53 protein-coding genes and 1 pseudogene (2 of these 54 only partly in view) are annotated in these 57671 nt (G+C 41.0%); 34 read left to right on the top strand and 20 right to left on the bottom strand.

Annotated features, from left to right (window positions below; genetic code table 11):
* From QF042_RS17490 to QF042_RS17475, 4 genes are all read right to left on the bottom strand, one after another.
* On the bottom strand, positions 1–436 hold the start of the coding sequence (locus QF042_RS17490; RefSeq protein WP_307530715.1) for a sigma 54-interacting response regulator. The gene continues 1517 nt to the left of window position 1, outside the view; only the first 436 of its 1953 coding nucleotides appear in the window; it begins with the start codon at positions 434–436; its stop codon lies off the left edge, out of view.
* A 169-nt stretch (positions 437–605) separates the two neighbouring features.
* Positions 606–2522, bottom strand: coding sequence for a sigma 54-interacting transcriptional regulator (locus QF042_RS17485; protein WP_307530713.1), 1917 nt, complete (start codon positions 2520–2522; stop codon positions 606–608).
* A 6-nt stretch (positions 2523–2528) separates the two neighbouring features.
* Complete coding sequence (locus tag QF042_RS17480) at positions 2529–4883, bottom strand: histidine kinase dimerization/phosphoacceptor domain -containing protein (protein WP_307530710.1); 2355 nt, start codon at positions 4881–4883, stop codon at positions 2529–2531.
* A gap of 6 nt (positions 4884–4889) precedes the next feature.
* Positions 4890–6581: a sigma-54-dependent Fis family transcriptional regulator gene (locus QF042_RS17475; protein WP_307530708.1), complete on the bottom strand. Its 1692-nt coding sequence runs from the start codon at positions 6579–6581 to the stop codon at positions 4890–4892.
* 676 nt (positions 6582–7257) lie between these two features.
* On the opposite strand from QF042_RS17475, the gene QF042_RS17470 reads away from it, so the two are divergent.
* The 16 genes from QF042_RS17470 (at position 7258) to QF042_RS17395 (ending at position 23270) form a co-directional block, all read left to right on the top strand.
* Positions 7258–7890, top strand: coding sequence for a hydrolase (locus tag QF042_RS17470; protein WP_307530706.1), 633 nt, complete (start codon positions 7258–7260; stop codon positions 7888–7890).
* 16 nt (positions 7891–7906) lie between these two features.
* Positions 7907–9286: an alginate export family protein gene (locus QF042_RS17465; protein WP_307530703.1), complete on the top strand. Its 1380-nt coding sequence runs from the start codon at positions 7907–7909 to the stop codon at positions 9284–9286.
* A 10-nt stretch (positions 9287–9296) separates the two neighbouring features.
* Positions 9297–10037: a M17 family peptidase N-terminal domain-containing protein gene (locus QF042_RS17460; protein ID WP_307530701.1), complete on the top strand. Its 741-nt coding sequence runs from the start codon at positions 9297–9299 to the stop codon at positions 10035–10037.
* A 37-nt stretch (positions 10038–10074) separates the two neighbouring features.
* Positions 10075–11967, top strand: coding sequence for an amidohydrolase (locus QF042_RS17455; protein WP_307530699.1), 1893 nt, complete (start codon positions 10075–10077; stop codon positions 11965–11967).
* A 2-nt stretch (positions 11968–11969) separates the two neighbouring features.
* Entirely contained in the window at positions 11970–12404 is a 435-nt protein-coding gene (locus QF042_RS17450) for a DoxX family protein (protein WP_307530697.1), read from the top strand.
* Between the two features lie 24 nt (positions 12405–12428).
* Positions 12429–12902, top strand: coding sequence for a Dps family protein (locus QF042_RS17445; protein WP_307530695.1), 474 nt, complete (start codon positions 12429–12431; stop codon positions 12900–12902).
* A gap of 12 nt (positions 12903–12914) precedes the next feature.
* The gene (locus QF042_RS17440; protein WP_307530694.1) at positions 12915–13595 is read left to right on the top strand and encodes a YoaK family protein; all 681 of its coding nucleotides are present in this window, start codon (positions 12915–12917) and stop codon (positions 13593–13595) included.
* A gap of 9 nt (positions 13596–13604) precedes the next feature.
* Complete coding sequence (locus tag QF042_RS17435) at positions 13605–15908, top strand: histidine kinase dimerization/phosphoacceptor domain -containing protein (RefSeq protein WP_307530692.1); 2304 nt, start codon at positions 13605–13607, stop codon at positions 15906–15908.
* Positions 15909–15913: 5 nt separating this feature from the next.
* Entirely contained in the window at positions 15914–16849 is a 936-nt protein-coding gene (locus QF042_RS17430) for a ring-cleaving dioxygenase (protein WP_307530690.1), read from the top strand.
* A 5-nt stretch (positions 16850–16854) separates the two neighbouring features.
* Positions 16855–17160, top strand: a complete 306-nt coding sequence (locus tag QF042_RS17425; protein ID WP_307530688.1) for a GNAT family N-acetyltransferase — start codon at positions 16855–16857, stop codon at positions 17158–17160.
* A gap of 2 nt (positions 17161–17162) precedes the next feature.
* Positions 17163–17777: an alpha/beta hydrolase gene (locus tag QF042_RS17420; RefSeq protein ID WP_307530686.1), complete on the top strand. Its 615-nt coding sequence runs from the start codon at positions 17163–17165 to the stop codon at positions 17775–17777.
* Positions 17778–17784: 7 nt separating this feature from the next.
* A complete protein-coding gene (locus tag QF042_RS17415; RefSeq protein ID WP_307530684.1) occupies positions 17785–18411 on the top strand; it encodes a TMEM175 family protein in 627 nt (208 codons plus the stop codon).
* A gap of 25 nt (positions 18412–18436) precedes the next feature.
* Complete coding sequence (locus tag QF042_RS17410) at positions 18437–19384, top strand: D-2-hydroxyacid dehydrogenase family protein (RefSeq protein ID WP_307530683.1); 948 nt, start codon at positions 18437–18439, stop codon at positions 19382–19384.
* 385 nt (positions 19385–19769) lie between these two features.
* Positions 19770–20923 (top strand): IS3 family transposase gene (locus QF042_RS17405; RefSeq protein ID WP_307528534.1). Its coding sequence is split into 2 segments (ribosomal slippage): positions 19770–20004 and positions 20004–20923, totalling 1155 coding nucleotides; the frame shifts between segments, so codons are not numbered across the junction.
* A 657-nt stretch (positions 20924–21580) separates the two neighbouring features.
* Positions 21581–21739 carry a hypothetical protein gene (locus QF042_RS17400; RefSeq protein WP_307530681.1) on the top strand — a complete coding sequence of 53 codons (159 nt, stop codon included), beginning with the start codon at positions 21581–21583 and terminating at the stop codon, positions 21737–21739.
* Positions 21740–21794: 55 nt separating this feature from the next.
* A complete protein-coding gene (locus QF042_RS17395) occupies positions 21795–23270 on the top strand; it encodes a sigma-54-dependent Fis family transcriptional regulator (RefSeq protein ID WP_307530679.1) in 1476 nt (491 codons plus the stop codon).
* A gap of 113 nt (positions 23271–23383) precedes the next feature.
* Here the strand turns inward: QF042_RS17395 and QF042_RS17390 are convergent, their stop codons facing one another.
* Positions 23384–23563 (bottom strand): hypothetical protein, encoded by a 180-nt coding sequence (locus QF042_RS17390; protein WP_307530677.1) that lies wholly within the window; start codon positions 23561–23563, stop codon positions 23384–23386.
* A gap of 249 nt (positions 23564–23812) precedes the next feature.
* Between QF042_RS17390 and QF042_RS17385 the strand changes: the two genes are divergently transcribed.
* Genes QF042_RS17385 through QF042_RS17375 form a run of 3 tightly spaced genes read left to right on the top strand, consistent with a single transcriptional unit; the run spans position 23813 to position 25674 of the window.
* Complete coding sequence (locus QF042_RS17385) at positions 23813–24145, top strand: phosphoribosylpyrophosphate synthetase (RefSeq protein WP_307530675.1); 333 nt, start codon at positions 23813–23815, stop codon at positions 24143–24145.
* Positions 24146–24154: 9 nt separating this feature from the next.
* The gene (locus tag QF042_RS17380; RefSeq protein WP_307530673.1) at positions 24155–25399 is read left to right on the top strand and encodes an NAD(P)/FAD-dependent oxidoreductase; all 1245 of its coding nucleotides are present in this window, start codon (positions 24155–24157) and stop codon (positions 25397–25399) included.
* A gap of 2 nt (positions 25400–25401) precedes the next feature.
* Positions 25402–25674 (top strand): UBP-type zinc finger domain-containing protein, encoded by a 273-nt coding sequence (locus QF042_RS17375; RefSeq protein WP_307530671.1) that lies wholly within the window; start codon positions 25402–25404, stop codon positions 25672–25674.
* 86 nt (positions 25675–25760) lie between these two features.
* On the opposite strand, the gene QF042_RS17370 is transcribed toward QF042_RS17375, so the two are convergent.
* The 11 genes from QF042_RS17370 to QF042_RS17320 form a co-directional block, all read right to left on the bottom strand.
* Positions 25761–26738, bottom strand: coding sequence for a c-type cytochrome (locus QF042_RS17370; protein ID WP_307530669.1), 978 nt, complete (start codon positions 26736–26738; stop codon positions 25761–25763).
* Entirely contained in the window at positions 26728–27060 is a 333-nt protein-coding gene (locus tag QF042_RS17365) for a DUF3817 domain-containing protein (RefSeq protein ID WP_307530668.1), read from the bottom strand. The genes QF042_RS17370 and QF042_RS17365 overlap by 11 nt, the downstream gene beginning before the upstream one ends.
* A gap of 11 nt (positions 27061–27071) precedes the next feature.
* On the bottom strand, positions 27072–27524 hold the full coding sequence (locus tag QF042_RS17360; protein WP_307530665.1) for a hypothetical protein: 453 nt from the start codon (positions 27522–27524) through the stop codon (positions 27072–27074).
* A 40-nt stretch (positions 27525–27564) separates the two neighbouring features.
* Positions 27565–28155, bottom strand: coding sequence for a TetR/AcrR family transcriptional regulator (locus QF042_RS17355; RefSeq protein WP_307530663.1), 591 nt, complete (start codon positions 28153–28155; stop codon positions 27565–27567).
* A gap of 90 nt (positions 28156–28245) precedes the next feature.
* Positions 28246–28860, bottom strand: coding sequence for an alpha-ketoglutarate-dependent dioxygenase AlkB (locus QF042_RS17350; protein WP_307530661.1), 615 nt, complete (start codon positions 28858–28860; stop codon positions 28246–28248).
* Positions 28861–29203: 343 nt separating this feature from the next.
* Positions 29204–29575, bottom strand: a complete 372-nt coding sequence (locus QF042_RS17345; protein WP_307530659.1) for a response regulator transcription factor — start codon at positions 29573–29575, stop codon at positions 29204–29206.
* Between the two features lie 66 nt (positions 29576–29641).
* Entirely contained in the window at positions 29642–29911 is a 270-nt protein-coding gene (locus QF042_RS17340; protein WP_307530657.1) for a hypothetical protein, read from the bottom strand.
* A gap of 185 nt (positions 29912–30096) precedes the next feature.
* Positions 30097–30912 carry an AraC family transcriptional regulator gene (locus QF042_RS17335; protein WP_307530655.1) on the bottom strand — a complete coding sequence of 272 codons (816 nt, stop codon included), beginning with the start codon at positions 30910–30912 and terminating at the stop codon, positions 30097–30099.
* A gap of 63 nt (positions 30913–30975) precedes the next feature.
* Positions 30976–31995: an SDR family NAD(P)-dependent oxidoreductase gene (locus QF042_RS17330; RefSeq protein ID WP_307530653.1), complete on the bottom strand. Its 1020-nt coding sequence runs from the start codon at positions 31993–31995 to the stop codon at positions 30976–30978.
* A gap of 125 nt (positions 31996–32120) precedes the next feature.
* A complete protein-coding gene (locus tag QF042_RS17325) occupies positions 32121–32420 on the bottom strand; it encodes a hypothetical protein (protein WP_307530651.1) in 300 nt (99 codons plus the stop codon).
* A gap of 10 nt (positions 32421–32430) precedes the next feature.
* Complete coding sequence (locus QF042_RS17320) at positions 32431–33069, bottom strand: TetR/AcrR family transcriptional regulator (RefSeq protein WP_307530649.1); 639 nt, start codon at positions 33067–33069, stop codon at positions 32431–32433.
* A gap of 117 nt (positions 33070–33186) precedes the next feature.
* On the opposite strand from QF042_RS17320, the gene QF042_RS17315 reads away from it, so the two are divergent.
* The 4 genes from QF042_RS17315 (at position 33187) to QF042_RS17300 (ending at position 35957) form a co-directional block, all read left to right on the top strand.
* A complete protein-coding gene (locus QF042_RS17315) occupies positions 33187–33453 on the top strand; it encodes a hypothetical protein (protein ID WP_307530647.1) in 267 nt (88 codons plus the stop codon).
* 68 nt (positions 33454–33521) lie between these two features.
* Positions 33522–34277: a hypothetical protein gene (locus QF042_RS17310; protein WP_307530645.1), complete on the top strand. Its 756-nt coding sequence runs from the start codon at positions 33522–33524 to the stop codon at positions 34275–34277.
* Positions 34255–34941 carry a hypothetical protein gene (locus tag QF042_RS17305; protein ID WP_307530643.1) on the top strand — a complete coding sequence of 229 codons (687 nt, stop codon included), beginning with the start codon at positions 34255–34257 and terminating at the stop codon, positions 34939–34941. The genes QF042_RS17310 and QF042_RS17305 overlap by 23 nt, the downstream gene beginning before the upstream one ends.
* A gap of 224 nt (positions 34942–35165) precedes the next feature.
* Positions 35166–35957: a heparin lyase I family protein gene (locus QF042_RS17300; RefSeq protein WP_307530641.1), complete on the top strand. Its 792-nt coding sequence runs from the start codon at positions 35166–35168 to the stop codon at positions 35955–35957.
* Positions 35958–36102: 145 nt separating this feature from the next.
* Here QF042_RS17300 and QF042_RS17295 read toward each other — a convergent pair whose 3' ends face one another.
* Entirely contained in the window at positions 36103–36441 is a 339-nt protein-coding gene (locus QF042_RS17295; RefSeq protein ID WP_307530639.1) for a hypothetical protein, read from the bottom strand.
* 311 nt (positions 36442–36752) lie between these two features.
* Between QF042_RS17295 and QF042_RS17290 the strand changes: the two genes are divergently transcribed.
* The 10 genes from QF042_RS17290 (at position 36753) to QF042_RS17245 (ending at position 53016) form a co-directional block, all read left to right on the top strand.
* Positions 36753–39332: a glycoside hydrolase family 95 protein gene (locus QF042_RS17290; RefSeq protein WP_307530637.1), complete on the top strand. Its 2580-nt coding sequence runs from the start codon at positions 36753–36755 to the stop codon at positions 39330–39332.
* Between the two features lie 560 nt (positions 39333–39892).
* Complete coding sequence (locus QF042_RS17285) at positions 39893–40783, top strand: TonB-dependent receptor plug domain-containing protein (RefSeq protein WP_307530635.1); 891 nt, start codon at positions 39893–39895, stop codon at positions 40781–40783.
* On the top strand, positions 40737–43013 hold the full coding sequence (locus tag QF042_RS17280; RefSeq protein WP_307530633.1) for a SusC/RagA family TonB-linked outer membrane protein: 2277 nt from the start codon (positions 40737–40739) through the stop codon (positions 43011–43013). Before QF042_RS17285 ends, QF042_RS17280 begins: the two co-directional genes overlap by 47 nt.
* Before the next feature lie 8 nt (positions 43014–43021).
* A complete protein-coding gene (locus QF042_RS17275; protein WP_307530631.1) occupies positions 43022–44581 on the top strand; it encodes a RagB/SusD family nutrient uptake outer membrane protein in 1560 nt (519 codons plus the stop codon).
* 55 nt (positions 44582–44636) lie between these two features.
* On the top strand, positions 44637–45422 hold the full coding sequence (locus QF042_RS17270; RefSeq protein ID WP_307530629.1) for a hypothetical protein: 786 nt from the start codon (positions 44637–44639) through the stop codon (positions 45420–45422).
* 113 nt (positions 45423–45535) lie between these two features.
* Positions 45536–47686, top strand: a complete 2151-nt coding sequence (locus QF042_RS17265) for a TIM-barrel domain-containing protein (protein WP_307530627.1) — start codon at positions 45536–45538, stop codon at positions 47684–47686.
* A gap of 87 nt (positions 47687–47773) precedes the next feature.
* A complete protein-coding gene (locus QF042_RS17260) occupies positions 47774–48967 on the top strand; it encodes a glycoside hydrolase family 88 protein (protein WP_373459076.1) in 1194 nt (397 codons plus the stop codon).
* A gap of 35 nt (positions 48968–49002) precedes the next feature.
* The gene (locus QF042_RS17255) at positions 49003–50343 is read left to right on the top strand and encodes a polysaccharide lyase 6 family protein (RefSeq protein ID WP_307530625.1); all 1341 of its coding nucleotides are present in this window, start codon (positions 49003–49005) and stop codon (positions 50341–50343) included.
* A 78-nt stretch (positions 50344–50421) separates the two neighbouring features.
* Positions 50422–51861, top strand: a complete 1440-nt coding sequence (locus tag QF042_RS17250) for an alpha-L-fucosidase (RefSeq protein WP_307530623.1) — start codon at positions 50422–50424, stop codon at positions 51859–51861.
* Positions 51862–51891: 30 nt separating this feature from the next.
* Complete coding sequence (locus QF042_RS17245; protein WP_307530622.1) at positions 51892–53016, top strand: glycoside hydrolase family 105 protein; 1125 nt, start codon at positions 51892–51894, stop codon at positions 53014–53016.
* A gap of 60 nt (positions 53017–53076) precedes the next feature.
* Here the strand turns inward: QF042_RS17245 and QF042_RS17240 are convergent, their stop codons facing one another.
* The 3 genes from QF042_RS17240 to QF042_RS17230 form a co-directional block, all read right to left on the bottom strand.
* Entirely contained in the window at positions 53077–53955 is an 879-nt protein-coding gene (locus tag QF042_RS17240; protein WP_307530620.1) for a helix-turn-helix transcriptional regulator, read from the bottom strand.
* A gap of 168 nt (positions 53956–54123) precedes the next feature.
* Positions 54124–54543 (bottom strand): discoidin domain-containing protein, encoded by a 420-nt coding sequence (locus tag QF042_RS17235; RefSeq protein ID WP_307530618.1) that lies wholly within the window; start codon positions 54541–54543, stop codon positions 54124–54126.
* Positions 54544–54557: 14 nt separating this feature from the next.
* Entirely contained in the window at positions 54558–56465 is a 1908-nt protein-coding gene (locus tag QF042_RS17230; RefSeq protein WP_307530616.1) for a beta-galactosidase family protein, read from the bottom strand.
* Between the two features lie 287 nt (positions 56466–56752).
* On the opposite strand from QF042_RS17230, the pseudogene QF042_RS17225 reads away from it, so the two are divergent.
* A pseudogene (locus QF042_RS17225) lies at positions 56753–57671 on the top strand (alpha-N-acetylglucosaminidase); it runs 1150 nt beyond the window's last position.

Raw genomic sequence — 57671 nt, 5'->3', positions numbered from 1 at the left:
GCTTTTCTACGATATATTCAATTTGTTTGTGTAGAGAAGGCTCTGCATGCTGATTGTATTTTAAATTCTGTTCGTGCCTGTAGCGGGCTATATCCAACATCACCATCAGGTCTTTCTCCCGGAAAGGTTTTACCAAAAAACCGTATGGCAAGGTCGCTTTTGCAGCTTCCAAAATCCCCTGATTGGTATTTGCGGAAATGTAAATAAATGGAATTCCCATTTCGGTAAGTTGCCCGGCTAAATCAATGCCTGTTTTGTCGCCCTGCAAAAAAATATCCAACAATATCCAGTCAGGTTCTTTAGTCGCGATTAACTCAAGCGCCTTTACCACCGATGGCGCAATTCCGCATACTTTGTAGTCTGCTTTTTCGAGCATAATCCGAAGATCGTTGGCTACAATAAATTCATCTTCTACAATTAAGATTTTCTGTTTCATTTTCAGGCGGGCGTAATATAAAAACCGACAATCAACAAGCGGTTTAAGCAGAGTAATGCTATTCTATGCATCCAATTAAAATACCAATCAATAAGTGTTTGTTTATCAGTGTTTTGTTTTGATTTGCAATTTTTAAATTCATGATATATCGTCGATTTACTAAATATCACTAACGTTTTATATCCAGCTTTTTAATTTTAGAATTTAATGTTGTTGCCGGAATGCCCAAGAGCTCGGCCGCACCACCACTGCCTGCAACCTTGCCTTTGCAGCGCTCCAAAACCCTGATAATATGATCTCTTTCGTTGTCAATAATCGTTTTTATTCCATTTTGGGTAAGGGGTTCCTCAGCTTTAATTCCAAGTTCTAAATGATCTGGATTAAGTTTTCCATTCGATGAAAGCAGTACACTCCTCAAAATTACATGTTCCAGTTCTCTGATATTGCCTGGCCAATCATACAACATCAGCCGATCCATAAAATCAGTGGGAATTTCAGAAATGTTTTTACCTACTGCCTTTGCATGTTTCTGAACAAAATATTCAGTCAATAGTGGGATGTCGGTTTTTCGTCGGCAAAGCGGAGGAACGTGTATTGGAAAAACATTAAGACGATAGAAAAGATCAAGCCTAAACCTGCCTTTTGCAATCTCTTTCTCCAGATGGAGGTTTGTTGCCGCAATTATTCTTAAATCGACTTTAACAGGTTGTTTGCCCCCAATCCGCTCAATTTCTTTCTCCTGTAAAACCCGGAGGAGTTTGGCCTGCAGGTCGAAAGGCATTTCGCCAATCTCATCAAGAAAGATGGTGCTGCCATTGGCCTCTTCAAATTTCCCGATTCTCGTATCAATGGCGCCTGTAAATGAGCCTTTTTCATGGCCGAATAAAATAGATTCAATTAAATCGGCTGGTAATGCGGCGCAGTTTACAGCCACAATTGGTTTTGTGTTTCGATGTGATAAGCGGTGAATACTTCTGGCTATTTCCTCTTTTCCGGTTCCACTTTCTCCGGTAATCAATACCGATGTATCAGTAGGCGCAACAATTTTTATTTTATCTAAAACATTTAATAAAGCAGTGCTTTTGCCAATAATATTTTCGAAATCTTTTTTAGCTAAAGGATAGTCGTTTTCCTGATGTAAAACTGATTCCGTTCCGGCTTTTTCCAATTCGATAATATGTGCCAATTTTTTCTCTAAGGTGCCTGATAAAAAATTAAGGAGCTCCATATGGGCGGGCTGGTAAATATTTTCGGTTCTGCTGTAAAATGAAAAGCTGATTTGATCGCCATTTTCCAGGTAGAAAGTTTTAACCAGATTGGAACAAAGATGGTAAGTAGTGGCCATTAAGTTTTTCATTGGAGCGGCCCTTTTAACCCCTTCAAAATCATCACCAATATAAATGGCATCAGCGGTGGTTTCTGGTACAAGCTGATTGATAGTATCGTATTCTGCCCTGCTTAAACCTGCATACTTTAAAAACTCATTTGCTGTAAATAAATCGTACTGATTAAAATTTTTTCTGGTGATTCCAATTTCGCTATATCGTTTTCCATCTTTCCCGATACCCGAAAGTGCAATAAAATCGAAAGGAATATAGGGTTGAAAGGCACTTGCGATAGCTAATATTTTCTTTTGCCAGGTTAAGGATTTCATTGAAATATCTACAATAAAATCTTGCATAAAGCGCTCACTGCTCATTTTCATGTTATTGCTGTTTTCCCTGCGGTACCTGGCAATATCAATGCTCAATAAAATATCCCGGTCGCGGTAAGGCTTCACAATAAATCCGTAAGGGCAGGTAGACTTTGCAGCCTCCAGTACTTTCTCATTCGAATTTGCGGAGATATAAATAAAAGGGATTTGGCTTTTCATTAAGTCCTTCGCCAGATCAATGCCGGTTAACCTGCCTTTGAGATAAATATCCAAAAGAACCAGATCTACCTGATGTTTTTCCAGTAGAACCTGTGCATTTTTTACCGAATCGGCAATGCCAACAACCTGATAGCCGGCACGCTTCAAAATCATTTGCAGATCGTGCGCAACGATAAACTCATCTTCAACAATTAGAATTTTTTCAGTCTCCATCTCTAATTAATCTTTCAAGGGGAATAAATCTTCATTTCTGTTCATAAAAGTCAAGCTTAACGAAACACCGTTTTTGCTTTCCATCGTAAAAACACCATCAATTTGGGCACTCAGTCCCTTCATTAAAATAATGCCCAGGGTGTTGCTCTGTTCATAATCAAAGTCGGCGGGTAATCCGATGCCGTTATCCTTGATAAACAGCTGATAGTGATCTGCCTGGCATTCTTTTAGGGTAATGATCACTTTTCCGCCGTGCCCATCAGGAAAAGCATATTTGAAAATATTGGTAATCGCCTCGTTAATAATTAAGCCAAGCGGAACAGCTTTCGAAATATCGAGTTCAAGATTTAAAATATTGAGATCGAAACTAATCTTTTTATCATCATTTAAACTTTCTTTTAAATATTCAATTAATTCTATGATGTAAGGCTGAATGTTGATGGTGGCTACATTTTCTGTTTGATAGAGCTTTTGATGAATCAACGCAATACTTTTCAGCCGGTGCTGACTTTCTTTTATGGCCTCAATTGCCGATAGGTCTTCCAAATAATAACTTTGGCTGTTTAACAGGCTCATGGTAAGCTGTAGATTATTTTTCACCCTATGGTGTACTTCTTTGATTAAGCTTTCTTTTTCTTCGATCAGCTTGTTTTTTTGTTGAACATTAATTTCCAGTTCAGCGTAAGCGAGGTCTATATCGGCTTTTTTCTTTACCAGTGTATCATGAAGTTTCTTTTTTAACCGAAACCTGCCATAGATTAAAACAAGCACTATGGTTAAAAAAGCCAGTCCGGCAACAGTTACATTTTTGATCCATTGAATGCGGTTAAGTTCCTGACTTTGCAATTGTGATTTCTTCCTAAGGATTTCATTTTCATTCTCCTTTTGCGAGGCCTGAAATTCGATTTTTAATCGCTCAATGGTATTTAAATTATCCTGACTAAGCATAGAATCTCTAAGCTTATGAAAGGTTTGCAGGTGAATAATGGCCTCAGCCGGACGACTGGTAGATACATCTATTTTATAAAGGATTTCATTTAACCGGATCTGCCTTGGCAAGGTCATGCTGATCTGGTTTTCTCTTGCCTTTTCTGCGAATTGTAGCGCCAGCTCGTATTTGTTTTGGGCAAAGTAAAATTCACTTACAGAGAAGAAAACGGAAGTTTGGAAAGGGTTGGAGTATGTTTTTAATGTAGCATCGTCCAGTAATTTATCAAAATAATTTTTAGCCAGATCGTATTTTTTTAATGCAGCATAACATTCGCCAAAGGCCAGAAACATAAAGTATTGATGGCCGCTTGATGGATTGCCAACCTCATTCCATGTTTTTTCGAGTATAGAAAGCGCCTTTTTAGCTTCACCCAATTTAATCATCTGGCTGGTAATGGCATAAGCCGTAATAAAACGGTAAGGGTCTTTTTTGTCCTGGCCGTTAAGGGTTTTGCTGTACCAGATAATGCTTTCTCTGGCTTTGCCCATCGCCTCATAAGCAGAACCCACTCTGTTTAAATAGGTGCCGAGTACTTCCTCATGATGGCTTTGAGCCGTTTTTACACTGAGTAACGCATAATTTAAAGCCTTGCTCAGTTCCCCTTTGCGTTCATAAACTGCTGAAAGTAAATCATAGGCCATTGGTAGGTCAGGGAGTTTAAATTTTTTATCCAGTGCAATCACCTCATAAAGTTCCTGGATCGCCAGATCAAATTTTTCTTCCTCTAAATGGAAGTCGGCCATTGTTTTCAAGAGCGTTGCCTCTCTGTATTTTTCATCGAACGAGGTGCCGACTTCTTTATATAAGGCATGTGCAGTGGCCGCCCGATTATAAAATGTCTTGTTCTTGTAATCTGAAACAGTATCTGGGATGTTTACGTAATAGGAGTACCATGCGCTGGCCTCAAGATGTTTATTGCCAATTTTTTTTGCTAAAGCAATCGCCTTTTCATAGGTAAAGGCCTGCTGCACGCGTAAATGTTTCTTGTTTAGAAAACTGGCGTATATCATGAGGCTGCGAAATTCCCAATTTAATGACTTAAGTTCATCACTTAAACGGAGTGCTTTTTGCAGATAAGGCAGCGCCTTTGCCAAATTTGTGCGTTTGTTTTCTTTTTGACTGATGAAATGATTGGCAATTTTAATCAGGTATTTAACCCGGTTGGTATCGGGCTCAGATTTCGCAAGAAGTTTGTTTAGCCTTTGAAGGGAATCCTTAGCATTTAAGTTGTTTGCCTGATTTCTGGCTGAACTGTTATTGCTCTTCATGAGAATTAAAAAAAAAGCTCCAAGTACGACAAAGAAAACCACCATTTTATTGATGTACTTTACTGTTGCAGCTTTTTTAAGCCATCTGTTTAATTCGATCATTCAATTTTACTTATTCAGGATGTGCTCCCGTTTAATTTTAAATTTTTTAATTTTTGAGTTGAGTGTAGTAGCTGGAATGTTTAAGATTTCGGCTGCCCCACCAATACCGGATATTTTGCCCTTGCAATGTTTTAATATCGATAGGATATGGTCGCGCTCATTCTCGTGGATGCTTTTAATTTTCTGCTCTTCGGTATGGTTAACCGCCTCATTTCTGTCTATTTTAGGGAGGTAAATCTCTTTTAATATGTTGCCTGATGCTAATAATATGCTCCGTTCAATTAAATGTTCCAGTTCCCTGATGTTTCCTGGCCAGGGATAGCGCATTAGTTTGTTTAGGGCGCTTTTGGAAATGGCATCTACCTGTCGCCCGGTTTTCTTAGCAATGCGTTCAATGAAGAATGAGGCAAGAGGAGGGATATCATCCAATCGATCCCTTAAGGGTGGGATGAAAATTGGAAATACGTTTAATCTGTAATAGAGATCACTCCTGAAATTTCCTTTTTCTACCTCTTTTAATAAATTTCGGTTTGTTGCAGCTATAATTCTAACATTTGTTTTAATTACACTTTTACCGCCAATGCGCTCAATTTCCTTTTCTTGTAGCGCCCTTAATAACTTCACTTGAAGCTCGAGCGAGAGTTCGCCAATTTCATCTAAAAAAAGCGTACCGTTATGGGCCAGTTCAAACTTGCCGATTCGCCGCTCTGTTGCGCCTGTAAAACTGCCCTTTTCGTGTCCAAAAAGTTCACTTTCGGCCAGACTAGCAGGAATTGCGGCACAATTAATTTTAACCATCAGTTCATTGCTCCGGTGTGAAGAATTGTGTAATGCCCTTGCAATGAGTTCCTTTCCAGTTCCGGTTTCTCCAATGATCAATACAGTGCTATCCGTGGCTGCCACAGCATCAATCAGGTAAAAAATGCCTTTTAACGACTCGCTCTGTCCAATAATCTCTGTATGGTTGTATTTATGCTGGATCTCTTCTTGCAGGTAACTTTTCTCGTCTTCAAGTTTTTGTTTGTATTCGTTGATTTCCGCAAGCTGCTGTTCAATTTTTTCGTTTGCCAGGATGTTCGATATCGCTATTGAAATTTGCAGCGAAATGCCCTGAAGTAAATCAAAATAAATGTTCGATAATGAATTTGCGTTTTTAGTGTAGAGGTAAAAGAAACCGATACAGCCAGATCTGTCGGTCATTTTCAGACCGATCATTTCTTTGATGCCTTTGTTATGCCAAAATTCCAGCCAGGCTGGTGCATCATCCCACGTTAAAACTTCTTCAACATTGAAAACGATCGGTTTTTCAGACGAGATCATCGCCCTGCACATGCCATCATCGAGCGTGTATTTTTCTGAAGCCTTAGGCGCTATACCTGCTGTTTTTAGAAAATCTTCTTTCTGGTTGTAGATGAAAGCACTATGTGTTTCCTGATTATTGTTGATCAAACAGATGACGAAATCATCAAAATCAAATAGTTTTTTTAGTTTTTGATCGATGACGTCGAAGAGATCGAGTTTGTTGCGTATAGAGGCGATTGAATTACTTAAAGATAACAGTACCGCGGTTTCTATTTCCTTTTGTTTAAGCTTTTTAAGCAGTAAGGTATTTTCATTTTCAAGAGTGGAGGCCACATTTGTATTTAGGTGAGTATTCTTTGCATTTCGAACTTCAGACAGATTACCCTTGCTTTCCATGAAGCTAAGGTAAGATTTATAAAATTAAATATTGATTTTTAATGTGTTAAATGTGTAACGAAATTTCGTTACTTAACTTTTTAATCAATTGATTATTAAAGTTTTATTTTGTTTATTATGTGTTAATATTTTTTATATTATTTCGTTATTGGTTGTGTTTCAGATTATTTATCCCGCAGATTTAGAAAATTTTCGCAGAATCGGGATCTAATATCTTCGTTGATTCTTTTTCGATGTGTCGTCATTCCCAACTTGATTGGGAATCGTAATGCAATATGCTTTAAGATTCCCGCCTGCGAGGGAATGACGACTTCTCGTGCTCTGACCTCCAAGGGTGACAACCACCTGATCTAACTGGTGTTCAGTAAATTAACTAAGCACCCGTCTTTGTGCGCTTTCCTTAGTGTTCTCTGTGGTTAAAAGATGGAATATGTAAAATGGATGATGGAATAGTGCACCCAACTCTGTGTCCTCAGTGCTTTCCTTTGCGTTCTCTGGTTAAAACACACACGCCTTTTCCCTCTGCGTCCTTTGCGGTTAATAAAACGTAAAATTCGTAAATCAACGATATATAGTTAATCATATTTCTTAGTGTTTTGTATAAGTTATTGATATATAGTGCTTTATTTGGTGGTATGTTTCTTGGAACAGTGAGGAAAACAAAAAATATTAAATTATGAAACCATCACCAGACTTATTATCTCCGGAAAACCATGCATTGGTATTAATCGATTTTGAGGGGCAAATGGCTTTTGCAACGAAAAGCATTTCTATTACCGAACTTCGTACCAATGTGGCTATTGTTTGTGGCGCATCTAAAATCTTTAACGTACCCACTATTGTAACTACAGTTGCAGAAGAATCTTTTGCCGGCCCTGTTTTTCCTGAAATTGAAGAGTTTTATCCTCAGGCTACGTCAAATTATATCGATAGGACTTCGATGAATACCTGGGAAGATGGACCCGCTTATAAAGCAATCACCGCAACCGGAAAAAAGAAACTTGTATTGGCTGGTCTTTGGACAGGTGTATGTATTGTTGGTCCGGCTTTATCAGCCTTATCAGAAGGTTTTGATGTTTTCGTCATCACTGATGCCTGCGGGGATGTAAGCGATGAGGCACATGAACGTGCAGTTCAACGAATGGTACATGCAGGTGTAAAACCGGTAACTTCTGTACAGTATATCCTTGAATTGCAAAGAGACTGGGCCAGAACCGAAACCTACGAACCTGTAACCACTTTAATGAAAAAATACGGTGCTGGTTATGGTATTGGTATCCAGTACGCACATAAAATGATAAAACACTAATTGTCATTTAAGATAAATGAGCATTCATTATCCCCGTTTGGCAATTATAGTGGCCATTTGTATTTGCTTTTCAATAGCAACTGTACATGGCCAAAGCATCAGGCTTATGCGCTACGATGAGGATTATAGCATGCTGAAAGATTCGGTCAGGAACTTTTATCACACCTTAAAGTTCCTGCCACTTTCTGTAAATAAAAAAGTATACCTCAGTTTTGGTGGCGAGATCAGGGAGGAATATGGAGGGAAAATAAATGAGGACTGGATCAAAGATCAGGGTTTCAATTATTCTTTTTTACAACGCTACTCGCTTTATGCTGATTTAAATATTGGAGCTCGACTGAGGTTCTTTGCGCAGGTAAACAGTGCCCTGGAAAATGGCAGTAAATATGGGCCATCTCCGGTTGATGAAGACCAGCTTGCGGTTCAGAATCTTTTTGCAGAATACAGGATACTTAAAGACTCATCCAATAAATTAGCCGTTCGGGTAGGCCGGCAGGAAATTAATTATGGCTCAGGCAGGTTAATTTCTGTGAGAGAAGGTACAACAGTCCGGCAATATTTTACCGGAGCGAAAGTAATGTATGCAACACCCCGATTTTCGCTCGATGCATTCGTTTTAGAAGCCGATGAAGTTAATTTTGGGGTATTCGATAACCGTCCGAGCCATCAGGCTAACCTTTGGGGTGCTTACTCCAACCTCAATATCCAAAAAGGTGGAAACTTCGATTTTTACTACTTAGGCATTAGACGCGATCATGCTGAATTTGAGGAAGGCGTAGCAAAAGAAGTGAGGCATACGCTAGCTACACGATATTGGAAAAGTGGCGGAGGCTTTATCTATAATGTAGAAGCTGCTTACCAGTTCGGGAAATTTGGAAATGGCAATATCGATGCCTGGACAATGGCTATTGAATTCGGTTATACTTTCGAACAAACCAGGTTTAAGCCATCCATCAACCTTCGGAATGATTATATATCAGGCGACCAGAAAGCGGGGGATGGAAAGCTACAGACCTTTAACCCCTTATACCCTAAAGGAGGATATTTTGGCTTTAACCCACTCATCGGACCATCGAATTTAATTGATCTGCATCCCTACTTAACACTAAGCTTAACAGACAAATTAAGCATCCAGACTGATGTTGTTTTCAACTGGAGGTATTCTACAAACGATGGCATCTATCGCCCGAGCGGAAATTTTAACACCGCGGGTTCCTTTTCCAATCATCGCTTTATCGGTACTACTTATCTGCTCAGTGCAGATTATAAATTCAATAACAACCTTTCATTGAGTTGTGGAGGACAATATTTCAGGGTAGGTGATTTTATAAAAGATATCGTACCACTCTGGGACAATTCAAAGTTTTTTAATGCTCAGGTATCATACAAATTTTAAACAATAGGAAATGAAAAATAACTTCACTAAACAATCAATAGCTGCTATCCAAAACTTTAGGGTAGCCATCATCATATTTTCTGTATTCGTTACAGGAACGGCATTTGCACAAGCAACCACGGCAATCGGAACGGCCAAAGTCTGGGGTACGGTAGATGGAATTGCCATCGAAGGTGTTGTTCAGGGCCCGTCGGCACAAGTTAGCGATTTACAAATTGCCTGTGTTTTCGAATATACAGAGGGCGATATTTTTAATTCTCCACCCGCACTTCCACCAGCATTAAATGGTTTGGTACACTTAGATCAGGATATGAAAGGTCTGCTCACAGAAATCCGCAAAAGCGGGAAATTTTTGGGTCACGCCAACGAAACCATCTTAATTTCTCCACCAAAAGGTACCATAGGCGGTAAACACCTGCTTTTAATTGGCCTTGGAGATCGGAATAAATTTACACCTGATTTAATGACCGGTATAGGCAGCATAGCCATGAGAGAGGCACTTAAACTTGGCGTAAACAATTTTTCTTTTGCAAGTGATTTAAAAGATGCCGGGATTGATTCGCCAACGGCATTGGTTGCCGGAAATGTAGTAAAAGGCATTTTCGAAGCCTACAGAACCCAAACCTGGTTAAAAGAAAAGAATATGGCAACCTTTAAATCGGTAGCTAAAGTGATCCTTTTGGCGGGACCTGCTTTTTTTACAACTGCGGGAGAAGGAATTCAGGAAGCAATTGCTGCCATTAAAAATTAAGATCTCAAACAGTTTAACTCCTAAAAAAGAAAATACTATGGATGCAGATATCATTTTATTCAATGGCAAGGTACATACCATTGCCAAACAGAGGGAAGAAATAACAGCCATTGCCATTAAGGACGGGAAGTTCATCGCCGTTGGTAATGATAACGATATCATGAGTTTTTCGGGTTCTGCAACAAGGCTGATTGATCTAGGTAAAAAACGGGTTGTTCCAGGCATTAACGATTCGCACATTCACTTAATCCGCGGTGGGTTAAATTTCAACCTGGAATTACGCTGGGATGGCGTTCCATCATTGGCCGATGCCTTGCGGATGCTTAAAGAGCAGGTAGACATTACCCCATCGCCACAATGGGTGCGCGTAGTTGGAGGCTGGTCGGAATTTCAGTTTGCTGAAAGGAGGATGCCTACACTGGAAGAAATAAATGCCATTGCGCCAGAAACGCCTGTGTTTATTCTGCATTTATACGACCGCGCTTTTATGAACCGTGCTGCGCTTAAAGCCGTAGGATATACAAAAGATACGCCTGTGCCTCCGGGTGGAGAAATTCAGAGAGATGCAAAAGGAGAGCCTACAGGATTGATCATCGCGAGTCCAAATGCGATGATTTTATATTCTACGCTTGCAAAAGGCCCGAAACTTTCTTACGAACATCAGGTGAATTCTACCCGTCATTTTATGACAGAACTGAACCGTTTCGGCATTACCAGTGTAATTGATGCTGGTGGAGGTTTTCAGAATTTTCCCGACGATTATAAAGTAGTAAACGAATTGAATGAGCAAAAACAACTTACCGTTCGTATTGCTTACAATTTATTTACGCAACGTCCGAAACAGGAATTTGAAGATTTTGATAACTGGACCAATACGGTAAAACTTTATCAGGGCGATGATATGTACCGCCACAATGGGGCAGGTGAGATGCTGGTTTTCTCTGCAGCAGATTTCGAAGATTTCCTGCAGCCACGGCCAGACCTCTCCGATAATATGGAACCGGAATTAGAACGTGTAGTGCGTTTGCTTGTCGAAAAAAGATGGCCCTTCAGGCTTCATGCCACTTACAACGAAAGTATTGGCCGCTTTTTAAATGTTTTCGAAAAGGTAAATAAAGATATTCCTTTTGCAGGTTTGCCATGGATTTTCGACCATGCCGAAACCATTGATGAACGGAACATTGAACGTGTAAAAGCTTTAGGTGGCGGTATAGCGATTCAAAGTAGAATGGCTTATCAGGGTGAATATTTCACCGAACGGTATGGCACAAGAGCTGCCTTGCAAACACCACCGGTTAAAAAAATGCTCGAAATGGAAGTTCCTGTTGGTGGCGGTTCTGATGCCACACGTGTAAGCAGTTACAATCCATGGGTATCAATGTTTTGGTTAACGGCGGGTAAAACGGTTGGCGGTTTAAAAATCTATAATGAAAATACTGTTTTGACCAGAGAAACGGCCTTAGAACTTTACACCAGAGGTAGCGCCTGGTTTTCGAACGAGCAGCAAAAGAAAGGTGATATTGAAATAGGTATGCTTGCCGATCTGGCAGTACTAAACCACGATTATTTCGAAGTTGCTGATGAACAGATCAAAAGTATCGAATCTGATTTAACCATCGTTGATGGCAAGATTGTTTATGCAAAAGGCGATTTCTCTTCCTTTTCGCCACCAAAAATCCCAATTCTGCCCGATTGGTCACCAACGAAGAACTACAATGGATATTATTCACCAGCTACGCACAAAACCAATCAGCAGGGAAAAACAAAAGCTGCAAACGGAACCGATTCGGTTTTAGCGATGGTGCATTCTTGTGTTGGAAGCTGTAATGTGCACAACCACAATCACGATGCGGTAAGAACAAGTAATCTCCCTGTAAATAATTATACTGCATTTTGGGGCGCATTGGGCTGCTCATGTTTTGCTTTTTAAAAATGGAAAATATCATCAAATACCTGTTATATTCTGATTTAGGATCAGACCTTAACAACTGGGCTGTACTTGTTTTTAGGATGCTGCTCATGCTCGAACTCTTCAGGGTTCATGGAATGAAAAAGTTCCGTGTTCAAAATGGAGAAAAGGAGCATGTGCCTAATCCCTTAGGATTACCCGATAAACTGAATGGTTTAGTAGCTACATTTTCGGATACCGTTGTGCCATTTCTCGTTACCATAGGTTTTGGAACACGGCTTTTCCTCCTGCCATCCATTGGCGTAACGGCAATCGGGTATTTTGTAGTGCACAGGAAAGATTCAATTGAGGTTCGGGATGTGCCCTACATGTACACACTTTCCATGCTGTTTCTGCTTGTAATTGGTTCAGGAAGCTACTCAATAGATCATTATTTAATCAATACATTTTTTAATTAATATACACATCAAAATAACAAAATCATGGAAGCTAAAATTGGAATCAGCGCAGATAACCTTGCCGAGGTTGCACATTCATTAAGTAAAATTCTTGCAGATGAATACGTTTTATACACCAAAACACGCAAAGCACACTGGAACGTAGAAGGACCAGATTTTTACAACAAACACAAATTTTTCGAAGCACAATACACGGAACTGGAAGATATTGTTGATGAAGTTGCAGAACGCATCCGCAAATTAGGCCATTATGCGCCGGCATCACTTAAACAGTTCCTGGAGTTAACCCATTTGACAGAAGACGACCGTGGTAAAAACGACGCAGCAACCTACATTAAAATGCTGCTTGCTGATCACGAAAGTATCTTGATTCACTTAAGAGAAAATATCGACAACTACGCTGGTGCATTGAAAGATGCCGGAACAAGCGATTACATTACAGGCTTAATGGAAACACACGAAACCATGGCCTGGATGTTGAGAGCCCATTTATCATAAAATAAAAACGAAATGGAAGAAAAACAGAACAATATCTGGTTTGTAACTCTTGTATTGACCATTATAGCTGGTTATTGCGATACCATTACCTTCGTTGCCGCTGATAAAATTTTCTCGGCACACGTTACTGGGAACTTTATTGTATTCGCTTATCAAATGATTAAAGGCTCTGATGGTGATGCATGGATCAAGCTGCTAACTTTCCCAATATTTATGCTTTCGGTTATGGCCGGTGGCTGGATATCGGCGAGATTTTCGAACAGGCATTTTCTGCTTTTATGTGAAGGGATTATCCTTTTGCTTGGTGGGGCAATTGCCTATTCGCTAGGCTATATCGACAACGGAGAAATCACCTGGCCCATGTACCTGGTTACCATGATTGTGGTTTTCGCAATGGGTTTGCAAAATGCATTTGGGAAACTTTTTGCAAAAGAAACCTATGGGCCAACAACCATGATGACGGGTAATGTAACCCAGTTCGCACTTGATATCAGGTCTTTTTGCAATTCAGGATTTAAGAATGCTGATTTTCTTTCTGGCATAAACAAAGGATTAATTACACTCGGTGGCTTTTTAACCGGATGTCTGCTGGGTGCCTGGATTGGGCAGCTTTTTGGCTTGGTAGGTATTGTATTGCCAGGTATTGCCATGGTGATTTGCTATTACAGTACCAAACAGGCAAAAACGATTTAAGCTTTAAATATGCTGACCAATAGCGCAACCAATTTTTTAATCGCCAACATCAAATGTTTGTTAGTCACTTTCGTTCTGATAAACCCTGTCTTTGCAAAAGGGCAGGGCATTAGAACGAAAGCTGAGGTAGAGGCTGCTGAAATAAAACTCCGGAGGCTTGGTCAAACAGAAAATAAGGTCGATTTATTGGTTGATCTTGGTGCATATTACCTCAATTTGCCAGGGGAAATGAAAGGTGATTTGGCCATTGCAATGAATCTCCGGCAACAAGCTTTTATCCTGGCTGGTAAAATCGAATACCCTAAAGGAATAGCCAGAAGTATGGTGCTCAAAGGCAATATCCTCCACGAATCGGGAGATAAAGTTGGCAGTACTAAAATTTATGAGCAAGCCATCGCTTTTGCTGGTAAAATGGATCTAAAAGATCAATTGGCAGCCGCTTACGCTGCTATGGGTGCTCTTTTTAGTAACGAAGGAAAAGATCTCGAAAAGAAGATTGTTTACAATGAAAAATCGCTGACCTTATACCGTCAGGCGGGGAACAAATTAGAAGAAGGGAATTCGCTCAAAAACCTGGGTGATTATTACAACATCAAAGGACAGCCTGCCTATGCCATTAAATTGATGGATTCATCTCTTGCTGTTTACAAAGCCATTGGATTTAAAGAACTACAGGGTGTTTACAACAATATGTGTATCACCAATATTGGTTTGGGCAACTTTTCCAATGCATTGAAGTACGGTTTGCTGGCCGAAAAAACTGCAGATCAACTGGCCGATACGAGTTTGCAAAGAAGTTCTATAAACAATCACCTGGGTTTAACCTACTATTATCTGCGGAATGATCAAAAAGCTTTGTCTTATTGGTTAGAGGCCAAGAGAATTGCGGAACGCTATAAAGACCCGGGTTATATGCAAACCATTATGGCTAATGTAGCCACCATTTATGTTCGGATGAAAAGGTTTGAAGAAGGAATAGCGGTGCTGAAAGAACTGATTAAAAAATATCCACCAACAGATACACAGATGAAGCTGCGTGTCCCCTACATTTTGTTCAACACCTATTACGATATTGAACAATATGGCAAGGCCGAACCTTATTTTAAGATGCTGCAAAAGTTCCATCACGATTTACCCAAAGATGATCCAAATCAGATCTATCTATACCGGAGTATCATCAGGAAACTGATCCACGATAAACAGTTTGTAGCTGCCGATGGCTATTTAAAAGAACATGAACAACAAAGTTTGCAGCAGAAAAACTTATTGGCACTTTCTCAGTTGCACCGGCTTTGGTTTGATGTAGACTCGGCATTGAATAAACCCTGGTCGGCAGTGGCACATTATAAAACCTATAAAAGATTAACAGATTCTATTTGGAACAACGAAAAAAACAAGCAGATTTCGGGTTTGGAAATCGAATTCCAGACGGAGAAAAAAGATAAAGACATTGCATTGCTCAGTCAGAAAAACCAATTGCAAAAAGTTACGATCGAAAACGAGGGCAGGCTGAGGTATATATTTATCGCCGGACTTTTTATCGCCGTCATGTTTGTGGGTTTGATTTATAACCGTTATCGTTTAAAAAGGCGCAGCAACCTCGTTTTAGAACAAAAGCAGAACGAAATCAATGCACAGAACGAACTGCTCAGAAAAATACTCGACGAAAAAGAATGGCTCCTGCGCGAAATCCATCACCGGGTTAAAAATAACCTGCAGATTGTCATCAGCCTGCTTAATACCCAGTCGGCTTATTTAGATAATGAAGATGCTTTGGTGGCCATCAGAAATAGTCAGAACAGGATGCATGCCATGTCGCTCATTCACCAGAAACTTTACCAATCTGATAATCTGGCCGAAATCGACATGAAATGGTACATCAAAGAACTGGTCGATTACATGATCGAATGTTTCGGTACCGATAAGAAAATTCAATTCACCTTAGAAACAGAGGCGATTAAATTAGACGTTGCACAGGCTGTTCCGCTTGGTTTAATCCTGAACGAGGCCATTAGCAATGTGATTAAGTATGCCTTTCCGGGTGATCAAAAAGGTAAAGTGCACATTTCTTTCCTGTTTACCGGAGAAGAGACCTGCGAACTGAAAATTGCGGATAGCGGAATTGGCTTACCAGAAGGCTTTGATCCTGAAAATATCGAATCACTTGGCATGAGTTTGATGACAGGACTTAGCGAACAGCTTAACGGCGACATAAAAATGTGGAATGATCAAGGTTTGGTGCTGGATGTCATCTTCAAACGCCACAATGAATTAATTACAGAAACTACAGAAATATTAATCAATAAATATTAAACGATATGAATAATAACATTTTAGGCTTGCACCACATCACAGCGATTGCAGGCAATGCACAGCAGAACTTCGATTTTTATACCAAAACATTGGGTTTAAGACTAGTGAAAAAGACGGTTAACTTCGATGATCCCGGTACTTATCACCTTTATTATGGCGATGAAACCGGATCGGCGGGAACGATTCTGACCTTTTTTCCATGGGATGGAATCGGCCAGGGAACCGAAGGCGTAGGAATGGCAACAGAAATTGGTTATTCGGTACCTGAAGGCAGTCATCAATTCTGGTTAGAGCGGTTTGGTGCTACAAACGTTAAAACAAAAGAAATTACGGAACGTTTCGGCGAGCAGGTATTGGCTTTTAAAGATCCGGACGGTTTGTCATTGAGTTTAATTGTACCAAAAACGGCAGATATCAGAACAGCTTGGGAAACCGCTGACATTAAAAAGGATACAGCTACCAAAGGTTTTCACAGCACCACTTTAACCTTGCAAAGTATCGATGAAACAGCAAAGGTGCTTACCGATTTATTTGGTTACCGTTTATTGGCACAAGAAGAAAACCGCTATCGCTTCATTACCGATACAGTAGAAAATGCAGCCATTGTCGATCTGTTGGAAGTTCCAGCTGGCCACAGGGGCAGAAATGCTGCCGGTACAAACCATCATGTTGCATTCCGTGTTAAAAATGAAGATATTCAAATGGAATTAAGGGAACAGATTTTGAGTAAAAATTTACAGATCACTCCAAAAATCGACCGCGATTATTTTTACTCATTATACTTCCGGGAACCAGGAAGCGTACTTTTCGAAATTGCAACAGAAAATCCAGGCTTCACCGTTGATGAACCTCTGAATGAATTGGGCACACATTTAAAGTTGCCACATCAACATGAGCATTTACGTGATGATTTAGAAAAATTACTTCCAAAATTAACTTAGAAAACATGGCACAAGTAAAATTAAACATTCAGGAAGGCGAACCAAGTTCGTTCGATATTTATGATGAAGACGGAAAAGTTGGCGAAATGATTTTTGATATCATTGGTAACGATTTAACGGTTTATCATACTGAAGTAGACACAGCAAAAGAAGGAAAAGGTTATGCGAAAATGTTGCTTGATGCAATGGTAGCCTATGTCCGCGAAAATAAGTTGATGGTGATTCCGATGTGCCCTTATGTGCATATACAGTTTAAACGGCACGAAGATTTATACCATGATATCTGGAACAAAGTAAAAGAAGAAGAATAGCAATGAAAGAACGTATAAAAGCAGGAAAAAGCTTCGATCAGGCAGAAAAAGTGCTGATCTTGATCCATGGGCGTGGCGGCACGGCACAGGATATTTTATCAATAGCAGCCTATCTTAATGTTTCCAATTTTGCATTGGTAGCGCCACAGGCAGAAAATAATACCTGGTATCCACAGTCATTTTTAGCACCGAGGGAATATAATGAGCCATCGCTCTCAAATGCTTTAAACACCATAAAAGAAACAGTACTTGATTTGGAAAAAGAAGGCTTTTCGAAAGAACAGATCTACTTTTTGGGCTTTTCGCAGGGTGCCTGTTTAACGCTCGATTTCGTTGCCGTAAATGCCGCACGTTATGGTGGCGTGGTGGCCTTTACAGGGGGGCTTATCGGCGAAAAGGTAGATCACCGTAATTATCATGGTAACTTTGATGGCACACCGATCTTTATCGGAAGCAGCGATCCCGATATGCATGTCCCGGTATCCCGGGTAAAAGAATCGACAGTTTTACTCGAAGAAATGGGTGCGCAGGTTACCGAAATTATTTACGAAAATATGGGGCACACCATCAGCCAGGCAGAAATCTCGCAGGTGAATAAGTTAATTTTTAAGAATTAATTAAATAATGGAAAAAGAAACGGGCAGAATTGAGGCTTTCAGCGATGGCGTTTTTGCTATCGCTATTACACTTTTAGTGCTCGAATTGCATATCCCGGAAACAAGCGAAGGAGATAACCCAATTTATTTCTTAAATGCATTAAAAATGCAGTGGCCCGGTTATATCGCCTTTATCATTTCGTTCTTTAGTATTTTTATTATTTGGGTAAATCACCACAAAATTTTCAAACAGATTTACAAGCGAAACACGGGACTGATGTTTGCTAACGGATTCATTCTGTTCCTGGTTTCGCTTGTTTCTTATCCCAGTGCCTTATTGGCGAAGTTTTTTCTTACAGATTCGAAACAGCTTTCCGTTACCATTTATACTGGCTTGTTCGTTTTGATTAATCTGGCTTTTAACCTGTTGTGGCAACAGGCTACTCTGGATAAAAAATTATTGCGCCCCGGAATTAGTGATGCCGCCATCAGGCAACTCCGGAACAACTACCTGTATGGCTTTCCAACTTATTTAGCTGCTTTTGCTGTGTCGTTCTTCTATCCGGATTTAGCCCTTAGCATTTGTGTTTTACTCTGGGTTTTCTGGGCAGCATCATCAAAGAAAATTAACTTTACCGAAACACCAGCTATGTAATAAAAAAGCATTTAATCCATAAAATATGTCAAAATATAAAATTGCGATACTCGATGATTATCAGGATGTAGCGAAATCATTTGCTGACTGGACACTGGTTACCGAATATGCGGAAATTGAAGTATTTACCAATCACCTTCATGAAGAGGATGAAATTGTAGCACGCTTAAAGCATTTTGAAATCATTTGCGTCATGCGCGAACGTACCCCTTTAACACCAGGTTTGCTGATGCGTTTACCTAATCTCAAATTAATTGTGTCTACAGGGGCCAGAAACCGTTCTATAGATCTTGCTGCCGCAGAAAAACTGGGTATTGAAGTGCAGCACACCGGCTACCTGGGCCATGGCGCATTAGAGCTTACCTGGGCGCTGTTAATGGCCATCGCAAAACACATTCCGCAGGAAAATGCCAATTTACGTGCAGGCGGCTGGCAGCATATGGTGGGTAACGATTTAAAGGGTAGAACCCTGGGCATATTGGGACTTGGGAATTTAGGTGCACAGGTTGCTGCCGTAGCGAAAGTTTTTGATATGGATGTGATTGCCTGGAGCGAAAACTTAACGCCCGAAAAAGCAATAGCTGGTGGAGCCAGGTATGTAGACAAGAAAACTTTATTTCAGGAAGCTGATTATTTAACTGTGCACATGGTGTTGAGCGATAGGAGTAAAGGCATTGTAGGGGCCGATGATCTGGCGTTAATGAAACCGACGGCCTACCTGATCAATACCTCAAGAGGCCCATTGGTTGATGAAAATGCATTGATCAAAAGTTTGGAAGAAAATAAGATTGCCGGTGCGGCTTTAGATGTTTTTGATAAAGAACCGCTTGATGAAAACCACCCTTTCAGAAAATTGAAGAATGTACTGGCTACGCCGCACATCGGTTTTGTGACTCAAGATACTTATAATCTTTTTTTTAATGATATTGTTAAAGTTTTGCTGAATTGGCTACCAAAACATCCAAAAAAATAAGTTGAAGAATCTCCATGGTGTCAGATGTTACCATCTTATACAAATATATCTGTCATCTTGAGCCCCAGATTTAAAAAAAAAATGAATTGACGGTTATAGGTTGTGAGGTATCGTCATTTCGACCGAAGCAACGCGAAGTGGAGAATCTATTGCATGAAAGACCCTGAAACAAGTTCAGGGTGACGAACCGTAAGAGCAATCGTCATCTCGACCGCAGTGGAGAGATCTTTTAACATAGTTCAAAGATCTCTCCACTCCGCATTTGCTTCGGTCGAGATGACGCCAATTTTAGAATCTGTCATTGGTAACTCGATTGGTGGAGTTGCTATCTTTGACTAGAGGTCTTGTTTGTCAGATTTAAACTTAAAACTTTAAATTTGAATATATGAGCAGACAAATGTTTGATGAACCCTTTAGAAAAATGGCCTTAGATTTAGCTATGGTTCGTGGATCGATCAAAGAGGTTGCAAAAGAATTAGGTATAAGCCCTAATCTACTAAGTAAATGGAGGGAACGGCAAGGAACAGCTAAACAAGATTTAGTAAACCTTACCGAAGACCAGAAACTGATCAATAAGCTTCAAAAGGAGCTTAAAGAGGCACAGCTAGAACGTGACATATTAAAAAAGGCGGTAGGCATCTTTTCCAAGGGAGACGGGAGATATTCGGATTTATAAAGGAACACCGGCAGATATTTCCTGTTGAAAAGATGTGTAGAACGTTCGCGGTAAGCTGTAGTGGCTTTTATTACTGGCTGAAACATCCATTGGGTAAGCGGTCCATTGATCAGGCTGAACTTTTGGTGCAGATCAAAAAGATTCACAAGGATAGTAAATACCGTTATGGCGCGCCCCGTATAACCTCAGAATTAAAGGCACAAGGAATCCTTGTTTCTAGACCAAGAGTAGCCAGATTGATGCGGAAAGCAAACATAAAAAGTATTACCCGCAATAAATATCGGGTGCAGACTACTGATCCTGACCATTTATATCTGCCTGCAGAAAATATTCTTAACAGAGATTTTTATGCGGCGGAGATTAGCCAAAAATGGGTCTCTGACCTTACTTATATCCGAACTGGTGAAGGCTGGCTTTATCTGACGACAGTAATGGACCTGGCAGATAGAAAAATTGTTGGCTGGGCGCTTAGCGAAACCATGGATGCCGGACAAACAACGATCGCAGCATGGAAAATGGCGATAAGAAACCGTCCGATTACCCAGGAATTAATTTTTCATTCAGACAGAGGATTGCAATACGCTTGTAATGAATTTAGAAAGCAATTGATGAAATTTTCAGTAAATCAAAGCATGAGCAGAAAAGGTAACTGCTGGGACAATGCAGTGGCGGAGAGTTTTTTTAAAACAATGAAAACAGAAATGGTATACCACGAAAATTTTCGCACCAGAAGCCAAGCCAGATTGGCGATATTCGAATATGTGGAGGTCTGGTATAACCGAAAAAGAAGGCATTCTACTCTTGCATACATGACTCCAAAAGAATTTGAAGAAATGCTAAGTAATAGAAAAAATGTTGCTTAAAAGAAAGCCAAGTAATGCTTCTCGAAATAATTGATCTGACAACGAAAAAACTCTAGTAAACTATTGCAATTCCATGGGAACCACGAAGTGCTCATCGCAGATAATCTTAATGCAAGCGCTTTAAGATTCCCGCCTGCGCGAGAATGACGACCACACTAAGGGATTCTGTCATCCTGAGGTACGAAGGATCTGCAACCTAAAAAAATACCTTTCCCAGCTTGTACCGGCTCATCCGTTATTGCCAATAGGAAACAGATTCTTCCTATCGTCAGAATGACAAAAACTGCAATTGTATTTCTTTCAACTACCCTTCATTCTCTCATTCGGTCCCTCTCTCATTCAGTCATTCCCTAATTCTCTCATTCAATCATCAGCTCCCTACTGTATTTCGTATCCAAAATCGCTTTTTAGCGAAATATCGTGAGTCATTTATTATCGTTATATTGATTATACAGCATTAGCGCCATATTCTTGTCTTTGGCATGTTCTTTGAATTCGCGGGTTTGAACAAGAAACAAAGACCAATCCCTATCGAATCAATCCTCAATCGCTCTGTGATGATGAATAATCATCCGGATGTTGTTCGTTTTGTGATTGCCTTAAAGTTCATTCATCCGATTCCCGGATAAGTATTTTGGGAAAGATCAATTATAAAAAATGACAAAGCAGGAATCATATTTTAACACGAGTACTCATGTTAATGGCAACAATATTAACTCTCATGCCGATTCTTATTTCGATGCAAGGGCAGAAACAGTAGCAAAACAAGAAAAGAATTTTACGCTAAAAGAATTATTTCAGGGTGTGTTTTTCTAAGCTGCATCCATTATTTTCTATCGATTGTGGGGTATTAATTCTTTACAACGATGAAATGAGCCACATTACGAGAGTCTATCTGACAGAGGCCATTTCAGGAAAAATATCCTGCACTGAAACCATTTCCGATCCGGTTAGCCTTTCGCTGATTACAAAAGAAATTTCGGGGTTTGATTTCCCTGTGCTCAGATCGCGGCAAGAATGGATAGCCGACTTTGGCGAGAACCACTGCCTCACCAATCATCCTACAGCATATCATTTTCATTGTTATATTCCTTTAGCGCATAACGGCCGAATACTGGGTACTTTCGAACTTCATAATCACAACCGGGAATTAAGTGCAGAAGGATTGACTTTTTGCTGTAACATTGCCGATTTTATTGCCGGACTGTTAGCTGTAATGGAGGAAAGAAATGTTTATGAGCCTGATTTTGCAACGCCCGCCAAGTCTGAAATTCTAAATGGGCCTAAAATATCAGCAGTTGCTGAGGAGAAAATTAAGCAGTTAGAAAAGGAAATTGAAAAACTACGTGCACAGCTTGCTGAATACCTCATTTTTAAACCGAAAGAATCATCTGAAATTCTTACATACCCTGAAATTGTTGGCAGTAGTCCGGAAATGCAGGAGGTTTACAGCATGCTCAATCGGATTTCCTCCACAGAAACCACGGTTTTAATTTTGGGCGAAACGGGAACGGGTAAAGAGTTGATCGCTAATGCAATTCACGACACGTCTACAAGAAGCCAGAAAACAATGATTAAGGTTAATTGTGGCGCCATTCCACCTAATTTGATCGAATCAGAACTTTTTGGCCATGAAAAAGGGAGTTTTACGGGTGCCACGGAAAGAAGGATCGGCAAGTTTGAACAAGCACATAAGAGTACAATCTTCCTGGATGAAATAGGCGAGTTACCGCTTGATTTACAGGTTAAATTGCTCCGTGTTTTACAGGAAAAGGAAATAGAACGTGTGGGTGGTAAAACAACCATCCCTACGGATGTACGCATTATCTCGGCCACAAACAGAAATCTTTTAGCAGAAGTGGAGGCGGGAAGATTTAGACGTGATTTATATTACAGGTTAAATGTTTTCCCGGTTTCACTACCACCGCTTCGAAACCGGAAATCAGATATCGCTGTGCTGGCTACTTTTTTCTTAAAGAAATTCGCCAAAAAGTCGAATCGAAACCTGGACGGATTTTCAAAGAAGGCAATTTCCACGATGATGGCTTACAGCTGGCCCGGGAATGTAAGAGAATTGGAACACCTCATCGAAAGACAGGTGGTGATGGCAGATGGGAATGTGATTAAGGAGATCGAAATTCCGGGCAATAACAAAGCATCCGTATCTTCAGTTGGATTTGTTAAAACCATATTTGAAAACGAACGCGATCATATATTCTCGGTACTAGCGTTGTGTAACGGGCGGATTTCTGGTCAGCATGGCGCTGCAAAACTATTGGGCGTTCCGGCAACCACATTGAATTCGAAAATCAAAAAGCTTGGCCTGGCCAAAAAACACATTTATTGATCATCTTAAAGCAATAGTTTTCATGCTTACCCTCTTGCGCATTGCTTGCTGAAATGGCGATATCTCCTGAAATTTCCAAAGATATCGCCATTTTTCCCGGCATAACGATTGGCCTAAATATCCAATTCGAAAGATGAGCGCGAGGCCTTATCTGCCTGATCTAATAAATCAGCATCGTGTTCAGCAGCGCTTTCATCACTAATGATTGTACTTTGATTTAGCGCATCTTCTTCACTGGTTAATGCATCTTCCTTATCGTCAGAAAGTTCTTCTTTATTTGGGTCTATAATCATGATTTTTTTATTTAAAGATAACCATTTAAATTAGTTTAAACCACTCTTTTTTACTTTTTAATGCATTGAAAAATTCATCTCCTGATCATTTATTTTTAATAAAAAAATATGCCTGAAGCTTATCATAAATTCACTTTATATCGTCAATCTTTTATTATTTATTTTTTTTTAAAGTTTTGTTTTACAGTTCTTTGCGGGTTGGTTTGTTTTTTGGTAAATTAACACATCATTCAAAAAGAACAAATGATTATGGATAACGATTATTTAAAACATATCGGAGAAATGACTTCACTTTCCGAAGTGGTTAATGCGCTTGCTGAACAAGGTTATATAGTCGATTTTAATCTGAAAAGTAGTCAGATCAATGATGGAGAAAATCCGATACAAGAATTTCCCGAGCAGTTTTTGATTGATAGACATTATCGTTTTGAAGGCGAATCAGATCCTGATGATGAGGCCATTGTTTATGCCATATCCTCTATTGATGGTAAAATAAAGGGAATCTTTGTAAACGGTTACGGAACTTCATCCGAAAGCGCTGGAGATGAAGTGATTAATCAATTAAAAAGCCGAACTGATTAGGAAGTGCCCATGAATAAGCTAAAACTATACGGTAAACCAGATTCGCCTGAAATTTACCCCATAAGAGACTTTTTAAAACGAAGTGTTATCGATTTCGAATGGTTTGACATTACACAAGATGATTTGGGCTGGGGCCAGGGAATTACCTCATTTAATAATCCGGAAAAGCAACCTGTAATAGAATTTCCTGATGGCAAAGTGATCATAAATCCAAGCTTAGAACAGATTGCCTGTAATCTGGGCTGGATTACCGAACCCAAATATGCAGAATATGATCTTTCCATCTATGGTGCTGGCCCCGCAGGATTAAGTGCTGCGGTTTATGCGGCATCAGAAGGACTGAAAACCATTCTGATTGAACGTGAGGCCATTGGCGGACAGGCTGGTACAAGTTCGCTGATCGAAAATTACCTGGGTTTTCCTGAAGGAATATCCGGAGCAAACCTTGCGGAAAGAGCGAGGCAGCAAGCACTAAAATTCGGTGTCGAGATTTTGCTTTTAAAGGAGGGGATCAAAGGCTCATTTTATGACAATAGAATCCATGTAGATTTTGCAAGCGGCGAAAAGCTGGTCGCCAAAACAAATATCTGTGCAACCGGAGTGGAGTATGCCCGGTTGAATCTCCCTGATGAGGACCGGTTTTTTCATAAAGGAGTTTATTATGGTGCCGGTGCAAGTGAGGCTTTTTTCTGCCAGGATAAAGACCTTTACATTGTTGGTGGAGGAAACTCTGCCGGACAGGCTGCTACCTATTTTTCTGGCTTTGCCAAACGCGTTTTCATGGTAATCCGAAAAGGTAACCTTGCCGATACCCTGTCTGAATACCTGATTCAGCGGATAGCGGCCATTAAGAATATTCATGTCCTGTATTATGCTGAAGTAGCGGCATTGGAGGGTGATGATTATCTACAGCGCATCAAAATTGTAAACAGTCAGGATGGAACAGAAGCATGGCACGACACCTCTAAATTATTCATCTGTATAGGTGGAAAACCCAATACCGAATGGGCTGTTGAAACTGCAATCTGCAGGGATAGAAATGGATATCTTTATACAGGTAACGATTTGCTTAGCCTTGATCAATATAAGATGTGCTGGGAATTGGAACGTCCGCCTTATCATTTAGAAACCAGTGTCCCGGGCTCTTTTGCTGCCGGGGATGTTAGGTTTAATTCGGTAAAAAGGGTTGCGTCGGCCGTAGGTGAAGGTGCCATGGCGGTAACCCAGGTTCATCAATATTTATCAAAATTGTAATTATGGAAAGCAACAGCATATGCAGCCACATAGAGGCTGTAAAAGAATTAAAAACTGCAAAAGAACGTGTTTGTGAAGCCTGCATAAAACAAGGTACGGATTGGGTGCATCTTCGTACCTGCCAAACTTGTGGCATTACCTTATGCTGTGATTCATCGCCAATGCAACATATGTCGCATCATTGCCGGGCAGAAAAACATCCAGTTATCATTTCATCAGAACCAGGAGAACGGTGGATGTACTGCTTTCTGGATAATGAAATGGTTGAATACTGATTTGAACATGATAGAAAAGGTGGCTTTTGGTTTAAAACGCCTGTTTAGTAAAACATTTATGGAATAACCTGTTCAATAGCCATAAATCACTTCAGGCTTAGGATGTATCGCCTAATCAGGGCAACACCCGCTGTGTCAATAACAGTCGTGCCCATTTTTGGCATGTGGTATGCCCCCATAGCGGCGGTTCTTTCTATTATATTCTGCTTATTGAATGGAATACCTGTATTTTTATAGCTTGTTGCAAAATCCAGGTTTAAGGATTTTCGGCCAGCCATACCTGTCGGCCGATGGCAATGAGCACAATTCATGGCCATGTATGCTCTTGCCCTCGGTTCTGTTGGCAATGATACATCATGGAAGTTAGGGATTGTTCCAAAACGGCCTTTGTCTTTATAATCTAGCAAGCCCTTTTCGTGGAGATAGACTAGCTGACTTTGGCTCTTTCCATTACGGATGACTTCAATGTTTAAATTTCTGATCGTTGGGCCAATTGGTATCAACTGGTTGTCAGATCGATGGCAGCTTCCGCAATCTTTTTGGGAGGGAATTTGGTAATTGATCTGGCGGAAAATTCCATCCTTACCTTGGTAGCTAACTGGAACAATAGCACCCTTTTCCAGCAATATCGCGTCTTTCTGCGCTGTGTCCCACTGATAGGTCGCGGCATTCCATAGCCCGTTTTGAAGGATTAGCAGCCGGGTTTCAATCAGCCTGCGTCGTTTTTCTTTCGCGTACGAATAATAGAAGGTTTTTGCAATAATAGTACCTTCCGGGAATTCGGGCAGCGAATTACCGGTTGCACGCATTCGCTTACCCTTTGGCAACCTGATCAATCTTTGCTTTTCGGCGTAATCGGTAAAAAGGGTTGATCCTAAATCAAGAATTTCAACCCCCGCTGCAGGTTCCAGGCTCGCTATTTCACCACGGAAAAGACCATAAGCGGAAAGCATTCCATTAAAGTGGCTCCTGTTACTTATTGGTTTGTTCCCGATGTCGTGCATAAATACGACATAGGCTATAACGACTGTAAAGAAAAGCAATAGGAACAACTTATTTTTCATCCTTGCCTATCTGGTTGGCTTCAGTGTGCTGCAGAATATGCCGGTCGATATAAAAGGTTCCAAACGGCACAACACAGGCCAGCAAAATTTTCCAGGTAGTGTCTTTGAATTTCCATTTCTCTTCTACACCTACGCTAATCGTGAGGAAGATAAACAGCAGGAAAAGCGCTCCATGTATAGGTCCCAGATTTTTAACCAGCCTGGGGTCATTAAAGTAATGTTTCAGCGGTACGGCAACAAAAATAAGCACAAGAAGAGAGATGCCTTCCAGGTAGCCGACCAGGCGTAGCCTGCCGATCTGTGTTTTAAAAAAGTATGTCATGATTTTATATATTAATAATTTCTAATCAGGGGACGGTGGGCGAGCGGCGAAAAGGGCCATGGTATTGCAAGCAGAATGATCAGGAGGGCCAGGGAGAACCAGATCAACACTGTCTTAAACTTTTCGTTGCTTTCTTTTTTTCGCTTTGCTTTTGCTGAGCCAACAGTGACCAATACGATGGCAGTAAGCATGAACGAGATATGAATGGCCCCAAAGAATAACGATTCCGTGCTTTGGATGCCGGAAAAAAAAGCCTTTACTGTTATGCTTTTTGTATAAAGCAAAATCCCTAAGATCAACTGGATGTGTGTTATGGTTGCTGTCCAGTGCCGGATACTATCGTGCCTTTTGCTGAACTGCCAGCCCCGGAAATATCCACGAGCTGATAGATTGATCGAATAGATCAGGCCCAGCAGGACAAGCCATCTGAGTAAGGAGTGAATCGGAAGTATTGCATCATACATGTTGAAAAGTACTAAGTGGTATGTTTTATAACAAATTTTTTTATTTGAGGTTGTTGAGGTAAAATTTCAGTTCTCTCAGAAATTGGACGTAAGATTCTTTTCCCAGCACTTTACCCATGTTTCTCACGCCAGAATAGCCTGTCAGCAGGAATATAGCAACACGCCTGGGATCAACATCTTTGCGTATTTCGTTTTTCATTTGGGCGGAGGTTAGCGCCAGTTCCAACGCTTGCTGCACCCGCTTGATTAACCTGTTCAACGATTTTCTGAAGGGTTCACTAATGGGCGACATCTCTTCAATCAAATTTACCACCGGACATCCGTAAATGATATTTAATGCCCGGTTACCTAAAAGCAGGAAGTGAAAAGCCTTATAGATTTGGCTGGTAATACCCGAAACTTTTTCCAGTCTCTGGGATACTTCCTCCCGCACTTTAGGATAAAATATTTCATTGATGATCGCTAAACCCATGTCTTCTTTGGATTTAAAATGGTAGAAAAAAGCCCCTTTGGTCAGATTAGTTGTCGCTATAATATCGTCAACGCTCGTGGCCTGGTACCCTTTTTTATAGATCAGATCAAGTGATTTAGTTAAAATAAGATATTTAGTATTGGCTGCTTTTGACATCATATTATTACAAACATACTACTTGGTATGTTTTATTGCCGTCAGAATAATGTCATTCTTAAATTTTAGCACTGTACGGGGTATAGATACTAATCAATAAACCGGTTTACTCGATTCAGAAATACGGAAAGTGAGATTAATCCTTGGGCCGACATTGCGTGCAGTTTTTGGTACATGGTGTTCATAGTGATCCTGCATGGTCTCATCCATCAGCAGAAAACTTCCGTGTGTCAGTGGTATATCCAGCGCTGCAATATCTTTTCTGAATTTGTGGCGTACCTTAAAAATTCTGGTATCACCAAAAGTTACCGATGCAATGTGATGATGTTTACCGTCAACAGGAAGCGTATCGCTGTGCCAGGCCACGGAATCCTTTCCATCACGGTACAGGTTCAATAGCACCCGGTCGAAACTGATGCCACAGCCATTTTCCACCATCTTTTTTATTTCCATGAGGATGGGTGTCCATTGATAGCCGTTTTCGCCTCCATAATAGGCCGTTAGTCTGGGGTCAACCACCACCTTATCATACATTTTTCGCATGCGCTGCTGCCAGGGTGTTTCGGCTAAAAGAATTTTATAATAATTATCTGCCTCGTTTTTGTTAAAAAAATGCTGCCATAGTAGCAGTTCAGTATCGGGTATACTGAAATCTGTGTACCTCTTTATGCCTCCGTCAAATAATGCTGTTTCTCCAAAAAGGTTCATGTTATAAAATTACAATTCTCAATCAGTAAACTAAAAATATTAGTAAAAATTGACGGTTCCGTGAATTTTTATTTTCATGAAAACTAATCCAGTTCCATTAGCAATAATCTGCAAGATCAATATATTAAGCAGGCTCCGGTACAGAAATTATTGCGTTCCGAACGCCAAAAGCAACGATACCTTTCAAGGTATTTGGGTGTTCAGCATCTCCCGGCAGCGAGAACATAGCCTTCACTTTATGTTAGTTAGTCTAATCCTTGTATACTGTCTTGCCCGGTAATTGTTTTTTCCCGCTTTGATGGTTCTGTTTAGAACTGATTATTGTAATAGCTGAAAAACATTGTTATGTGCCTGGGCCAGAATTGATTTGCCTGGATATTTTCCTCAAAAGCACATGTATATCAAAGGGCTTCACTACAAATTCCTCAGCCTTACAGCCGCTGGTCATTTGCGGTAGATCCGCATGTGCACTCATCATCATTATCGGTGTAGCCTTTGTTGCAGGATCAGACTTTAATAAATTGCAAACTTTCATCCCATTTCCATCAGGAAGCATTACATCCAGGATAAACAGATCAGGGGCCGAATTCTTTTTTGAAAAAAAGTCGTGAACAGTAGAATATCCTTCCACATGATAACCTTCTTCCGATAAAAGTATTTCCAGGATCTCTCTTATCCCAGGATCATCCTCCAGGATACATATATGTTTGTCCATGTTACTGTAATTCTTTCAGAGTTATTAGCATTAATGAAATCAATTTTTCGACGAAGCCGCAGCATCTTATTTGTCTTTTTCCGGAGTTTCACTGGAACCTTCCTCGTACCGTTCATCTCCGCTCACATCTTCATGAACAATCAGGGAGTTTGGAGTTGCAGCAGCAGGATTTGCTCCGGTTCCGGAAGTTTTGGGTGTGCTCGGAATCGGTTCAGCCTCGTTCAGTATACTTTTAGCAGCTTGTGTGTTTCCAAGGGCTATCTGAGAAAGTTTTTCCTGGGCATCTGCGTTCTTGCCATTCTCATACTCGCTGTCTGTACTTTCTGTCTTTGCCATAAATTTCTTTTTTTAATGAAAGTAACAAAGCGAATAAAATAAAAGTTTTAACCAAGAAAAATATAGGTATCGTTACTCAAATTTACGGGCTATAATTCTGGTGGGAACAAGCTGCAACCGTTAGTATATAGAGCAGATCGTTTACTTTGGCTGAAAGCATGGAGATGTCAAATGGCTTAATCTGTTTAATATTTGTTTGGCAAAAGCTGATTGGGAGATACCCCGTATTTCTTTTTGAAAATAAAAGAAAAATGGGAGAGGTCTTCAAAACCGACTTCGAGGTAAATCTCAGTCGGTTTTTTCTTTTTCTCGGCCAGGTGATAGTAGGCCAGTTCCAGTCTTTTATCCGTCAGCCACTTTTGAGGCGTGGTATTAAACAGTTTTTTGAAGTCCCTGTTAAAGGTTGACAGGCTGCGGCCTGTCAGGTAGCCCAGTTTCTCCAGGGGCATGTTGAACATAAAATTGCGTTGCATAAAATCGATCAGATCGATCTTACCCGGAACATCGAAGTTGGCAAGGACGCTGTCTACGCTGGGATCGATCAGCCGCAGGATATTGATCGCCTCTTCAATCTTGAGTGTGGCCAGGCTTTCGGGGAATTCACCTTCTACCTCAAAATAAGGGATTAATGAAGCCAGGCAGCTTTCCAGCAATGGATGATTGCTGAAGCGGTATATCTTCTGCTGGGTTTGTGTTTTCTTTGTATGCTCATTTTTTTCGTAGAACTTTTTTAACCGATCGGTGGATAAATGCATCACCACGGTTTTATGTGGCATGCCGTTTTTCGGGTAGTTGATGATCGTTGCCAGTTCGTTCCTTGGGATCAGAAAAATATCACCTGTTTTAAAGCTGAAGGTGGATTCTGCCTGTATGATCCTGGTTTCTCCCGAAATGAACCACACCAGCATGTGGTCATCAAACATCAGGTCTGATTTAAAGAGTTTGTCCTCATAGCTGGAAAGCTTGATGTCCTTGGTCAGGTATTTGGATATATGTTCCATTGTGATAAAGTTATTAGTTTTTGCTCATTTCTACCAGATGCACTGGCCGCCATCGACTAAATACTAGTTTACATTGAATTCAATCCCTGTCATATCTTCAGTTAGTTTCCATAGTCTTTTTGCGCTGCTTTCATCTAGCGAATAGGCCAACACGCCACTTTGGTGTAATTTAGCTTTAGTTTGTACAGTGGGGTCCTCCGGTAGCAGTTCGGCGATATCGCCATCCTCGCAGTAAACGCCACCGATATGGTTAAGCAAAGGACTGGTTGCCACCCATACCGAAGTTGCGGCGCCTTGCGGTATGGTTTTAAGGCCGGCCAGTATTTCTGGACGCATATTTCCATGCTCATCAAAAAAGCCCATCTGTTTGAACAGTTCCATATCGGCATCCCTGGCTAGCTCAGTTCCGGCGATTGATCCTGGATGTAGGGAGTAGGCTCTTACCCGATGTGCTTTTGCACGGTTATCCAGTTCGAGGGCGAATAGGTTACTGGCTGTTTTCGACTGTCCATATCCTAAGAGCGTCTGGTATTCCCTGTGCTCGAAGTTGGGATCCTCGAAATCAAAAGGTGCCATGTGGTGTCCCAGAGAAGAAACATTGACTACGCGCGCCCCATTAGCGACTTTAAGTGCCGGCCATAATCTCGCCACCAGCTGAAACTGTCCCAGATAATTAGTCGATAGTTGTGATTCGAAACCACGGCTGTCCCTTTGCAAAGGCACCCACATAATTCCGGCATTGTTGATCAGTAAATGTAGCGGTCTGCCGGAGGTGAGGAATTTTTCGGCGAATGCATCAATGGTGTCAGGCTTAGCAAGATCCATGGGTTCAATTTCCACATTTGGGATGCCCTTGAGGTTTTTATTTGCTTTTTCCATATCCCTGGCTGGTACGATTACGGTTGCGCCTGCTGCTGCCAATACTTTTATCGTTTCCAGGCCAATGCCTGCGTTACCACCGGTTACTATGGCGATCTTTCCTTTAAGGTCAATGCCTTTGATAACTTCTGTTGCTGTTGAGGTCGCGCTAAAGCCTGAGCCCAGTGGGTGTTGTAACGCGCCTTGATCATTGTTCTTTTCCATTTTTGTTTTGATTAAATGTATAGGACAAATTTAGGCGGTTGGTCAAAGGTAGATTTTGTTTAGCGTGTCAATTAACTTTGTTTACAAAGTCAGTTTTTTGTTGAGCGTGTTAAGGGTGTGCATCATTATCTATATTTATGCCGTTCTTGATAAATGTCGCCCCTTAACAGCGACCTGTCATCACTTTCATTGATGAACGTAAATAAGCTGTCGCCTTTCTTTGCCGTCACGAGGAAGTAGTCGCCATCATCATTGTATTTGACAAACTCCATCAGTTGATGAGGCATTGGTTTGGAAGCAGTTTTTTGATGTTGTCTAATTTCGTGGGCTGCTGTTTTAGGTAAATGTGCCTTCGGACTTTTTTCCTTGCCCGAGTGGCAGGAGAGGAGCGCGCAAGCCAATAAAATATTCAGTATAAGTTTCATTTTTAGAATCCTATTTATCTTTTCGGTCGGCATAAGTCTGTTCCACAATAAAAGACATCGCTTCTTCGATTTTGGTCCTGCCTTCCTTACTGCTCACATCGAGGCCACAAAAAGTCTGGTTATTTGTGGTCGCGTATATGTCAAGGTAGTAAATACCGGAGATCAGCAGCGCCATGATTGCACGAAAGCGTGATGCTTTGTCGCCAAAATGAGGGTCGGAGATATGTTCGAACATCAGGTTTCCTTCTTCTTCTCTTTTTTCGGCAAGTCTTTTCAGCGAGCTTCTATTTTCAGTTAATCCACCTAAAATGATTTTCTGGAGTTCTTTATTCTTAAAAACATGGTCGAACTGCGACAAGAGCATTGCTTTGGAAAGTGCCTGACCGCCGTCTGTAATATTCAGATTTACTTCTTCACTTTTAACATTGCTCCAAAAGTCCTGGGATTGGATATATTCATCGATCAGCTGATCGGTACCTCCAAAATAATTATAGATCAACTTTTTGTCCAGCCCGGCAGTTGCCGCAATATCGTTTACCTTCAGGCCCGAAAAACCCTTTATTTTCAGAATCTTTCCAACTGCCGCCAAAAATTTCTGCTTGGTTTGTTCCTTGTTGCGGACTGCGCCCTTGATTGATTTTCGTTCCATAATTTCCGTGCCGATTGAAATGTAATCAAAAGTAATAAAATTTATATCACTAAATGGTGAAATGTGTTATCTTTGTAGTGACCCCCAAATGGTGATATGTTTTAGTTTGATGAAAAGATGGATAGAAACGACTTTTGGGATCATAGTCAGCCTGGCACTGGCCCACTTTTAACATCACAACTGTTAAGCTATGCCGAAGAATTAATGGGCTTTAGTATCAATGGTTTTAATCCGATAACATACGGCTTACTGCCTATCGAGAAAATAGTGGAGGATGATCAATCGAGTAAAATAGTTTTCGGGAAAAAAGTTCCTTTAGCATATGATAGTGGAGGCAATGTTTTTTTAATCTCAGAAGAGGGACAAATTTATATCATAGCCTGAGGGGTTAGAAAGTCAAAACTTCACTTTAGTGCCCGAATCATTTATTGACTTCTTAAATTCATCTTATAATGATTAGATCATTCACCATTAAATTATTCTCGCTGGCCCTGCTGCTGTTGGTAATCGCCTGTAAATCCCCCTTGTCCGAGGGAAACCTGAATGATCTTTCCGCTATAGATGTGCGTATTGAGATCTCCCAGGACCTGACCAACAAAAAGAAGAACGAGGTAACGGTTTTTTTATATGATAAAGACGGCAAGCCTATCCGTAACAAAAGCATCAAAATGAAAGTCAACGATACAGATCTGGTCTATACAGAAAGGCAGGAACTGTACTATACCACAACCTCCAAATATTCGGCTAGTGACGTTCCCGTTGAAAAGGAATATAATTTTCAGATCACTTTATCAAACGGGAAATCTTATTTTCTGGGAAGGATCGCTCCCCTTGCTGAAAGCAGGGAAAAGGATATTATATGTGATGAGAAAGGGGATTTCGACAAGGATTTTGTGGTTTCCTGGAAGAATCTGAGAGATATAGACGAATTGTCGATCATGAAAAGCGTGTTGTTAAGTACTTCGACAAAAACACAGCAAAATTACGATTCAGAGCCAGAGGTTACCAAAAAGATAGGGAGCAGCGGTGTATATATTATTCCAAAATCTGGCTACATCACCTCAAAATCAACCATTAGCGATGCGGAAATCAGGTTCAATGCTCTTAAGCTTGGAACTATGAACCCGCAACTCCTGGAAGGTAGTGAAATCAAAATATTTGGACACATTGATAGATATATTGACTTTGAAGAACAAAATAAGAAATAACAGCACCAGGCTGTGTCAAATGCCAATTTACATCAGCCTGTTATTGATGGTTATGAGCTGTAACGGACAAGAAAATCCGGGGTATATTGGTGCCAAATATGGAGTTCTTGACCTGGACAAGATTACGTTTTCTGAGCAATTGGACACGTTGTTTTCAAAAACAGAAAAGTATTACAAACTGCCCAAGGGCGAGGAGGTTTTTGATGAAAAGCTTGGGAAATATGTAATGGCGGATACACTTTACCACATCTACAGAATTCCGGCGAAAAATGTAGCCGAAGGAACCTTCAGTTTCAAACGCCTGGAGGTCAAGCCCAAAGAGGTCGTCGACTTTTACGCAGACCATTCCCATAGGTTTAGAAAAGTGGAGGTGTCGGTCTACATGAGCGATGGGCAGTACCGGCAGCTACGCGATGACTGTAAAAATTTCAAGGACATCACACCTGCCAACGTGAAGAAGGTGAACAATGGCAAATATATCATCCTGCAAAGTAATGATACTCAAAAGCAGATCCTGACCACACTGTATTGCTTAGACAACAGGCTGGAGAATAACGGTGATCTGAACCAAAATTATTTTGTAAGAATAGCAAAAACCAGCCTCAAAATAAAAAACGATGAATTCGATAAGCAGCTGAATGATGAAATATATATTCCTTTGTAGTGGCCGGGTTGCTGCTCTTCTGTAAAGAAGGTGAGGATGCTGAAACAGCATGAGGTTTCTCATTAAAGCCGGGCAGCTACCTGCGTGGTGATGATTTAACTGATCCTATGCACTTGAATTAAAACATCTCTATGCTAATCCAGCTGATTAATTAGCCTATAGTGCAGAATAATGACCTGAAATAAGAAGCTAAATTTAGTTATTACTAACCAAAATAATAACTTATGAGAACTTTTAAACTTGTAATTCTGGCGCTTGCCTGCGCCACTGTAATGCAGTACGGCTGCAAGAAACAATCAACAACGGAAACGCCGGCAGAAAAAATGGAGAAAGCTGCACAGCAAAACACTGCATCAGGAGGGGTTCAGATCATGTCTGTACTCTTTAATGGCGATGCCTCCAACGGATCGGCCAATGTATGGAATGACATTAACATTGAAGGTACAGGAACGGTAACCACCGTAAATGATGAAACGGGTACCTTAACCTGGAAATTTTTGAAGCCTGCAAACAGCCACAGAACGGAAGGGCACGGTGCCAAAAACTACGAAGCCCAGGATGGAGATGAAATATATATAGGCTGGACCAGTAAAATCTATATGCCAACCACATTAAAAACAGAGGCCATATTTCAATGGAAATCCTATCCAACGGCCGGATCATTACAAAATCATCCACTAATGCTCAGAACCAAATCAGGAAACCTTGAATTACAGCATTTTGACGACAACCATGTTGCTACAGTACCGTGGTCTACCACGCTGGCCGTAAATACCTGGCTTAAATTCGTTATCCGGATGAAAGTATCCAGAGATCCTGCCGTGGGTTATATCGAGTTCTGGTACAATGGCGTTAAACAGACCCTCGCAAATGGTAGCCAGCGGTTATATTGCAGAACTTTGGATGTCGACTATTGCGATCCGAAATGGGGAGTTTACGGAGGTGATTCTTCACAGGTAACCCATTTTGTCAAAAAAATAAGAATTGGTACATCTTACGCCGATGTAGCACAATAATAGCAACATCTGTCACATTGAGCCTGTCGAAATGCTCTGCGAAGTATTTAAGCAAGTCCTTCGACGGGCTCAGTATGACAAATCTATATTTAGGATACAGCCAGTTTCTTTTAGCCCGTTTATTCCTTCTGGCATGATATGGTGTTTATTTTATCTCATTTAATCCAGTCAGCGTTTCAGTAATGATTTCACCTGAAGATATCTGGCCAGATAGGATGGAAGTATTCCGGATAATGCCGGTCCGTTCATCTTCCTTAGTTAGGAAATAGGTTTTACTTATGGTTTGACAAACTCCTGGACTGATAGATATCCCTTCTGTATAACACTCTTCGCCTTCTTTATTGATACAGATATTATCAATGATTGAATCACTAATATTTTCGATTTTGAAGTCATATCTAAGCTCATCTCCACTTTGTAGGTTTCGGCCATTGGGCATCGTGGTAAAAGTAGTAATACGGATTAAGTTCAGCATTTTAGTCATTGTAAAAAAGAGTTTTATCTATTATTTATCGAGGTTTAGCTTCGGCGGGTCTTTAGTAGGGAAGGTTTTAAAAAAAAAGCAATCGGCTTATAAATGGTCAATACAAATTAATATTAAATCGACAGCCATTAGTCAAGCATATTTACAGGATATTAAACAAAATTGGCCTAGCTTTAAGTGAAAGGTTACCGGTTGATGTCAATTTTGTTGACTAAATGGATAATTCTGAAGAATAAATCCTAAAGGATTATCACGTAGTTGCAGATCAAATATAAAAACCGACCCTAACCAAATATTTATTATATCCTTATATGGAGATCATTAGTAATAAAAGAAATGTTTTAATTTTTCAGTTAGTGGTATGCTTTTTATGCCTTGGTGCTACAAGGGCTAATGCTCAAAAAATCATTTCCAGACCACTAAAGCTTTGGTACGACCAACCTGCCAGGGTTTGGGAAGAGGCGCTGCCCTTAGGTAACGGAAAAATGGGCGCCATGGTATTCGGAAACGTGCAGCGCGAACGGTTACAGTTAAATGAAAGTACGCTATGGTCTGGTTATCCCGAACCTGGAAATAACCCTGATGGGCCAAGTCTGCTACCACAGGTAAGGAAAGCAATGTTTGAAGGTGATTATCTAAATGCAACGGCACTCTGGAGTAAAATGCAGGGACCCTACTCGGCAAGATATCTCCCAATGGGTGATTTGTTTTTGGAGTTTGACCACAACAATGCTGCTTTTACGAATTACTATCGCGAACTTGATCTTGCTAATGCGGTATCGTTGGTAAAGTATACCGTAAATGGAATAAACTATACCAGACAGACTTACATGAGTTATCCTGATCAGGTATTGGTGATGAAGATAACGGCCAGCAAGGCAAATTCCATCAGTTTCAAGCTTGGTTTAACCAGCAAACTGAAATATACTGTTGCAAGTTCAGCTCAACAACAACTGATTTTGAACGGTAAAGCGCCAAAGTATGTGGCTGCAAGAGATTATGATCCACAACAGGTGGTGTATGATGAAAAAGAGGGGATGAATTTTCAGATCAGGGTAAAAGTGGCAAATGTTGGTGGAACCGTAAAAAGTACCTCTTCAAATTTAACAGTAAGCAAGGCAACAGAAGTGATCATCTACCTCACAGGCGCAACAAGTTTTAATGGTTTTAATCAATCGGCAGGTTTAGCAGGTAAAGATCCTTCGGTACAAACGCGCTTAAATATGAACAAAGCCATTGGAAAAGGTAGTTCGCAGATTTATACAAAGCATTTGAGCGATTACCAAAGTCTTTTTAACAGGGTAAAATTTGAACTTGGCGATCCGGATCTGAAATCGGACCAATTGCCGACGAATGAACGGTTACTGCATTTTAAGAGCAACCCGGTTCCCGATCATAATCTGCTGACGCTCTATTATCAATATGGAAGGTATCTGTTAATTTCAAGCTCAAGAAAAGGAGGTCAGGCTACAAACCTGCAAGGATTATGGAATGATCTGGTACAGCCACCATGGGGCAGTAACTATACGACCAATATCAATACACAGATGAATTATTGGTTGGCAGAAAATACCAATCTTACCGAGTGCAATGAGCCATTATTTAACCTCATCAAAAACCTTTCGGTTAATGGGGCAGTAACAGCCAGGGTAAATTATAATATCGGTAAAGGGTGGGTAGCCCATCACAATTCGGATATCTGGGCTAAAACCTCACCGGTTGGTGCCTTTGATAAGGATGAACGGGAAATGCCCAGAAAAACCGCCTGGCCAATGGCAGGTGCCTGGCTGAGTACTCACCTGTTCGAACATTACCGCTATACCAATGATACCCTTTTTCTGGAAAAAACGGGTTATCCTTTAATGAGGGGTGCTGCCGAATTTATGTTAGCGTGGTTAATAGAAGATCCTAAAACGGGTTATCTGGTTACCAATCCTTCCACCTCTCCAGAAAATGTAGTTAAAATAAAGGACAAATCCTATCAATTGAGCATTGCCTCTACAATGGATATGTCAATTATCAGGGAACTTTTTGAGCAGTGCATACAGGCCTCGCAGGTTTTGAAAACTGATTATGCTTTTGCAGAGCGGCTTAAAAAGGCTAAAGCCAGGTTATATCCTTATCAGATTGGACAATATGGACAGCTGCAGGAATGGTTTCAGGATTGGGATGACCCTAAAGACCAACATAGACACATCTCTCAGCTTTACGGGCTTTATCCAGCCGATCAGATCAATGTTTATGCAAATCCTTCACTTTCATCGGCAGCCAAACAATCCTTACTTCACCGTGGAGATGTTAGTACCGGCTGGTCTATGGCATGGAAAACAAATTGGTGGGCGAGGTTGCAAGATGGCAATCATGCTTATCAGGTGCTGCTATCGGCATTAAATTATATTGATCCGCTTTCCCCAAAAGGGCAGATGAGTGGTGGTGGAGCCTATCCAAATCTTTTTGATGCACATCCTCCCTTTCAAATCGACGGTAACTTTGGGGCTACCGCCGGGATAACAGAGATGCTGCTACAGAGCCATTATGGCGAACTGGTTTTGCTACCTGCACTGCCTGATGCATGGCCATCGGGGAAAATAGAGGGAATTAAAGCAAGAGGCGATTATAATGTAGGGATACAATGGGCGCACGGGATGCTCAAAACGGCATCCATTAAAGCAAATAGAACTGGGAAATGTACAATCAGGACATTTACTAAAATTAAGATTAACAATTTGAATGCAGGCCCGCGAGCAGATGGTATTGAAAATGTAGTGGAAACGCCATATCTCAACCATAGCAAAACAGCGTTGCAGCCGCTCAATTTAAAGCAAAGTTATCTTTATGAACTTGAAGTTAAAAAAGGTGAAACTTATTTGATTACTTCTGCAGATTACTAACCAACCATTGCATACAGCACCGAAAGCGGGGTAGTTTATTTTTTTGTTGTCCGATTTCATTCTGAGATTTTAGAATCCATTTGTAGATGGGATGCTCATTAGTTTTCTCTGATGAGATTAATTTTTATTAAATATTTGGTTGTCAGTTATTTATATTAATTCTTTCAGCTATTAATTATACCAGATCCGTTTAAAAGCTATTTTGACATCATCACCATAAACGGATTTTAAATTTGTATGCACAATACCGGCTCAATTGCAGCGCTAGTTATACCTGGTAGGGGATAATTATTGCCATTCCAGTCAGAAAGGTATTTCTGAACATAGATGAGCGATCTGCCAATATAGTTGATTAATTCGCCAATTCTTGCATCAACTATTTCTGGTTTTATACTTTAATTGCAGTAACCAAATATAAAACTAAATCGTATGAGTAACAGAAATTACCAAGGGTTTGAAAACCATTGGCGTTTTTTTACAAGTAATTTGTTAAACGTCACCAATCGGGCCAATCAACCTGTCTATCCAGTCCACTTTCCACTCACTTTTAATTCAGCGGTATGAAAAGAAAATTTACAAGATTTTTCTCTGCGCATCGCATTCTGCTGAAAGTAGCAGTATTTGCATGTTTGCTGACTTTGATCAATACTGGTGTTTTTGCTCAGGGGCAAACTAAGGTGTCAGGAACCGTAAAAGACCGTAGTGGTGCAGCCCTGCCAGGTGTAACGGTTAGGGTAAAAGATCAAACCGGTGGCGTATCGACTGATAATAATGGTAAATTTACTATTTCGGTAGCCCCGAACGCCATTCTTCAGTTTAACATGATTGGCTATACCACTATGGAAAGGAAGGTTGGCGACGGCGCAATGAATGTTGTGCTGGAAGATGCGTCAAGCGCGCTAGACGATGTGGTTGTAATCGGTTTTGGCGGTAAAGTTAAAAGAAGCGACCTAAGTTCTGCGGTTTCTTCTGTTTCGGCCAAAGATATTCAGGAGCGACAACCAGTAGATCTGTTGAACGCACTGCAGGGAAAAGCATCAGGGGTAACTGTTACTACCGATGGCGGCCCTGGCGGAGAGGGAACCGTTCAGATTAGAGGGGTTACGACCTTAAACGGTGGTGCAGGCCCGCTTTACGTGGTTGATGGTGTAATTACAGACAATGGCAGAAACATTAATCCATTGGATATTGCAGGCATTGAAATTTTGAAAGATGCAGCTTCTGCTTCTATTTATGGTGCACAGGCCGCAAATGGTGTAATTTTAATTACAACAAAAAAAGGTGTTGAGGGTAAGCCCAGGGTGGATGTGCAGTACACACATCTGTTTGGCAAACTTGCACATAAACTCCCGCAGAGCAACTCTGAGGAGGTTAGGGCTTTTAGAAGGTTACAGAACGGAGGATTTGATCACCGCGGGCTCAAATACGGATTCATTAAACGTTTCTTTTAATTCAGATAATGACCTCCAGGATCTGTTGTTGGGTAATACCGGTCAGCGCAACCAGGTAAATGCGAGTTTGGCAGGAGCTTCTAAAACCTTCAACTATTATTCAAGCGTTAATTATATCGACGATAAATCTATTGTGATCAACAGTTTTGCCAAATCACTTCAAACCAGGTTGAATATCTCTTATCAGGCACTGCCAAAACTTAAGTATACTTCCAATTTTTCGCTCTATTATCAAACCAAGAATGAAATACCCATCGCGAGAACGGTAAATGTTATTTTCGACAGGCCGGCAAACTCACTGATTTATTATCCTGATGGGGCATTAACAAGTTACATCGCCTCGAAGCGAAACCCTGTTGCAAATGCGATGTACGAAATCAATAAAACCGAAACCTATTCGGCACAGATCAACAACCAGTTGGATTTTGATATCACCAAGCATATTAAATGGACTACACTTTTTAACCTGGCTTATGAAAATCCACAGTATACGTTTTTTGCACCACGTTATGTAAGTCCAAACCGCAATACAAACAACGGTATAAATGAACTGACCAAAAATTTCAGATACGAAGCACAAACCTATTTTAACTACAACCAGAAGTTTAAAGACCATACCTTGAGTGCAACATTGGGGGCAAATGCCATCCGTAGAACGCAGAGCGTATTTCATCTGGAGTACCTAAATTCAGCAAGTGAGGAGATCACCGTTACGCTGCCAGCCTATCTTACGGGGTCGAAAACTTATACTACCGGTACGGCCAATACCAACCAGGCTATTTTTGCTCGCGTAAATTATGATTATAAGAGCAGGTATTATGCAAGTGCGGTATACCGCAATGATGGTTCTTCCCGTTTCGGCCCGGAGAACAAACGTGGATCCTTTTATTCAGGATCGATGGCCTGGCGTTTTTCTGCAGAAAAATTTATGGACTGGTCTAAAACATTTCTTGATGATGCCAAAATCCGTGCAAGTTATGGACGGGTTGGTAATGATCAGATCGAGGATTATGGCGCAATTACAAAAGTACAGTTCGAGGGAAATTATAATGGGATAGGTGGGGCAGCCTATAATACCACGATAGGCAACAGCCTGATTAAATGGGAAACAGGAATCCAGAAAAACCTGGGGTTGGATCTTACCTTTTTGAAAGGAAGATTGAACTTCACCGGCGAACTTTATGAAAAGGAATCGAAAGACCTGTTATATCAGCGACAGCTAGTTAAAGAAACGGGCTTTTCAACGGTTATTGTTAACCTTGGTTCTATTGTTAACAAAGGGATCGAATTCACCGTTTCCGGTACACCAATTTCTAAAAAGAATTTTTCATGGAACATAGATGCAAATATTTATTTCGAAAGAGGTACAATTAAGGAGCTGGCAGGCGGTGTTCCATTTATTGCAGGTAACAAATGGTATGTTCAGGAAGGTGGCAAAATCGGAGATTTTTATGGCTGGAAAAACCTGGGTGTTTATCAATGGAACGAATCTAATGCCTATAATGACAGCTGGGATAAATTAACCGTGGTATTGGGTGCCGATAACAAACCTTTGTATGTAAACGGAAAAGCTCAGTACACTTTCAACGGACAGCCTTACAGTGGAACGGTTCATAACCTGTACGATCCTTCAGGTAAACTTGTTGGCGGAGATACCGAATGGGCAAACATTAAAAGAGACAGTTTGATCGATGATGGCGACCGCCATGTGATTGGTAATGCCCAACCTAAGTTCAATATCGGTTTTGGCAATACATTTAACTACAAAAGATTTTCTCTGAATGTGCTGTTCAATGCATCGATAGGAGGAGACATTTACAATAGCCTGTTGTATAATGCAAATAATCCATCCAATACCGGTCCTGGTAATCCAGATGTGCTGTACAACTCATGGCAAAAACCCGGAGATATTGCAAAATATCCCTACTATCCAAACAGACCTTCGAGAGGGAATTTAAAAGCAAACGGCAACAGTGCCTATCTGGAAAGCCGTTCTTTTATCAGGCTTGCCAGTATGAGATTTGCCTATAGTATGGATCCAGCCCTTACAAAACGGGTGTATCTCAAAGGGATAACGGCATTTATATACGGTACGAATTTATTAACCTGGACAAACTATAAAGGCTACGATCCTGAATTTAGCACTTCTAACCCATTAACCCCTGGCGATGACACCGGGAAATACCCGAAAAGAAGAGAACTTGGGTTTGGTTTAAACATCAGTTTATAATTAGCAATATGAAAACAATAAAATATACCTGTATTTTCATGCTATTGCTCACTATGGGCAGTTGCAAAAAATTTCTTACAGAGGCGCCTGTTTCTCAGGTGTCGAGCGATAAATTCTATAAATCTAAATATGATATTGATGCGGCTATGGCAGGGATGTATTCTGCCTTTCAGCTCACTATGGTGGGCGAATCGCAGTTTAACGACCGCTACCATTATTGGGGCGAGTTCAGGGCTGATAATTTTGACCGTTTTCTTTCCTATACCAATACTTACACCACAGAGATTGCACTAAACGCCCTTACCACCGATAATCCATATGCAGATTGGTCAAGACTGTATACCGTAATCGCCAGGGCGAACAGCAACATCAAATATATACCAGGGGTGCCCGCTTTAGATAATAATGTTACCCAGGCTGTTGTCAATGCAAACCTTGCACAATCTTATGCCATAAGAGCAATTTCTTACTTTTACCTCGTGAGGGTTTGGGGCGATGCACCTGTTTGGTTAGAACCTTACGAAGATAGCCAGGTTGCTGCAGAACGGGAACGGACCAAGGCCGCGCAGATTTTAGATGAGGTAATCATCAAAGATTTAAAAACAGCTTACGACCTCACCGTTAAAAATCAGAATGCATCGGTTTATTACATGAATGAAGGTGCGATTTGTGCAGCCCTTGCAGATGCCTATATGTGGAAAAAAGACTATACAAATGCCATTCTTTGGATCAATAACCTGTTTAAGGCCAGAAATCCTAAAGGAGCACTCTATACGGGTACATCTGATGCAAACCTGGAACCCACGGCCAGCTGGAAAAGTATATTTACCGCTCCTGCTGCGAGCGTAGAAACCATTTGGTCTATCCACTGGGATTTTACCACAAACAGTTGTGCCTGTATGCAGATATCTTATTCGCCCAATAACAGACAGATGCAGGTCGATCCGCTTTTATATGCCAGTTACTTTCTGCCTCAAACTCAACCTGTTCATACTAACGATATCAGGCCTAAACAAACACTGGATGTATATGCGGTTACAAATCCGGCGCTCAACAACCGCGATCGCTTCCTGAAATTTTATCCAAGTCCATCAAACCCTGTTGGGGCAATACCTACCACAGAGTTAAACCTGTATTACAACCAGAATACGGCTGTTTATTTGCCAATGTACAGGTTATCTGATATTTATTTGCTCTATGCCGAGGCGCTCAACGGAAACAACGATTTGCCGAATGCCCTTAAATATTTAAATTTTGTGAGAAAAAGAGCCAATGTAGATCAGTACCTGGCCACCGATGTTAAGGTAAATGCTAAAGCAGCAATGGAGAACGCAATTTTAGAAGAGCGCCAGTATGAACTCATCGGCGAAGGTAAACGCTGGTTCGACCTGGTAAGAACAAACAAAGTGAAAGAAGTTATGGATCCAGTGCTCAAAGACCGTCAGGTTAGAAATGGTAATACCGATATAGTTGGTTTTACAGATGTGCGCCGTTCTTATTGGCCATTGAGCAGGGCAGTAATGAATTCTAATAAAAAACTGGTACAGAATCCTGGTTATGGCGAGTAATGGTTAATTTTTAACATAGGCCTGCCTAAAGTTGCGGGCTTTAAATGATATGGAAATGAAAGTTTTTAAAAATAGAATATTGCCTTCAATCTTATTGATTCTGATCGCGATGAGCCAAAGCGGCTGCGGAAAAATGTTCGGTTTGGACCGTCAGAAGGATTATGATTACGTGAAGAAAACGCTTGATCCCAACATCGGGGTATCGGCACGTAAGTTTCTGGAAGACAGGGCAGCCGGTACCGGTATGGCGAACGATCCGACAGATACCGTTTTTAAGTATATGAAACTAGGCTTAGATTATGCGGGTATTGACCTTGCAGAATACGAGAAAAGTGACCGTACCTTCCTTTTTCTGCATAATCTTAGCGTTAGGGTATTACCAACAAAAACAACCAATGGCGTAACAGTGACCACCAGTAACATACCAACAGCAGGTTTATGGTTCGATTACCCAATTGTTACGGGTATTAATCCCACTACTGGCGTGCCCATAACGAAGCCCGCAACCAAATGGAGCGATTATCCTAAAGAAGATGTAAAGAATTATTTCTTATATCTGATTGGTCAGGGCAAGTATAATTTTGATAATCTCAATGCCAATAATGTGCCTGTAAAATCAATTTTGCCGGCAAACGCGGTCTTATCCAAATCATCAATGTTGGGTTATGCCAATAATGGCAAAGGCTTTGATGAAAATGGAATTTTTTATTTAAAAATTCTAAATAACAGCGACCAGGCACCAATTGTACATAACAACAGAACCAATGACCGGAGTGCGGGTTATATCACGACCAACGGTGTTGTTCACGTTTTTGGAGCATCGCTGGCACCTTCATTGTAATCTATAAAACCGGGAATAATAAGATTGCCCGGTTTTTACTGTATTTTCTACATAGTAAAAGAATGTAAACATAGTTAAGTACCCATTTGCCCGTATTTGCCAACAAAATTCCTATGAAATTGCTAAAATTGTCATTTTTTGCTCTGCTTCTTCTTCACCTGCATCTTGGTTTAAAAGCCCAGGAAATCACCTGGACACCAGTAGAGCCCGGAGTGTGGAAAGGTGTATTTGGTGCGCCAGAGGTTTATGATCTTTTAAAAGCTTCGGGTGCTAAACCCAATCACGAATCATTAAATAAATTAGGTCAGGCGACATTCCCTTTTTCTGATCAAGCCATAACAGCCCAGCTTAACGATGGTAAAACTTATTTAAGAATCCCACTTGATAAAAGCGAGCAGTTATATGGTTTCGGACTAAATTTCCAGACCATACACCAGCGGGGGAAGATTTTGGAACTACATGTAGACCATTATGGCGGAAAAGATAATGGCAGAACGCACGCTCCGGTGCCTTTTTATGTTTCATCTAATGGATATGGCGTTTTTATCAACTCGGCAAGGTACATTAAAGTATGGGCGGGTACCGGAATGAGGAAAGACAGCAAAAATTTCCCGCTACCAAAAGACAGAAATGCCGATAAAAGCTGGTCATCACGCAATAATGGCGACGAAGTTGAAATTTTAGTCCCGGCAGCAGGCGTAGAAATTTACGTTTTTGCTGGCCCAAAACCTTTAGATGCAATTAAAAGGTATAATTTATTTAACGGCGGCGGGTATTTGCCACCACGCTGGGGGCTTGGTTTTACACAAAGGGTAATGACGCGTTCAACTGCTGCCGACGTAGAAAACGAGGTCAATAGTTTTGAAGAAAAGGGCTATCCCTTAGATTTTGTCGGCCTGGAGCCTGGTTGGCAAAGTAAAGCTTATCCGGGCACTTTTTCATGGGATAAAAACAGGTTTGCCGAGCCTGCCGGTTTTGTGAAAAGCATGCTGGCCAAAGGCATCAGGTTAAATCTTTGGATTAATCCTTATGTATCGCCAGACGCACCTTTTTATAAAGAAATTAGACCGCTAACAGGCTCGCATACCGTATGGTTGGGCGCAGTACCCGATTTTACTTTACCAAAAGCACGGCAGCTTTTCTTTGATCAGCTGCAAAAAGACCAGGTAGCAATCGGGATAAGTGGATATAAAATTGATGAGGTTGACGGATATGATTATTATTTGTGGCCTGATGTAGCTACTTTTCCTTCGGGTACAAGCGCTGAGCAGATGCGCCAAACTTATGGGCTGTTAATGCAGCGTTATTCGGCAGAAATGTTCAAAAACAGTAATAAACGTACCTATGGTTTGGTTAGGGCATCAAACGGAGGCGGAACTTCTTTTCCTTATGTAATTTATAACGATTATTATAACCATGAAGACTTTGTTACCGCACTCATTAACAGTGGTTATGCAGGCGTACTGTGGACACCAGAGGTGAGGGCTTCTAAAACAGGAGAGGAGTGGCTAAGGAGGTTCCAATCGAATGTTTTCTCGCCGATGGCCATGATTAATGCCTGGGCAAGTGGAACAAAACCCTGGACTTACCCCGATGTAGCAAGGCAGGTAAAGGAATATGCTTTATTAAGGATGAGAATGATGCCGTATTGGTATAGCGAATCGGCAAAATACCATTTTGAAGGTATACCGCCTTTTAGGGGAATGAATTTAGAGGAAGGATTTACACAGGAGGCAAAAGTAGAGAAAAAAGCCAATGATAATTTAGAAGAGAATCCCTATGCAGAAGCTGTTTCTAAAGAGATTAAAGATCAATATATGGCAGGCGAATATTTGCTTGTTGCACCAATGTTTACCGGGCAAACGGAACGCAAAGTGATTTTGCCCAAAGGCAGGTGGTATGATTTTTATACCGGTGCTTTTGTTGGCGATGGACAGGTTATTACCGTAAGCCCTGGCTTGGATAAAATACCTGTTTACGTTAAAGATGGTGGAATAATTCCCTTAATGCCAGCCTTACTTCACTCCCCTAAATTAGGTGCAAAAGTAGATCTCGAAATCCGTCACTACGGCGAAAAAGCCAGTGAATATAATTTGTATGACGATGATGGGGAGACTTTTGATTTCGAAAAAGGAGCTTTTACCTGGAGAAAAATTAAAGTTGAACGATTGAAAAACGGCCACTTAAAGGGAAGTATTTCTACACCCGAAAAAGGAAAACCAAATACCATTGGTAAAGTAAGTTTCACCTTTATGACAAAGTAATATGAGAATGAAGATTATCAGTCCGGAGTATATTTTAAAAAATGAGTTAATGAAATTGCTGGAAGTTCAGTTAATCCCTATAAACCAATGATGATAAAAGTTAGCTACCTTATTCCAGCAATTATTTTACTGTTCCTGCAAAGCCCTGTTTTTGCCCAGGATGTAAATGTTAAAAAAGCGTTCCAGCAAGCTGCTACCCAAAGCCGTTTGATGTTACAGGAAATAAAAAAATCGGCCGACGCCAGCAAACCTGAGCAGGTTTCTCCACGAACATTAGATCATGGTGCGCTTAAACTAGTGGCGAGCAGAGATTGGACAAGTGGATTTTTTCCGGGTGTACTTTGGTATCTGGATGAATACTACAAAACCGACCAATGGCGCGCTGAAGCAAGGGCTTTTACCTCATTTATAGAAAAAGAAAAAGACAATGCCACTACGCATGATATGGGCTTTAAGGTTTTTTGTAGTGTAGGTAATGCTTTCCGCTTAACCGGAAATGTACATGATAAAGCGGTTATTATCGCGGCAGCAAAAACTTTGGCAACCCGCTTTAATCCTAAAACAGGAGTAATCCTGTCCTGGGACCATAGCAGGGATAAATGGGTTAACCCTGTGATTATCGATAACATGATGAATCTGGAACTGTTATTCGAAGCAACTAAATTAACCGGAGATTCAGCCTTCCATAAAATTGCGGTTAGCCATGCCAACACCACCATGAAAAATCATTTCCGCGAAGATTTTAGTTCTTATCATGTGGTAGAGTATGATCCTGAAACAGGTAAGGTAATCAAGAAAACCACTCACCAGGGCTATCGTAACTCATCTGCCTGGGCACGCGGGCAGGCCTGGGCTTTATATGGTTACACCTTATGTTACCGGTACACCAAAAATCCAGCCTATTTAAAACAGGCGGAAAATATTGCCAGGTTTATTTTTGCTCATCCAAATATGCCTAAAGATCTGGTGCCTTACTGGGATTTCGATGCCCCTCAAATTCCCAATGAACCAAGAGACGCATCTGCTGCAGCGGTTATGGCTTCTGGTTTGTATGAATTAAGCAGATACAGCAAGAATAGCAATAATTACTACCAAAAGGCAAATCAGATTTTAAAAAGTTTAAGTACTGCTTTTGCTGCGCCGATAGGAACAGCTAAAGGTTTTATTTTATTGCACAGCACAGGTTCAAAGCCCTCAAATAGTGAAGTTGATGTACCACTGAGCTATGCCGATTATTATTATTTAGAAGCGTTGCTGAGGTATAAAAACTATAAAAAGTAGCAGAACGCTAATTATTGAAATAACTAACCAAAGATATGAAACTGAATTTTTACCTAACAGGTATCCTCATTGCTTGTTCGATCTACGGATCTGCAAAAGATTACAAAATAAGCTCGGCAGCTGAGTTGGCTGCTTTAAACCTTTTACCGGGGGATAAGGTAATCCTTAAAAATGGCGAATGGACAAATCAACAACTGCTTTTTAAAGGTAATGGCACGCAGCAAAAGCCCATTACGCTAAGCGCAGAGGAGGGTGGAAAAGTATTCTTTACGGGTGCATCATCGCTAAAAATTGATGGAACATGGCTAATCACAGATGGCGTATCTTTTAAAAATGGTTTTACAAAAGGAGAAGATGTGATTGTATTTTCTGAGCAGTCGGCTAATTGCCGTTTAACAAATTCATCGGTTATCGGTTACAATCCGCTTGATAAGGCTACAGAATATACATTTGCTTCGCTGTATGGCGATCATAACAGGGTAGATCATTGTTATTTTGAAGGTAAAACCAATCAGGCACCTACTTTAGTCGTCTGGCTTTCAAATAAACCTAATTATCACCAGATAGACCATAATTATTTTGGTCCGAGGCCTGATATAGGAGGAAATGGTGGCGAAACCATCCGGATCGGCACAAGCACCTGGTCTATGTATGATTCATTCACAAAAGTGGATGCCAACATTTTTGCCCATTGTAATGGCGAGACTGAGATTGTTTCAGTCAAATCTTGCAGAAACACCATTTCTAATAATCTATTTTTCGAAAGTGTAGGCACTTTAACCTTACGCCATGGCAATTATAACGAAGTGTATGGAAACATTTTTATTGGGAACAATATAGCAAACACAGGTGGCATCCGCGTGATCGGCGAGCATCACAAAGTATACAATAATTATCTGCAAGGTTTAACCGGTACTGGTTTAAGAGCGGCAATATCGGTAATGGATGGCCTGCCCAATCCGATTTTGGTAAGCCATTGGCAGGTGAAATACGCGGATATTACAGCAAATACAATTGTAGAATGTAAAGAGCCTTTTTCTTTAGGCGCAGGTAAAAATGCCGATCGGATATTGCCCCCACAGAAAGTTGTGGTTGCGAATAACCTGGTAAAGGTAGATGCTAATCCGGTAAGCTGGGTCGACAGAAATGCTGATGCGGTTTTTAGCGGAAATGTCTTGGCCACGACCTCAGCTCCACAAAATCTTGACAAAGGCTTTAGTGTTATCGATGCAAAATTTGAAAAACAGCAAGGTATCTGGAGTTTAAAAGGTCAGAAAGCTGGAGCCAATCTAAATAGCGATCAACTTTCCATATTAAAAGCAAAGCATATCGGCCCCAACTGGTTTAAACCTGTGCAGGTGATAATAATTAAATAAGCCAGATTAATAACGGATTTTTGATTATTGTATTTTTAAAAACAAAGATTAATAATTTCAATTTCTTAATAAAATAGTATGATAAAGAAACTTAGCTGTCTGCTTTTGATATTTATTTTTTCTGTTACCATTGTAAAATCTCAACAGCAGGTATCAAAAAACGACAAAATGGAATGGTGGCGGGAAGCCCGCTTTGGGATGTTCATCCATTTTGGGGTATATGCCCAGTTGGCTGGCGAATATAACGGACACGAGCAAAGCCGTGGCGGTGCAGAATGGATTATGAATCGGATGAAAGTACCAGTTGCCGAATATAAAGCAATAGCGAAACAATTTAATCCGGTAAAATTCGATGCTGACCAATGGGTGAAAATGGCCAGGGATGCAGGAATGAAGTATCTGATCATCACCGCCAAACATCATGATGGCTTTGCACTGTTTGATTCTAAGGCAAGTGATTGGGATATTGTTGATGCCACTCCCTATAAAAAGGATTTGCTAAAGCCTCTTGCAGCGGCCTGTAAAAAATACGGCATCAGATTAGGCTTTTATTACTCACAGGCGCAGGATTGGGGCAATGCGGGCGGATCAGCAGCGAGAAAGTTAATGGCAGAGGGCTGGCCAAATCCTGACAGCACTAAAATAAACAGTTATACCCAGGAACATAAAGGGCATTGGGATCCGGTACAGGAGACAGCGACTTTCTCTCAATATATTGATCGGGTTGCCGTGCCTCAGGTAAAAGAGTTGATGACCAATTATGGTGATGTTGCCGTATTGTGGTGGGATACGCCCACAAACATGACCGATGAGGCTGCCTTAAAATTAAAGGAACAATTAAACTTACAGCCCAACATCATCACAAACGACAGGTTAAAACGCCCTAACTTTCCGGGAGATACTAAAACGCCGGAACAGAAAATTCCGAATTTAAGTGAGCTTGATGGCAAAGACTGGGAAACATGCATGACCATGAATGGTACATGGGGATTCAGGAATTCGGATACCAACTGGAAATCGTCGGTTACCCTGATCAGGAATTTAGTAGATATTGCATCAAAAGGAGGTAACTATTTACTGAATATTGGACCAAAACCAGATGGGTCTTTTCCAGAGGCGAGTGTTGAAAGGTTAAAAGACCTGGGCGCATGGATGAAAATATATAGTGAGGCCATATATGCTACACAGGCCAGTCCCATCCAGTCGCAACCTTGGGGCAGGGTTACCAGAAAAAATCTTTCCAATGGAAATACCACCTTATATTTTTCTGTTTTCGAATGGCCAAAAAACGGCGAACTGCTGGTGAAAGGCTTGTCGAATGAGCTGATATCCGCGCAGTTATTGAACAACGGAAAAAAAGCAGACTGGAAAAGAGATAAAGATCAGCTAACATTTAAACTCCCGCTTAATGCACCAAATCAGGTCGCCAGTGTAATTAAAGTGGAAGTAAAAGGCAAAATGCAAACCTGGTACGAAGGAACAGGAAAAGAAAAAATGAAAACGGGAGCGATAGATTAAGCTTTTTACTGACCAAATTAAAACACGTATATGAAAAAAAATATTGTGATCCTGGGACTGCTATTTGCGCTTCCGTATATAGTTTTTTCTCAGTCTGCCGATTTAAAAAAATGGCCTAAAGGTATTTCACCAGAAGAAGTAGGCCGCAGGGTTGCCGCCAGGTTTGTAGCCACTCCGCACACCAATTTTAACAAACCAAGCCCGCCCAGGGTAATTACATATGCAGAAAGCTGTGCCTGGTATGGTGCACTGAAGTTCGCCAAAGCATCGGCTAATAGTAGTTTGAAAAATGAGTTGATCAAAAGATTCGATCCTATGTTCGCTCTGGAAGCTGGCATGATTCCTCCGGTAACCAATGTGGATTATGCGGTTTTTGGATCCGTACCGCTTCAGCTCTTTATACAAACAGGCGACAAAAGATACAAAGAAATGGGGCAAGCTATTGCTGATAAACAATGGGCTACGCCAGATTCTGGCGTAAAGGTTACCCCAGCCCAACAAGCAGCCTTTAAAAATGGTTATACATGGCACACGCGGATGTGGATAGACGATATGTTTATGGTTACCACACTACAGGCACAAGCTTACCGGGCTACGAAGGATGAAAAATATATCAATAGGGCGGCTAGGGAAATGGTATTGTACCTGGATTCACTTCAAAAACCAAACGGTTTATTTTATCATGCACCGGATGTTCCTTTCTTTTGGGCCAGGGGCAATGGATGGATGGCGGCCGGTATGGCTGAAATGTTAACCTCCCTGCCGGCAAACAATCCCGATCGCCCCCGGATTATGAAGGGCTATGAAACGATGATGAGCGCATTATTGGCCTACCAGGCACCATCGGGTATGTGGAGGCAATTGATAGACGAGCCTAAATCCTGGGAGGAGAGTTCGTCAACCGGAATGTTTGCTTATGCCATGGTTGTAGGCGTTAAAAAAGGTTGGCTAGACAAAGAAAAATATGCTCCAGCGGCAAGAAAAGCCTGGCTAGGGCTCGTATCTTACCTGGACGAAAATGCCGATGTGAAGGAGGTGTGTGAAGGCACTAATAAGAAAAACGATAAACAATATTACCTCGACCGTAAAAGGGTAGTGGGCGATATGCATGGGCAGGTACCGATTTTATGGACAGCTGCGGCATTAATAGAATAATGGTTGACTAAATTTCAGATCTGTATTTTTCACAGGGATAGGATGGCATCCCTGTGAAAATTATATCGTACCCTGTGAAATGAATTCCCGCTGGTAGCTTAACGGACTTTTTCCAGTAGTGATTTTGAAATATTTATGAAAACTGGCCATGTTGTTAAACCCACTTTCATAGCATAACTGTTTAATATTGAGCTTGTTCTCGATTAATAAACGACAGGCATGTCCTACCTTTATTTCGGTTAAAAACCTGGAATATGTTTTACCGGTTTTAGATTTAAAGTACCTGCAGAATGAGTTTGGACTAATGACCGCTACATTTGCAATTTCTTCCAGGTGTATTTTCCTCCTGAAATTTTCTAGTGTGAAATTGTATATCGCATTAATCTTAATATTGGAGGTTTCATCATAATCCTGCTTAAAACCGATGGAAGAGAGTTTAACCGTTTGGTTGCAGTTGGCAATCAGGTTGAGTGCTTCCATTAATAATATGATACGGGAAGCCCCCTCTGATTCCAGCATCTTTTCAAGAAGGTCTGCTACTTTTACCTTAATTTTACCATTTACCTGTAAGCCCCTTCTGCTGCTTTCTAATAACGATTTAATGGCCTTGTTTTCTGGTAGATTCAGGAACTGATCTCCCCAAAAGTTTTCGCTAAAATGTGCAACCCTAACGTCGGCCTGTACTTTCGGTTGATCTTTGAAATAACAATCGTCAAATCTCCAGTAATGGGCCAGATGAGGGCCAACCAACACAATATCCCCTGATCTAAAGCTTTTGATATTGTCGCCAATAAATTGCGTGCCCACACCTTTTTTTAGATGGATGAGTTCAATCTCCGGATGATAATGCCATTTGTTGTTCATGTAAGGAACCAGGTCCCTCCTCACGCTAAAAGATTGCGTAGGTGTTGTTGAAACTTTTAGTAATTGCGGTTTCATATCTGATTAGGTTTATATTCGGTCTATTAATATACCACACAATTAGATATCGTTTTGTGGTTATGCCAATATTGTTGAGTCATTGGGTAATATTTTCCTGTTAGGAGATCTTATTCTTTTATTCGTAAGAATAAAGGGCTAAATCTCATCAGGAATAGCATTTACCCATTATAGCCCATTAAATAATTTTCCGGCCAGATAGAGTCTGAAGTCCTTAATCCTGCCGGTTTCCATATCCTGTCGCGGCAATACTTTTATACCGCTAACTCTGGTCTGCGCGCCCAGATCAATAACCACCTGATGCGGGTGTTTTGGACTGTGCTCTTTCCATTGGCTATGCCAGATACTCGTATATTGAAGATCAAACACATTTTCTGATTTACCATCCTGGCTTTTCAGCTCTTCACTGTCTGCATACACCACCTTCCATAAATTTCTTGGAATTTGTCTGCCATTTTCGTCCAGAAGTTCCAGCTCGGCGAGTGAAGTAAATGTATCTTCGGCAAAGTTGTTTAAGGCTTCAAGGGCTATATACCTGCCAGTTTTTAATGGAAAATTAAAAATCTGCCAGGAAGCAGAATTTTGCATTGTTCCGCTATAAATCAGTTGCTTAAATTGTTTCCAAACTGCTGTCCTGCTTTACGATGGTTGCTGCTGATGGCTTTCACCTCAGTAAGGCTATCGAGAATCGGTTTTTCTAATCCCTGTAAACGTGCTGCAAACGGGCGATGGAGATCCAGAACGACGACCTCGTTTTTCCCTGCATGTAACCATACGCCCGGAACATACATGGTTTGAGTAGGCCCAATATTCCAGTAACGGCCAAGGCAGTGTCCATTGATCCAAACCACACCTTTTTTAAACCAGCGCATGTCCAGGTAAAAATCGTTTTTGTTTTTAGGAGTAAAAGTGCCTTTATAAAAGGCTGGTTCGTTTAGTTTGCCAGCTGTTCCAATGGGCTTATACCTAAATGCCGGATTTCCTTCACCTAAAGGAATAGTGTAATGTTTCCATCCTTTCAGTTGCAATTTCGAAGTATTGGAGATGCGGTAAACCTCACCCAGTAAACCTTTACGGTCGTGCATGTACTCCCCGAAGTTTACGCGGCCCATGGCTTCTACCAGTATACGGAGTCTGGTGTTTTTAGCTAATGCAGGCAGATTGATGCGGTGCTCATTTTTCATTCTGTTCAATACACCTATCAGTTTCTGATCCAGGTATACTTCTGCATAATCATGCACTTCTCCAAGGTCGAGTGTACTTTTCGCTCCGGCAGGAAGGGTGGTTTCATAAGCCACCATTCCGTATCCCTGGCCCAGATCTTCCATGTTTAAGGTCGTATCAGAAAGTATAGGTTTGCCCAGTTGTGCGAAGATGGGGGCAACACTGGTTAGGTTAAATGCTGCGATTTTTTGTACCGGAATAGCTGGGGGTACGTCGGGTAGCACTTCTCCTGGTTGAAGATGCTTTTTCAGCATCTCACGTAAGGCATAGAATTTAGCATTGGCTGATCCATTTTCGCTGATGGGGGCATCGTAGTCATAACTGGAAGTTTCTGGTACGTATGGTTGGCAATTGGCTCCCGCCCATAAGCCGAATGAAGTTCCACCATGGATCATATAGATACTGAATGAAGCTTGCTGTTGGAGCATGTATTCCAGCTCTTTTACCATGCGCTCAGCTGAACCGGTATGGTGAGCATTGCCCCATGAATCGAACCATCCGGGATAATATTCACCACACATTAAAGGCCCTTCGGGCTGAACCTCGCGTAAGGCTTTAAAACCGGCTTCGGGATTGCTGCCGAAGTTCACCACTGCAAAGAGGTCTTTCTGGACATCATTTTTTAGCTGGACCACTCCGTCGCAGGTGAAAAACGGAACACCGAATTTGGCTTCTTTCAGGTAGTCTCTGAGTTTTAACAGGTAATCTTTATCGTTCCCGTAACTGCCATATTCGTTCTCTACCTGTACCATCAGGATTGGACCACCATGAGTGATCTGCAAGGGGCTTAATACACGTCCAACTTCTTTCAGATATAAACGACTGCGTTCCAGATAGTAAGGATCCTGTGTGCGCAGTTTAATGTCTTTCTTTTGCAACAGCCACCACGGGAAACCACCAAATTCCCATTCGGCACAAGAGTAAGGGCCCGGGCGTAAAATCACATACAATCCTTCCTCCTGGGCTATTTTACAGAATTCGGCCGCATCAGCCTGTCCTTGCCAGTTGAATTTGCCTGGCGTAGTTTCGTGGAAGTTCCAGAACAGATAGGCACAAACGGTATTCAAACCAACGGCTTTTACCATTTTTAAGCGCTGCCTCCAGTAAGCTTTTGGGATCCTGGCAAAATGCAGTTCGCCACAACGGATCACGTATGGTTTACCGTTTAGAACAAAAGATTCTGTACTGATCTTAAAAGGTGCCGCCGCTCCCTGTTGTGCTAAAACCGATGGGCAATAGGAGGCGGATAGAATACAAAATATAAAACCAATTAGTTGCTTTTTCATAACTGAATGATGGGAAAACACAAACATTTGGCACAATGCTAATCAAAAAAAGAATGAATAAAATAAGGAAAAATTACACAATCGATTGCGGTACATCAAACAATCGATTGTGTAATTTTCAGGGCCTTTCGAGCCATATTCTGCTCAGCTTTTTACAATTTATTTTAATTAGTTTCGGTCTTTTTGAAATAGAAAACTGAATAATTTTATGCGAAAATTTACCTGTTTACTTTTGTTTTTAATCCCATTAAGTCTTTTGGGGCAGCCGTTTTAAGCCGGTACAAGAATTGATGAAGCGAAGAACACCATGGTTATCAAATCAGGTGGTTTTTAAGCAGCTCAAAAGCGATCAGAAGGATGTGTTTGAGTTGAAGAGTATAGGAAATAAACTGATCATTAGTGCTTCCGGTGCCAATGCTGCGGCAGTTGGATTGAATTGGTATTTAAAATACTATTGTAACCGCTCCATGTCGCACATGGGCGATAACCTTTCGGCGGTATATCCAATCCCCCAGGTGAAAGAGCATGTCCGCGTTGAGGCACCTGCCAAATACCGTTATGCCTTAAATTATTGTACGTATAACTATACGATGAGCTTTTACGACTGGAAAGATTGGGAACATGAGCTCGACTGGATGGCTTTAAATGGCGTTAACCTGATGCTCACTGTAAATGGCATGGAAGCAGTATGGCAAAATACGCTGAAACAGATCGGTTATTCTGATCAGGAGGTTAACGATTTTTTAGTGGGCCCCGCTTATACTGCATGGTGGTTGATGGGAAATATACAGCGTTGGGGAGGTCCGATGCCACAAAGTGAGATCGATGGACGTAAAGCTTTACAGCAAAAAATGATGGCCAGGATGAAAGAACTGGGCATAACACCGGTATTACAAGGGTTTTATGGTATGGTACCCGGCTCTTTGAAAGAGAAGGGTAAAGCACAGATTATTGACCAAAAAACCTGGGGTGCATTTAAACGGCCTGATATTTTGGTTCCTGACCGGCCCGATTTTTCCAGAATAGCTGGGATATATTACAGTGAGCTCCGGAAAGCATATGGAAAGGATATTCGTTTTTTTGCAGGCGATCCTTTCCATGAAGGTGGGATCACTGAGGGTATAGATTTAAAGGCTGCAGGCAGATCTATTCAACAGGAAATGCAAAAGGGTTTTCCCGGATCAACCTGGGTTCTTCAGGGCTGGC

It is taken from the genome of Pedobacter sp. W3I1 (assembly GCF_030816015.1).
Taxonomy (GTDB): domain Bacteria; phylum Bacteroidota; class Bacteroidia; order Sphingobacteriales; family Sphingobacteriaceae; genus Pedobacter.
The sequence above is the reverse complement of the archived record's forward strand: the minus strand, read 5'-3'. Positions and strand labels throughout refer to the sequence as shown.

Bases quoted from the DNA above. Each gene is read 5' to 3' on its own strand.
- QF042_RS17455 (WP_307530699.1), top strand. From the start codon at position 10,075: ATGGATGCAGATATCATTTTATTCAATGGCAAGGTACATACCATTGCC.
- QF042_RS17250 (WP_307530623.1), top strand. From the start codon at position 50,422: ATGATAAAGAAACTTAGCTGTCTGCTTTTGATATTTATTTTTTCTGTT.
- QF042_RS17325 (WP_307530651.1), bottom strand. From the start codon at position 32,420: ATGAAACTTATACTGAATATTTTATTGGCTTGCGCGCTCCTCTCCTGC.
- QF042_RS17385 (WP_307530675.1), top strand. From the start codon at position 23,813: ATGGATAACGATTATTTAAAACATATCGGAGAAATGACTTCACTTTCC.
- QF042_RS17295 (WP_307530639.1), bottom strand. From the start codon at position 36,441: ATGACTAAAATGCTGAACTTAATCCGTATTACTACTTTTACCACGATG.
- QF042_RS17390 (WP_307530677.1), bottom strand. From the start codon at position 23,563: ATGATTATAGACCCAAATAAAGAAGAACTTTCTGACGATAAGGAAGAT.
- QF042_RS17440 (WP_307530694.1), top strand. From the start codon at position 12,915: ATGGAAGAAAAACAGAACAATATCTGGTTTGTAACTCTTGTATTGACC.
- QF042_RS17330 (WP_307530653.1), bottom strand. From the start codon at position 31,995: ATGGAAAAGAACAATGATCAAGGCGCGTTACAACACCCACTGGGCTCA.
- QF042_RS17415 (WP_307530684.1), top strand. From the start codon at position 17,785: ATGGAAAAAGAAACGGGCAGAATTGAGGCTTTCAGCGATGGCGTTTTT.
- QF042_RS17475 (WP_307530708.1), bottom strand. From the start codon at position 6,581: ATGGAAAGCAAGGGTAATCTGTCTGAAGTTCGAAATGCAAAGAATACT.
- QF042_RS17320 (WP_307530649.1), bottom strand. From the start codon at position 33,069: ATGGAACGAAAATCAATCAAGGGCGCAGTCCGCAACAAGGAACAAACC.
- QF042_RS17365 (WP_307530668.1), bottom strand. From the start codon at position 27,060: ATGACATACTTTTTTAAAACACAGATCGGCAGGCTACGCCTGGTCGGC.
- QF042_RS17435 (WP_307530692.1), top strand. From the start codon at position 13,605: ATGCTGACCAATAGCGCAACCAATTTTTTAATCGCCAACATCAAATGT.
- QF042_RS17230 (WP_307530616.1), bottom strand. From the start codon at position 56,465: ATGAAAAAGCAACTAATTGGTTTTATATTTTGTATTCTATCCGCCTCC.
- QF042_RS17340 (WP_307530657.1), bottom strand. From the start codon at position 29,911: ATGGCAAAGACAGAAAGTACAGACAGCGAGTATGAGAATGGCAAGAAC.
- QF042_RS17310 (WP_307530645.1), top strand. From the start codon at position 33,522: ATGATTAGATCATTCACCATTAAATTATTCTCGCTGGCCCTGCTGCTG.
- QF042_RS17470 (WP_307530706.1), top strand. From the start codon at position 7,258: ATGAAACCATCACCAGACTTATTATCTCCGGAAAACCATGCATTGGTA.
- QF042_RS17255 (WP_307530625.1), top strand. From the start codon at position 49,003: ATGAAACTGAATTTTTACCTAACAGGTATCCTCATTGCTTGTTCGATC.
- QF042_RS17450 (WP_307530697.1), top strand. From the start codon at position 11,970: ATGGAAAATATCATCAAATACCTGTTATATTCTGATTTAGGATCAGAC.
- QF042_RS17375 (WP_307530671.1), top strand. From the start codon at position 25,402: ATGGAAAGCAACAGCATATGCAGCCACATAGAGGCTGTAAAAGAATTA.
- QF042_RS17410 (WP_307530683.1), top strand. From the start codon at position 18,437: ATGTCAAAATATAAAATTGCGATACTCGATGATTATCAGGATGTAGCG.
- QF042_RS17315 (WP_307530647.1), top strand. From the start codon at position 33,187: ATGGATAGAAACGACTTTTGGGATCATAGTCAGCCTGGCACTGGCCCA.
- QF042_RS17355 (WP_307530663.1), bottom strand. From the start codon at position 28,155: ATGATGTCAAAAGCAGCCAATACTAAATATCTTATTTTAACTAAATCA.
- QF042_RS17270 (WP_307530629.1), top strand. From the start codon at position 44,637: ATGAAAGTTTTTAAAAATAGAATATTGCCTTCAATCTTATTGATTCTG.
- QF042_RS17275 (WP_307530631.1), top strand. From the start codon at position 43,022: ATGAAAACAATAAAATATACCTGTATTTTCATGCTATTGCTCACTATG.
- QF042_RS17370 (WP_307530669.1), bottom strand. From the start codon at position 26,738: ATGAAAAATAAGTTGTTCCTATTGCTTTTCTTTACAGTCGTTATAGCC.
- QF042_RS17465 (WP_307530703.1), top strand. From the start codon at position 7,907: ATGAGCATTCATTATCCCCGTTTGGCAATTATAGTGGCCATTTGTATT.
- QF042_RS17245 (WP_307530622.1), top strand. From the start codon at position 51,892: ATGAAAAAAAATATTGTGATCCTGGGACTGCTATTTGCGCTTCCGTAT.
- QF042_RS17420 (WP_307530686.1), top strand. From the start codon at position 17,163: ATGAAAGAACGTATAAAAGCAGGAAAAAGCTTCGATCAGGCAGAAAAA.
- QF042_RS17290 (WP_307530637.1), top strand. From the start codon at position 36,753: ATGGAGATCATTAGTAATAAAAGAAATGTTTTAATTTTTCAGTTAGTG.
- QF042_RS17425 (WP_307530688.1), top strand. From the start codon at position 16,855: ATGGCACAAGTAAAATTAAACATTCAGGAAGGCGAACCAAGTTCGTTC.
- QF042_RS17360 (WP_307530665.1), bottom strand. From the start codon at position 27,524: ATGTATGATGCAATACTTCCGATTCACTCCTTACTCAGATGGCTTGTC.
- QF042_RS17400 (WP_307530681.1), top strand. From the start codon at position 21,581: ATGACAAAGCAGGAATCATATTTTAACACGAGTACTCATGTTAATGGC.
- QF042_RS17350 (WP_307530661.1), bottom strand. From the start codon at position 28,860: ATGAACCTTTTTGGAGAAACAGCATTATTTGACGGAGGCATAAAGAGG.
- QF042_RS17345 (WP_307530659.1), bottom strand. From the start codon at position 29,575: ATGGACAAACATATATGTATCCTGGAGGATGATCCTGGGATAAGAGAG.
- QF042_RS17445 (WP_307530695.1), top strand. From the start codon at position 12,429: ATGGAAGCTAAAATTGGAATCAGCGCAGATAACCTTGCCGAGGTTGCA.
- QF042_RS17480 (WP_307530710.1), bottom strand. From the start codon at position 4,883: ATGATCGAATTAAACAGATGGCTTAAAAAAGCTGCAACAGTAAAGTAC.
- QF042_RS17235 (WP_307530618.1), bottom strand. From the start codon at position 54,543: ATGCAAAATTCTGCTTCCTGGCAGATTTTTAATTTTCCATTAAAAACT.
- QF042_RS17335 (WP_307530655.1), bottom strand. From the start codon at position 30,912: ATGGAACATATATCCAAATACCTGACCAAGGACATCAAGCTTTCCAGC.
- QF042_RS17265 (WP_307530627.1), top strand. From the start codon at position 45,536: ATGAAATTGCTAAAATTGTCATTTTTTGCTCTGCTTCTTCTTCACCTG.
- QF042_RS17460 (WP_307530701.1), top strand. From the start codon at position 9,297: ATGAAAAATAACTTCACTAAACAATCAATAGCTGCTATCCAAAACTTT.
- QF042_RS17260 (WP_373459076.1), top strand. From the start codon at position 47,774: ATGATGATAAAAGTTAGCTACCTTATTCCAGCAATTATTTTACTGTTC.
- QF042_RS17240 (WP_307530620.1), bottom strand. From the start codon at position 53,955: ATGAAACCGCAATTACTAAAAGTTTCAACAACACCTACGCAATCTTTT.
- QF042_RS17380 (WP_307530673.1), top strand. From the start codon at position 24,155: ATGAATAAGCTAAAACTATACGGTAAACCAGATTCGCCTGAAATTTAC.
- QF042_RS17285 (WP_307530635.1), top strand. From the start codon at position 39,893: ATGAAAAGAAAATTTACAAGATTTTTCTCTGCGCATCGCATTCTGCTG.
- QF042_RS17430 (WP_307530690.1), top strand. From the start codon at position 15,914: ATGAATAATAACATTTTAGGCTTGCACCACATCACAGCGATTGCAGGC.
- QF042_RS17395 (WP_307530679.1), top strand. From the start codon at position 21,795: ATGAGCCACATTACGAGAGTCTATCTGACAGAGGCCATTTCAGGAAAA.
- QF042_RS17485 (WP_307530713.1), bottom strand. From the start codon at position 2,522: ATGGAGACTGAAAAAATTCTAATTGTTGAAGATGAGTTTATCGTTGCG.
- QF042_RS17300 (WP_307530641.1), top strand. From the start codon at position 35,166: ATGAGAACTTTTAAACTTGTAATTCTGGCGCTTGCCTGCGCCACTGTA.